General features: G+C 71.4%; 50 protein-coding genes (2 of these 50 cut by a window edge). 20 read left to right on the forward strand and 30 right to left on the reverse strand.

The window, feature by feature from the left end:
• The 5 genes in view from sufC to AB0M76_RS25870 are tightly spaced (at most 60 nt apart) and all read right to left on the reverse strand, a layout consistent with a single transcriptional unit that may run on beyond the window.
• Window positions 1–188: the start of a Fe-S cluster assembly ATPase SufC gene (gene sufC, locus AB0M76_RS25850; protein WP_365955123.1), read on the reverse strand. Its footprint begins 580 nt before the window's first position; only the first 188 of its 768 coding nucleotides appear in the window; the start codon lies at window positions 186–188; the stop codon falls past the left edge of the window.
• A 7-nt stretch (window positions 189–195) separates the two neighbouring features.
• Window positions 196–513, reverse strand: a complete 318-nt coding sequence (locus tag AB0M76_RS25855) for a bifunctional 3-phenylpropionate/cinnamic acid dioxygenase ferredoxin subunit (RefSeq protein WP_053785806.1) — start codon at window positions 511–513, stop codon at window positions 196–198.
• On the reverse strand, window positions 513–1,691 hold the full coding sequence (gene sufD / locus AB0M76_RS25860) for a Fe-S cluster assembly protein SufD (RefSeq protein ID WP_365955124.1): 1,179 nt from the start codon (window positions 1,689–1,691) through the stop codon (window positions 513–515). The genes AB0M76_RS25855 and sufD overlap by 1 nt, the downstream gene beginning before the upstream one ends.
• Window positions 1,692–1,751: 60 nt before the next feature.
• Window positions 1,752–3,167, reverse strand: a complete 1,416-nt coding sequence (gene sufB / locus AB0M76_RS25865) for a Fe-S cluster assembly protein SufB (protein WP_365955125.1) — start codon at window positions 3,165–3,167, stop codon at window positions 1,752–1,754.
• Window positions 3,164–3,907 (reverse strand): ArsR family transcriptional regulator, encoded by a 744-nt coding sequence (locus AB0M76_RS25870; RefSeq protein ID WP_365955126.1) that lies wholly within the window; start codon window positions 3,905–3,907, stop codon window positions 3,164–3,166. Before AB0M76_RS25870 ends, sufB begins: the two co-directional genes overlap by 4 nt.
• Before the next feature lie 228 nt (window positions 3,908–4,135).
• Here AB0M76_RS25870 and AB0M76_RS25875 point away from each other — a divergent pair, with 228 nt between their 5' ends.
• The 4 genes from AB0M76_RS25875 (at window position 4,136) to AB0M76_RS25890 (ending at window position 8,068) form a co-directional block, all read left to right on the forward strand.
• Window positions 4,136–5,062, forward strand: a complete 927-nt coding sequence (locus AB0M76_RS25875; RefSeq protein WP_266668198.1) for an ABC transporter ATP-binding protein — start codon at window positions 4,136–4,138, stop codon at window positions 5,060–5,062.
• A complete protein-coding gene (locus AB0M76_RS25880; RefSeq protein WP_365955127.1) occupies window positions 5,059–5,841 on the forward strand; it encodes an ABC transporter permease in 783 nt (260 codons plus the stop codon). Before AB0M76_RS25875 ends, AB0M76_RS25880 begins: the two co-directional genes overlap by 4 nt.
• A gap of 84 nt (window positions 5,842–5,925) precedes the next feature.
• Window positions 5,926–7,074 (forward strand): hypothetical protein, encoded by a 1,149-nt coding sequence (locus AB0M76_RS25885; protein ID WP_365955128.1) that lies wholly within the window; start codon window positions 5,926–5,928, stop codon window positions 7,072–7,074.
• Window positions 7,075–7,078: 4 nt separating this feature from the next.
• Window positions 7,079–8,068, forward strand: coding sequence for a COX15/CtaA family protein (locus tag AB0M76_RS25890; protein WP_365955129.1), 990 nt, complete (start codon window positions 7,079–7,081; stop codon window positions 8,066–8,068).
• A 76-nt stretch (window positions 8,069–8,144) separates the two neighbouring features.
• Here the strand turns inward: AB0M76_RS25890 and AB0M76_RS25895 are convergent, their stop codons facing one another.
• The 3 genes from AB0M76_RS25895 to AB0M76_RS25905 all read right to left on the reverse strand — a co-directional run bounded on the left by AB0M76_RS25895 (window position 8,145) and on the right by AB0M76_RS25905 (window position 10,753).
• Window positions 8,145–9,272: an amidohydrolase family protein gene (locus AB0M76_RS25895; protein ID WP_365955130.1), complete on the reverse strand. Its 1,128-nt coding sequence runs from the start codon at window positions 9,270–9,272 to the stop codon at window positions 8,145–8,147.
• Between the two features lie 149 nt (window positions 9,273–9,421).
• On the reverse strand, window positions 9,422–9,766 hold the full coding sequence (locus AB0M76_RS25900; RefSeq protein ID WP_365955131.1) for a hypothetical protein: 345 nt from the start codon (window positions 9,764–9,766) through the stop codon (window positions 9,422–9,424).
• Window positions 9,767–9,805: 39 nt separating this feature from the next.
• Window positions 9,806–10,753: a heme o synthase gene (locus AB0M76_RS25905; protein WP_365955132.1), complete on the reverse strand. Its 948-nt coding sequence runs from the start codon at window positions 10,751–10,753 to the stop codon at window positions 9,806–9,808.
• A 256-nt stretch (window positions 10,754–11,009) separates the two neighbouring features.
• Between AB0M76_RS25905 and tkt the strand changes: the two genes are divergently transcribed.
• The 5 genes from tkt to pgl all read left to right on the forward strand — a co-directional run bounded on the left by tkt (window position 11,010) and on the right by pgl (window position 17,794).
• Window positions 11,010–13,097 (forward strand): transketolase, encoded by a 2,088-nt coding sequence (gene tkt / locus AB0M76_RS25910; RefSeq protein WP_365955133.1) that lies wholly within the window; start codon window positions 11,010–11,012, stop codon window positions 13,095–13,097.
• Window positions 13,098–13,131: 34 nt separating this feature from the next.
• Window positions 13,132–14,250 (forward strand): transaldolase, encoded by a 1,119-nt coding sequence (gene tal / locus AB0M76_RS25915; protein WP_365955134.1) that lies wholly within the window; start codon window positions 13,132–13,134, stop codon window positions 14,248–14,250.
• 11 nt (window positions 14,251–14,261) lie between these two features.
• Window positions 14,262–15,782, forward strand: a complete 1,521-nt coding sequence (gene zwf / locus AB0M76_RS25920) for a glucose-6-phosphate dehydrogenase (RefSeq protein WP_365955195.1) — start codon at window positions 14,262–14,264, stop codon at window positions 15,780–15,782.
• Window positions 15,779–16,831 carry a glucose-6-phosphate dehydrogenase assembly protein OpcA gene (opcA, locus tag AB0M76_RS25925; RefSeq protein ID WP_365955135.1) on the forward strand — a complete coding sequence of 351 codons (1,053 nt, stop codon included), beginning with the start codon at window positions 15,779–15,781 and terminating at the stop codon, window positions 16,829–16,831. Before zwf ends, opcA begins: the two co-directional genes overlap by 4 nt.
• Before the next feature lie 180 nt (window positions 16,832–17,011).
• Entirely contained in the window at window positions 17,012–17,794 is a 783-nt protein-coding gene (gene pgl, locus AB0M76_RS25930) for a 6-phosphogluconolactonase (protein WP_365955136.1), read from the forward strand.
• An 82-nt stretch (window positions 17,795–17,876) separates the two neighbouring features.
• Here the strand turns inward: pgl and pgi are convergent, their stop codons facing one another.
• The 13 genes from pgi to AB0M76_RS25995 all read right to left on the reverse strand — a co-directional run bounded on the left by pgi (window position 17,877) and on the right by AB0M76_RS25995 (window position 33,860).
• Window positions 17,877–19,583, reverse strand: a complete 1,707-nt coding sequence (gene pgi / locus AB0M76_RS25935; RefSeq protein ID WP_365955196.1) for a glucose-6-phosphate isomerase — start codon at window positions 19,581–19,583, stop codon at window positions 17,877–17,879.
• A gap of 153 nt (window positions 19,584–19,736) precedes the next feature.
• Window positions 19,737–20,072: an RNA polymerase-binding protein RbpA gene (locus AB0M76_RS25940; RefSeq protein ID WP_007263454.1), complete on the reverse strand. Its 336-nt coding sequence runs from the start codon at window positions 20,070–20,072 to the stop codon at window positions 19,737–19,739.
• 187 nt (window positions 20,073–20,259) lie between these two features.
• A complete protein-coding gene (gene secG / locus AB0M76_RS25945) occupies window positions 20,260–20,481 on the reverse strand; it encodes a preprotein translocase subunit SecG (RefSeq protein ID WP_266668175.1) in 222 nt (73 codons plus the stop codon).
• Window positions 20,482–20,632: 151 nt separating this feature from the next.
• A complete protein-coding gene (gene tpiA, locus AB0M76_RS25950) occupies window positions 20,633–21,409 on the reverse strand; it encodes a triose-phosphate isomerase (protein ID WP_365955137.1) in 777 nt (258 codons plus the stop codon).
• Window positions 21,410–21,415: 6 nt separating this feature from the next.
• The gene (locus AB0M76_RS25955) at window positions 21,416–22,627 is read right to left on the reverse strand and encodes a phosphoglycerate kinase (protein WP_365955138.1); all 1,212 of its coding nucleotides are present in this window, start codon (window positions 22,625–22,627) and stop codon (window positions 21,416–21,418) included.
• A gap of 144 nt (window positions 22,628–22,771) precedes the next feature.
• On the reverse strand, window positions 22,772–23,779 hold the full coding sequence (gap, locus tag AB0M76_RS25960) for a type I glyceraldehyde-3-phosphate dehydrogenase (RefSeq protein WP_008741072.1): 1,008 nt from the start codon (window positions 23,777–23,779) through the stop codon (window positions 22,772–22,774).
• Window positions 23,780–24,011: 232 nt separating this feature from the next.
• Window positions 24,012–26,966: a M14 family zinc carboxypeptidase gene (locus tag AB0M76_RS25965; protein ID WP_365955139.1), complete on the reverse strand. Its 2,955-nt coding sequence runs from the start codon at window positions 26,964–26,966 to the stop codon at window positions 24,012–24,014.
• A 144-nt stretch (window positions 26,967–27,110) separates the two neighbouring features.
• Complete coding sequence (whiA, locus tag AB0M76_RS25970; RefSeq protein ID WP_053688633.1) at window positions 27,111–28,100, reverse strand: DNA-binding protein WhiA; 990 nt, start codon at window positions 28,098–28,100, stop codon at window positions 27,111–27,113.
• Window positions 28,091–29,155, reverse strand: a complete 1,065-nt coding sequence (yvcK, locus tag AB0M76_RS25975; RefSeq protein ID WP_365955140.1) for a uridine diphosphate-N-acetylglucosamine-binding protein YvcK — start codon at window positions 29,153–29,155, stop codon at window positions 28,091–28,093. The genes whiA and yvcK overlap by 10 nt, the downstream gene beginning before the upstream one ends.
• Window positions 29,152–30,099 carry an RNase adapter RapZ gene (rapZ, locus tag AB0M76_RS25980; RefSeq protein ID WP_266633636.1) on the reverse strand — a complete coding sequence of 316 codons (948 nt, stop codon included), beginning with the start codon at window positions 30,097–30,099 and terminating at the stop codon, window positions 29,152–29,154. The genes yvcK and rapZ overlap by 4 nt, the downstream gene beginning before the upstream one ends.
• A gap of 32 nt (window positions 30,100–30,131) precedes the next feature.
• Window positions 30,132–32,168 (reverse strand): excinuclease ABC subunit UvrC, encoded by a 2,037-nt coding sequence (gene uvrC / locus AB0M76_RS25985; RefSeq protein ID WP_365955142.1) that lies wholly within the window; start codon window positions 32,166–32,168, stop codon window positions 30,132–30,134.
• Window positions 32,169–32,454: 286 nt separating this feature from the next.
• A complete protein-coding gene (locus AB0M76_RS25990; protein ID WP_365955197.1) occupies window positions 32,455–33,234 on the reverse strand; it encodes a hypothetical protein in 780 nt (259 codons plus the stop codon).
• Between the two features lie 23 nt (window positions 33,235–33,257).
• A complete protein-coding gene (locus AB0M76_RS25995) occupies window positions 33,258–33,860 on the reverse strand; it encodes a papain-like cysteine protease family protein (protein ID WP_365955143.1) in 603 nt (200 codons plus the stop codon).
• 251 nt (window positions 33,861–34,111) lie between these two features.
• On the opposite strand from AB0M76_RS25995, the gene AB0M76_RS26000 reads away from it, so the two are divergent.
• A complete protein-coding gene (locus tag AB0M76_RS26000; protein WP_365955144.1) occupies window positions 34,112–35,062 on the forward strand; it encodes a hypothetical protein in 951 nt (316 codons plus the stop codon).
• 156 nt (window positions 35,063–35,218) lie between these two features.
• Here AB0M76_RS26000 and AB0M76_RS26005 read toward each other — a convergent pair whose 3' ends face one another.
• A complete protein-coding gene (locus tag AB0M76_RS26005) occupies window positions 35,219–35,650 on the reverse strand; it encodes a Rieske (2Fe-2S) protein (protein ID WP_365955145.1) in 432 nt (143 codons plus the stop codon).
• 105 nt (window positions 35,651–35,755) lie between these two features.
• Between AB0M76_RS26005 and AB0M76_RS26010 the strand changes: the two genes are divergently transcribed.
• Entirely contained in the window at window positions 35,756–36,643 is an 888-nt protein-coding gene (locus tag AB0M76_RS26010; RefSeq protein ID WP_365955146.1) for a carbohydrate kinase, read from the forward strand.
• Here the strand turns inward: AB0M76_RS26010 and AB0M76_RS26015 are convergent.
• A complete protein-coding gene (locus AB0M76_RS26015) occupies window positions 36,633–37,238 on the reverse strand; it encodes a TetR/AcrR family transcriptional regulator (protein WP_266668153.1) in 606 nt (201 codons plus the stop codon). The two genes, AB0M76_RS26010 and AB0M76_RS26015, sit on opposite strands and share 11 nt — an antisense overlap.
• Window positions 37,239–37,301: 63 nt before the next feature.
• Between AB0M76_RS26015 and AB0M76_RS26020 the strand changes: the two genes are divergently transcribed.
• Window positions 37,302–37,949, forward strand: a complete 648-nt coding sequence (locus AB0M76_RS26020) for an NAD(P)H-binding protein (protein WP_365955147.1) — start codon at window positions 37,302–37,304, stop codon at window positions 37,947–37,949.
• Window positions 37,950–38,159: 210 nt separating this feature from the next.
• Here the strand turns inward: AB0M76_RS26020 and uvrA are convergent, their stop codons facing one another.
• Window positions 38,160–41,120: an excinuclease ABC subunit UvrA gene (gene uvrA, locus AB0M76_RS26025; protein WP_365955148.1), complete on the reverse strand. Its 2,961-nt coding sequence runs from the start codon at window positions 41,118–41,120 to the stop codon at window positions 38,160–38,162.
• A gap of 186 nt (window positions 41,121–41,306) precedes the next feature.
• On the opposite strand from uvrA, the gene AB0M76_RS26030 reads away from it, so the two are divergent.
• The 3 genes from AB0M76_RS26030 to AB0M76_RS26040 all read left to right on the forward strand — a co-directional run bounded on the left by AB0M76_RS26030 (window position 41,307) and on the right by AB0M76_RS26040 (window position 44,166).
• Window positions 41,307–42,005 (forward strand): maleylpyruvate isomerase family mycothiol-dependent enzyme, encoded by a 699-nt coding sequence (locus tag AB0M76_RS26030; RefSeq protein WP_365955149.1) that lies wholly within the window; start codon window positions 41,307–41,309, stop codon window positions 42,003–42,005.
• A 9-nt stretch (window positions 42,006–42,014) separates the two neighbouring features.
• The gene (locus AB0M76_RS26035; RefSeq protein ID WP_365955151.1) at window positions 42,015–42,671 is read left to right on the forward strand and encodes an MBL fold metallo-hydrolase; all 657 of its coding nucleotides are present in this window, start codon (window positions 42,015–42,017) and stop codon (window positions 42,669–42,671) included.
• 160 nt (window positions 42,672–42,831) lie between these two features.
• The gene (locus AB0M76_RS26040; RefSeq protein WP_365955198.1) at window positions 42,832–44,166 is read left to right on the forward strand and encodes an MFS transporter; all 1,335 of its coding nucleotides are present in this window, start codon (window positions 42,832–42,834) and stop codon (window positions 44,164–44,166) included.
• A 22-nt stretch (window positions 44,167–44,188) separates the two neighbouring features.
• On the opposite strand, the gene AB0M76_RS26045 is transcribed toward AB0M76_RS26040, so the two are convergent.
• The 4 genes from AB0M76_RS26045 to uvrB form a co-directional block, all read right to left on the reverse strand.
• Window positions 44,189–45,172: a TerC family protein gene (locus AB0M76_RS26045; RefSeq protein ID WP_365955152.1), complete on the reverse strand. Its 984-nt coding sequence runs from the start codon at window positions 45,170–45,172 to the stop codon at window positions 44,189–44,191.
• Between the two features lie 256 nt (window positions 45,173–45,428).
• Window positions 45,429–47,468 carry a TerD family protein gene (locus tag AB0M76_RS26050; protein WP_365955153.1) on the reverse strand — a complete coding sequence of 680 codons (2,040 nt, stop codon included), beginning with the start codon at window positions 47,466–47,468 and terminating at the stop codon, window positions 45,429–45,431.
• Between the two features lie 102 nt (window positions 47,469–47,570).
• Window positions 47,571–48,149 (reverse strand): TerD family protein, encoded by a 579-nt coding sequence (locus tag AB0M76_RS26055; RefSeq protein ID WP_266668138.1) that lies wholly within the window; start codon window positions 48,147–48,149, stop codon window positions 47,571–47,573.
• Between the two features lie 85 nt (window positions 48,150–48,234).
• Window positions 48,235–50,403: an excinuclease ABC subunit UvrB gene (gene uvrB, locus AB0M76_RS26060; RefSeq protein ID WP_365955154.1), complete on the reverse strand. Its 2,169-nt coding sequence runs from the start codon at window positions 50,401–50,403 to the stop codon at window positions 48,235–48,237.
• Window positions 50,404–50,648: 245 nt separating this feature from the next.
• Between uvrB and AB0M76_RS26065 the strand changes: the two genes are divergently transcribed.
• From AB0M76_RS26065 to AB0M76_RS26075, 3 genes are all read left to right on the forward strand, one after another.
• On the forward strand, window positions 50,649–51,587 hold the full coding sequence (locus tag AB0M76_RS26065; protein WP_365955155.1) for a glycerophosphodiester phosphodiesterase family protein: 939 nt from the start codon (window positions 50,649–50,651) through the stop codon (window positions 51,585–51,587).
• 57 nt (window positions 51,588–51,644) lie between these two features.
• Window positions 51,645–52,208 (forward strand): methylated-DNA--[protein]-cysteine S-methyltransferase, encoded by a 564-nt coding sequence (locus AB0M76_RS26070; protein ID WP_365955156.1) that lies wholly within the window; start codon window positions 51,645–51,647, stop codon window positions 52,206–52,208.
• Window positions 52,209–52,388: 180 nt separating this feature from the next.
• A complete protein-coding gene (locus AB0M76_RS26075; protein ID WP_365955157.1) occupies window positions 52,389–53,675 on the forward strand; it encodes an MFS transporter in 1,287 nt (428 codons plus the stop codon).
• Here the strand turns inward: AB0M76_RS26075 and AB0M76_RS26080 are convergent.
• Together AB0M76_RS26080 and AB0M76_RS26085 are read right to left on the reverse strand one after the other, a co-directional pair.
• Window positions 53,665–54,027 (reverse strand): cupin domain-containing protein, encoded by a 363-nt coding sequence (locus AB0M76_RS26080; RefSeq protein ID WP_365955158.1) that lies wholly within the window; start codon window positions 54,025–54,027, stop codon window positions 53,665–53,667. The genes AB0M76_RS26075 and AB0M76_RS26080 overlap by 11 nt on opposite strands.
• 11 nt (window positions 54,028–54,038) lie before the next feature.
• Complete coding sequence (locus AB0M76_RS26085) at window positions 54,039–54,554, reverse strand: hypothetical protein (protein WP_365955159.1); 516 nt, start codon at window positions 54,552–54,554, stop codon at window positions 54,039–54,041.
• 81 nt (window positions 54,555–54,635) lie between these two features.
• Between AB0M76_RS26085 and AB0M76_RS26090 the strand changes: the two genes are divergently transcribed.
• Window positions 54,636–55,562 carry a pseudouridine-5'-phosphate glycosidase gene (locus AB0M76_RS26090; protein ID WP_365955160.1) on the forward strand — a complete coding sequence of 309 codons (927 nt, stop codon included), beginning with the start codon at window positions 54,636–54,638 and terminating at the stop codon, window positions 55,560–55,562.
• Window positions 55,559–56,432, forward strand: the 5' portion of a protein-coding gene (locus tag AB0M76_RS26095) for a PfkB family carbohydrate kinase (protein WP_365955161.1). Its footprint extends 35 nt past the window's final position; the window shows 874 of its 909 coding nt (coding positions 1–874); the start codon lies at window positions 55,559–55,561; its stop codon lies beyond the right edge, outside the window. The genes AB0M76_RS26090 and AB0M76_RS26095 overlap by 4 nt, the downstream gene beginning before the upstream one ends.

A 56,432-nucleotide genomic window follows, 5' to 3' on the forward strand; every position in this document is an offset into this window, starting at 1 on the left:
CCGGTGATGGTGTACTTCGGGTGACCGGCGAGCGAGTATGCCAGGGTGGACTTGCCGGAGCCGTTCGGACCCATGATGGCGTGCGTCTCACCCTGCTTGACGGTGAGGTCGACGCCCTTGAGGATCTCGCGGGCGCCGTTCTCGGCCTCGACGGAGACGTGCAGGTCGTGGATTTCAAGCGTTGCCATGGATACCTCAGGACTCCTGGGTGAGGGAGACGAGCACGTCGTCCCCTTCGATCTTTACGGGGTATACGGGTACGGGGCGGGTCGCCGGCAGACCGGAGGGCTTGCCGGTGCGCAGGTCGAAGGAGGACCCGTGCAGCCAGCACTCGATCATGCAGTCCTCGACCTCGCCCTCCGAGAGCGAGACGTTCGCGTGCGAGCAGATGTCGTTGATCGCGAACACCTCCCCCTCGGTGGAGACGATGGACACCGGCGTGCCGTCGAGTTCCACCCGCTTCGGGGTGTTCTCCTCGAGCTCGCTCAGCGCACAGGCCTTGACGTAGGTCATCAGACGGACGCCTCGAGCTCGGTCTCGATCTTGGCGAGGAGGCGCTCCTCGATGTCCGGGACACCGATCTGCTGGACGAGCTCGGCGAAGAAGCCGCGCACGACCAGGCGGCGGGCCTCGCCGGCCGGGATGCCGCGGGCCTGCAGGTAGAAGAGCTGCTCGTCGTCGAAGCGGCCGGTCGCGGAGGCGTGGCCGGCGCCGACGATCTCGCCGGTCTCGATCTCCAGGTTCGGCACCGAGTCGACCCGCGCGCCGTCCGTGAGGACGAGGTTGCGGTTCATCTCGTAGGTGTCGGTGCCCTCGGCGCTCTTCTCGATGAGGACGTCACCGATCCAGACGGCGTGGGCGCCTTCGCCCTGCAGCGCACCCTTGTAGACCACGTGGGACTTGCAGTGCGGGGCGTCGTGCGTGACCAGGAGGCGGTGCTCCTGGTGCTGGTCGGCGTCCGTGAAGTACAGGCCCAGGAGCTCGGCCTCGCCGCCGGGGCCCGCGTAGCTGACCCGCGGGTGCAGGCGTACGACGTCGCCGCCGAAGGTGACCACGATCGACTTGAAGGTCGCGTCGCGGCCGACCAGCGCGTTGTGCTGGGAGCAGTGGACGGCGGTGTCGTCCCAGTCCTGCACGGAGACGACGGTGAGCTTGGCGCCGTCGCCGACGAGGAAGTCGACGTTGGCGGCGCGCACGCCGTCACCGGTGTGGTCGATGACGATGACGGCCTCGGCGAAGGCCTGTACGTCGAAGACGGTGTGCCCGAAGGTCGTGCCGCCCTCGCCGTGCAGCGAGACGCGCACCGGCTCGGTCAGGACGGCCTCCTTGGGCACGGTGACGACCGTGGCCTTGGCGAAGGACGAGAACGCCTGGGCGGCGATCCGGTCCACCGGGGTGCCGGCCTTGCCGATGCGCGCGTCGCCGCGCTCCACCGACTCGACGGTGACGCCCTCGGGCGCGTCGATCTGGGCCTTCATGGTGCCGTTGGCGACCGCGGTGCCGTCGTGCAGCCCGCGCAGGCGCGCCAGCGGGGTGAACCGCCACTCCTCCTCGCGGCCGTGGGGGACGGGGAAGTCCGCCACGTCGAAGGACGGGGGTGCGCTCATCCGGGTGGCGACGGTGGACTCGGCGGCCACCGCGATCGCGCCGGCGGTGGTCGAACCCGCCGGAATGTTCTGAGCCTCAGCCATGGCTGTCTTCGTGCTCTCTTCCTACGTCAAAGAATGTCTGCGGGACTCGGTCGGCCGGGATTAACCGACCGAACCCTCCATCTGCAGCTCGATCAGCCGGTTGAGCTCCAGTGCGTACTCCATGGGCAGCTCGCGCGCGATGGGCTCGACGAAGCCGCGCACGATCATGGCCATGGCCTCGAACTCCGTCAGACCGCGGCTCATCAGGTAGAAGAGCTGGTCGTCGGAGACCTTGGAGACCGTGGCCTCGTGGCCCATGGAGACGTCGTCCTCGCGGACGTCCACGTACGGGTACGTGTCCGAGCGGGAGATGGTGTCGACCAGGAGCGCGTCGCAGAGCACGTTCGACTTGGAGCCGTGGGCACCCTCGCCGATCTCGACCAGGCCGCGGTACGAGGTGCGGCCGCCGCCTCGCGCCACCGACTTGGAGACGATGTTGGAGGAGGTGTTCGGCGCCATGTGGACCATCTTGGAGCCGGCGTCCTGGTGCTGGCCCTCGCCCGCAAAGGCGATGGACAGGGTCTCGCCCTTGGCGTGCTCGCCCATCAGGTAGACGGCCGGGTACTTCATGGTGACCTTGGAACCGATGTTGCCGTCGACCCACTCCATGGTCGCGCCCTCGTACGCCACGGCGCGCTTGGTGACCAGGTTGTAGACGTTGTTCGACCAGTTCTGGATGGTCGTGTAGCGGCAGCGGCCGCCCTTCTTCACGATGATCTCGACCACGGCGCTGTGCAGCGAGTCCGAGGAGTAGATCGGGGCGGTGCAGCCCTCGACGTAGTGGACGTACGCGTCCTCGTCGACGATGATCAGCGTCCGCTCGAACTGGCCCATGTTCTCCGTGTTGATACGGAAGTAGGCCTGGAGCGGGATGTCGACCTTGACGCCCTTGGGCACGTAGATGAACGAGCCGCCCGACCACACGGCGGTGTTCAGCGACGCGAACTTGTTGTCGCCGACCGGGATGACCGTGCCGAAGTACTCCTGGAAGAGCTCCGGGTGCTCCTTGAGCGCGGTGTCCGTGTCGAGGAAGATGACGCCCTGCTCCTCCAGGTCCTCGCGGATCTGGTGGTAGACGACCTCGGACTCGTACTGGGCCGCGACACCGGCGACGAGGCGCTGCTTCTCCGCCTCCGGGATGCCGAGCTTGTCGTACGTGTTCTTGATGTCCTCCGGCAGGTCCTCCCACGAAGCGGCCTGCTTCTCGGTCGAACGCACGAAGTACTTGATGTTGTCGAAGTCGATGCCGGAGAGGTCGGAGCCCCAGGTCGGCATGGGCTTCTTGCCGAAGAGCTTGAGGCCCTTGAGGCGGAGCTTCAGCATCCACTCCGGCTCGTTCTTCTTGGCCGAGATGTCGCGCACGACATCCTCGGACAGACCCCGCTTGGCAGCGGCGCCAGCCGCGTCGGAGTCGGCCCAGCCATATTCGTAGGTGCCCAGGCCATCGAGCTCAGGGTGAGCAGTCTCCGTGGTCATGCGGGGTTCCTCCCGGCCGTACTTGCAGATGCTGATGTGTCGGTCTGTGCGGTGCCCGCGCCTCGTGGGATGAACGTGGTGCACACCCCGTCGCCGTGGGCGATCGTGGCGAGGCGCTGCACATGCGTCCCGAGCAGGCGGGAGAAGACCTCGGTCTCCGCCTCGCAGAGCTGCGGGAACTGCTCGGCGACATGGGCGACCGGGCAGTGGTGCTGGCAGAGCTGTTCACCGCTGTGCGGACCGGGAGCGCTCTTCGCCGTAGCAGCGTACCCGTCGGCGGTCAACGCCTTGGCAAGGGCCTCGGTGCGCTCCGCGGGGGCGGCGGCGTCCAGGCTTTCCCGGTAGGTCTCGGCCTGTGCGTCCATCCGCGCCCTGGCGAAGGCGGCGACGGCCGCCTCCCCCTGCTCGCCTCCGCCGGCGGCCTGCGCGATCCAGCGCATTGCGTCCGCGGCGAGCGAGTCGTAGGACTGGTCGAACGCGTCGCGGCCGCAGTCGGTCAGCGCGAAGACCTTGGCGGGCCGGCCCCGGGTGCGCGTGCCGTAGACGCGCTGCTCACGGGGCTCGACCACGTCGTCGGCGACGAGCGTGTCGAGGTGGCGGCGGACGGCGGCCTGGGTGAGGCCGAGACGCGCAGCGAGGTCGGCGACGGTGGACGGACCGTGGTCCAGGATGGAGCGCGCGACCCGGTTGCGGGTTGACCGCTCCCCGGTAGCGAGTTCCCCCTGGGGGGTCTCGATCATCCGTTCGCCGTATTTCACAACGCCATTGTTGCGTAATTAGTCGAGCCCCGACAAGCCGTGACCGACGCCACTCCTGGTGGCCTCTATCACTAAGGGTTACCTAATCTATCCACGGAGAGTAAGGCTGCACCCCCTGCCACCTGCACGGAACCGACCTGCGGCCGCCCCGCGGCAGGCGGCCTCCCCCGCCGCCCGGGCCCCCTTCTCCGGCTCCGTAGACTCACCCGCATGAGCAATGACCCCGCCGTGGAGATCCGCGGACTGGTGAAGCGGTACGGTCCCAGAACCGCGGTGGACGGCCTGGACCTCACCGTCCGCAAGGCCTCGGTCACCGCCGTCCTCGGTCCCAACGGCGCGGGCAAGACGACCACCGTGGAGACCTGCGAGGGCTACCGCCGCCCCGACGCCGGCACCGTCCGCGTCCTCGGCCTCGACCCGGTCGCCCAGGCCGAGGCGCTGCGCCCGCGTATCGGTGTGATGCTCCAGTCCGGCGGGGTCTACTCCGGCGCCCGCGCCGTCGAGATGCTGCGCCACATGGCCAAGCTGTACGCCGACCCGCTCGACGTGGACGTCCTGGTGGAACGGCTCGGGCTGGGCGGCTGCGGCCGCACCGCCTACCGCCGCCTCTCCGGCGGCCAGCAGCAGCGCCTGGCCCTCGCCATGGCCGTGGTCGGCCGGCCCGAGCTCGTCTTCCTGGACGAGCCGACCGCGGGTCTGGACCCGCAGGCCCGCCGCGCGACCTGGGAGCTCGTACGGGAACTGCGCGCCGACGGGGTCTGCGTCGTCCTCACCACCCACCACATGGACGAGGCCGAGCAGCTCGCGGACGAGGTCGCCATCGTCGACGCGGGCCGGGTCATCGCCCACGGCAGCCCCGAGCAGCTGTGCCGCGGCGGCGCCGAGAACACCCTGCGCTTCACCGGCCGGCCCGCCCTCGACCTCGGCTCGCTGCTGAAGGCGCTGCCCGACGGCACCGAGGCCGCCGAGCTCAGCGCGGGCGTCTACCGGGTCACCGGCGACGTGGACCCGCAGCTGCTGGCCACCGTCGCCTCCTGGTGCGCGCAGCACGGGGTGATGCCGAACAGCCTCTCGGTGGAGCGGCACACCCTCGAGGACGTCTTCCTGGAACTGACCGGTAAGGAGCTGCGCGCATGAGCGCCGGTACGTTCGCCCCCAACCCGGGGGCCGCGCCCGTGTCCCGCATGATCCTGGCGCAGACGGCGCTGGAGACGCGGATGCTGCTGCGCAACGGGGAGCAGCTGCTGCTGACCGTGATCATCCCGGCGCTGTTGCTGGTGCTGTTCTCCGCCGTCGACATCGTGACTGTGCCCATTCAAGAGGGGGGCGCGGAGAAGTCGGTGGACTTCCTCGCGCCCGGCATCCTGGCGCTGGCCGTGATGTCCACCGCCTTCACCGGCCAGGCCATCGCCACCGGCTTCGACCGCCGCTACGGGGTGCTCAAGCGGCTCGGCGCCTCGCCGCTGCCGCGGTGGGCGCTGATGGCCTCGAAGACCCTGTCCGTGCTGGTCACCGAGGTGCTGCAGATCGCGCTGCTGACGGTGATCGCCTTCGCGCTGGGCTGGTCCCCGCACGGCAACCCCCTCGCCGTCGCCGCACTGGTCCTGCTCGGCACGGCCGCCTTCTCCGGGCTCGGGCTGCTGATGGCGGGCACCCTGAAGGCCGAGGCCACGCTGGCCGCCGCCAACCTGGTGTTCCTGCTGCTGCTGGTCGGCGGCGGGGTGATCGTGCCGATGGAGAAGTTCCCCGGCGCCGTGCAGTCCGTACTCGGCCTGCTGCCGATCTCGGCGCTGTCCGACGGGCTGCGCGAGGTGCTCCAGCACGGGGCCGCGCTGCCCTGGGGGGACGCGGCCGTGCTCGCCGCCTGGGCCGTGCTCGGGCTCGGCGCCGCCGCGAAGCTGTTCCGCTGGGAGTGAATCCCTGCCCCCGTACGTTGGCCTGGCAGGAGGATGGGCGCCGCCCCGCGGGGGTGGTGCACACCAGGACGCCGGGGGGCGGGCATGGCGCAGCGGGAAGATGTTCTACGGCTGGACGCTCGATGGGCACGGATCCGGTCGGGGGCCGCACGGGCGGCGCCCGCGGAGGCCGAGGCGCTGCTGACGGAGCTGATCGGCGCACTGCGCGAACCGGCGCGGACCGATCCGGAGTGCGCGGCGCGGCTCGGCCTTCGCCTCGGTGACCTGGCGGCCCGCCGGTTCGCCGGCGGCGACCGGGCCGGGGCCCTGGCGGCCGTCGAGGAGGGGCTGCGGTCCGCGCAGCAGGCGGCGGGGCACGCCCCGGAGTACGCCCGCTGGTACGCCCGGGGCCTGATCAACCAGGGGGTCTGGCTGTCCTGGCCGCTGAGCGACGGGGAGCGGCTGCCCCGCTATCCGCTCGGCCCGGCGGCCGAGACCGGCCCGAGCGTCATGGATCGGGCGGCGGGCGAGCGCGCCCGGGACCTGACCCGGGCGGCGGTCGAGGTCTGGGCGGGCCTGGACCAGCACGATCCGGTCAACCGGCGCGGCCTCGCGCAGGCCAAGGTGTTCCTCGGGGACCGTCTCGCGGAGCTGGGCTCCGCCGAGGAGGCGGTGGCGTGGGCGGTAGACGCGGAGGGCGGTTTCCGCCAACTGCTGCTCGCGGACCCCGGTTCGGAGGAGGCCCAGGAGGCTGAGGAGGCCCTCGACCACATCGGCCGCCAGCTGGAACTGCGCCTGCGCTTCCTGTCCTTCGACTCCGTGGTGAACCTGCGCGCACGGGGCCTGCTGCCCGAACCCCTGCTGCCGCGGGCCGTGGTGGCGGCCAGGATCCACGGGGTGGCCGAACCCGAGATCGCGACCCGGCTGCACCTCGGCGCCGAACAGGTGCGCACGATGCTGGAGGTCACGCCCTGGCGCGCGGTGTGGCTCTTCGAGGTGCGCGGTCCTGACGGGCTGTGGAACGTACAGGAACATCTGTGGCGTAGCGGGGCAGAAGTAAGAAACAGGACAGCCGAAGACGTAGGCACCGAATTGGTGCACGGGTTCACGGGTTCCGCGGACTACCCCGGCGACGGCGCCCATTGGCGCGTACGCGTCTGGTGGCACGAGGAAGGCGACCCCGCCGGGGCCCGGTTCCGGCTGGTCGTCGGGCCCGATGCGGCCACGGGCAGGCCGGCGGGGACCCCCTCGTGAAAGTTTGCACAAGGCTCCGCGTACGATAAGGGCCGTGTTGACCCCTCTCGCTTACATCGCAGGCCGCTGGACTCCGTCACCCCGGATCGTCCGGCAGGCCGCGTTCGCCGCGCTCGTCATGAGCGTGCTCATCGTCGTCACCGGCGGTGCGGTGCGGCTGACCGGATCCGGTCTCGGCTGCGACACCTGGCCCAAGTGCACCGACGACAGCCTGATCGTGACCCAGGCGCAGGGCTTCCACGGGGCCATCGAGTTCGGCAACCGCATGCTGACGTACGTGCTCAGCGCGGCCGTCGGCTGGTGCATCATCGCGGCCCGCTCGGCCAAGCCGTGGCGCCGTTCGCTGACGAAGCTCGGCTGGCTCCAGTTCTACATCGTGATGGGCAACGCGGTCCTCGGCGGCATCACCGTCCTGACGGGGCTCAACCCGTACAGCGTGGCCGGGCACTTCCTGCTCGCCACCTCCCTGATCACCGTCACGACGGTCACCTGGCAGCGCAGCCGCGAGGGCGACGGCGCTCCCCGGCCGCGCGTGCCCGGTCCCGTGCGCAAGCTCTCGTGGGCGCTGATCGCGACCACACTGGTGCTGATCGCCGCGGGCACGGTGGTCACCGGTTCCGGTCCGCACGCGGGCGACCGCAGCGAGATCAAGCGGATGCCGTTCGACTGGGCGGCCACCGCCCACGTCCACGCGATCTCCGCCTGGGTGGTGTGCGCGCTCGCCGTGGCCATGTGGCTGGTGCTGCGCGTGGTCGACGCGCCGGCCGACACCCGGGCGCGCGCCCGTGACCTGCTGATCGTGCTGCTCGCCCAGGGCGGCATCGGCTACGTCCAGTACTTCACCCACGTGCCCGAGGCCCTGGTCGCCGCCCACATGCTCGGCTCCTGCCTGGTGTGGATCGCCGTGGTCCGCATGGCGCTGAGCCTGCGGGAGCGGCCCGCGGCGCAGGCGGAGATCCCGGCTCAGGCCGACCCGCAGCTCTCCTCCGTCTGAGCCACGGGGGCCGCCCGGGCGCCGGCCCGGGCGGGCTCGCGGACTCTCGGACTCAGGGGCCTCCCGGGCTGCCGCTTCACCCGCGCTCGTCCAGCCGGTAGACGCGCCGGGCATTGCCCGCCGCGATCATGGCCGCCACCCGCTCGGCGTCCCGCCAGGACCAGGCGCCCTCCCCGACCCAGCCGCCCAGCACCCGGCCCAGCGCCTCCCGGAACACCAGGGCGCCCACCGCGTGCAGTTCGGGCAGCCGGCGCCCGCCGCTGGAGAACAGCAGCTTGCCGAAGGGGGCGAGCTCGAGCACCTCGGCCAGCACCCCCGCCGCCCGCGGCCCGCTCTGCCAGAGCGCCGCGCCGAGATCGGCGTGGACGTGCGGGAAGGCCGCCGCCAGCTGGGCGGCGTGCCGGTGGTACGGGTATCCGCCGAGCAGCACCAGCCGGGTCCCCAGCCCCGCGGTGGCCCGTACGAACTCCGTCAGCAGCGCCGGATCGGCCTGCTCCGGCCGCTGCCCCGGCTCCCCCGCGCCCGCCCCGGTGTGCAGCTGGAGCGGCAGCCCGGTCGCCACCGCGCTCCACAGCAGGTGCCGCAGGAGAACGGGGTCCCGGACGGCACCGCCCTTGGAGCGCCGGGCCAGCCACCGCCCGGCCGCCCCGTGCACCTCGCCCGGACCGGGCGGCTCGGGGGCGCGGCCGAGGACCGCGGGATACCCCGCGTCCGCACCGCACGTGAAGGCCACGGCCGCCGCGGCGGCGTGGTGGACGGCCTCGGCGAGGTTGGCGAGGAAGGCGGGGACCGTGCCGGAGGTGTCGGCGACCTGCTCTGCCAGCAGCTCCAGCCGTACGACCTCGAAGGCGTCGGCGTCCCCCGTGAGCGCCAGCTCCTTGGGGCCGGTGAGGTCCCCGGGCGCTCCGGTGTCGACCAGATAGGCGGCGACGCCGGAGCCGCGCAGCAGCCTGCGCCCGGATTCGACCATGCCGAGCTCGCGCCGCCGGGCCAGGTACCGGGCGGGGGCGCAGTGCGGCTCCAGCCCGAGCAGCGGCGGGCACCAGCGGCGCACCGCGAAACCGGTCTGGGTGTCGAAGAAGGTGGTCCCGGCGGCGGGCGGGCCGGCCGAGCGGATCAGCTGGGCCTCGAAGGTGCCGAGGCCCAGCTCCGTGCGGAGCACTCCGTGGCAGTACTGGTCCACCAGGGGCGGCGTTTCGATCATCCGGGCATCCCGTTGCGGACGTGAGGAAGGGGCTTCCACACGTCCTAACGGGTGAGCGGGGTGTGAGGTGTTGCTCGCGCTGTTGACCGAGCGGCCACCGAAGGGGCGAAGCCCCCGCCGGAGCACGACACCGTCAGGGCGTCAGGGCGTCAGGCCGCCGGGTTCGCCGCCCCGCCGAGCTGGATGCCGGCCATCCGCGACCACTCGTACGGGCCCGTCTTCACACGCGCGGCGAACTCGCCGTCGAACTCCTCGTGGAGGGTCAGGCCGGCCTTCTCGGCGGCCAGCTGCGCCACCGCGTAGGTCGGGGCCACCAGGTCGCCCCAGCCACCGTCCGTGCCGACGAGGACGATCCGGGTACCGGCCTGGCCCATGTGCGCGATCTGGCCCTCGGCGCCGCCGTGCTCCTTGGCGAACGCGCCGATCTGCTTGGCCAGCTTCGCGGCCTTCCGGTCCTGCTTCTTGTCTGCGGTGTCCGCGGTGGTGTCTGCCATGGACAGCATGCTACCGGCGGGTAATCATCGGAGGAAGCGTCAGCGGAGGAAGGGATCCACGGCCACGGCGACGAAGAGCAGCGACACGTACGTGATGGACCAGTGGAACAGGCGCATCTCCTTGAGCTTCGCGCCCGTCATGCCGGCCTTGGCCCGTGCGTGCAGCGCGTGCGCCTCCCACAGCCACCAGCCGCCCGCCGTCAGTGCGACCGCGGTGTAGAACCAGCCGGTGTACCCCAGCGGGGTCAGCAGCAGCGAGACCGCCACCATCACCCAGCTGTAGAGGACGATCTGACGCGCCACGACCTGGTTGCCCGCCACGACCGGCAGCATCGGCACGCCGACGCGCGCGTAGTCCTCCTTCACCTTCATGGACAGCGGCCAGTAGTGCGGCGGCGTCCAGAAGAAGATGACCAGGAAGAGGATGACGGCGGCCCAGGAGACCTCGTTCTTGACGGCGGACCAGCCGATGAGCACCGGCATGCAGCCCGCGATGCCGCCCCAGACGATGTTCTGCGCGGTGCGCCGCTTCAGCAGCATCGTGTAGACGACGACGTAGAAGAGGAGCGCTCCGAGCGCGAGCGCCGCCGACAGCCAGTTGACGAGCAGCCCGAAGAACAGGGTGGAGACCACGCCGAGGGTGATGCCGAAGGCCAGGCACTCGCGCGGGCTGACCATGCCGGTCACCAGCGGACGCTGCGAGGTCCGGTCCATCAGCGCGTCGATGTCGCGGTCGATGTACATGTTCAGCGCGTTGGCGCCGCCCGCGGACAAGTAGCCGCCGAAGCAGGTCGCGAGGACCAGCCACAGCGACGGCACGCCCTGCTCGGCAAGGAACATCACCGGCACTGTGGTGATCAGCAGAAGTTCGATGATCCGCGGCTTGGTCAAAGCCACGAAAGCCATGACGCGGGCCCCGAACGGCCGGTGACCGGGGCTCGTCCCGAGCACCCCCGCTGGACGGGATTCGACGGCCGTCACGCACACCCCTGACAGAGAAAACCAGGCAAGCTCCGGACATAAAGGTCCGCTGAAGGCTCGCACGTACCACGCCACTCTAGACGTTGCACTTACGTCGCCCTGCGCGGGGGTCGACTCGTGTTGGTCCGATCGGCCCGCCGACGTTGTGACGGACTGCGGGCACTCGAATAGCTGCACGCCGTCACGGGGGTAGGCTCGGAATCGCCCCGGTGCACCGTTCGTCGCCGGGTAACAGACATGTGGAGAGGAGCCCTGACCCACGGTGAGCACCAAGCCGACGACCACAGAGCTCGACTGGACCGATCTCGACCAGCGGGCCGTCGACACCGCCCGCATCCTGGCCGCCGACGCGGTCCAGAAGGTCGGTAACGGCCACCCCGGTACGGCGATGAGCCTGGCCCCCGCCGCATACACCCTCTTCCAGAAGGTGATGCGGCACGACCCGGCCGATCCCGAGTGGGTCGGCCGCGACCGTTTCGTGCTTTCCGCAGGGCACTCGTCCCTCACTCTGTACACCCAGCTCTACCTGGGCGGCTTCGGCCTGGAGCTGGCCGACCTCGAGGCGTTCCGCACCTGGGGTTCCAAGACCCCCGGCCACCCGGAGTACGGCCACACGGCCGGCGTCGAGACCACCACCGGCCCGCTCGGCCAGGGCATCGCCAACGCGGTGGGCATGGCCATGGCCGCCCGCTACGAGCGCGGCCTGTTCGACCCGGAGGCCCCCCAGGGCGCCTCCCCGTTCGACCACATGGTCTACGCGATCGCGGGCGACGGCTGCCTCCAGGAGGGCATCTCCCACGAGGCGTCCGCCCTGGCCGGCCACCAGAAGCTCGGCAACCTGGTGCTGCTGTGGGACGACAACCACATCTCCATCGAGGGTGACACCGAGACGGCCGTCTCCGAGGACACCCTGGGGCGCTACGAGGCGTACGGCTGGCACGTCCAGCGCGTGGCGCAGCAGCCGAACGGCGACCTCGACCCGAAGGCGCTGTTCGAGGCCCTGGCCGCGGCCAAGGCCGAGACCGGGCGCCCCTCCTTCATCGCGATGCGCTCGATCATCGCCTGGCCGGCCCCGCACGCCCAGGGCACCGAGGCCTCGCACGGCTCGGCCCTCGGCAACGACGAGGTGGCCGCCACCAAGCGCGTCCTCGGCTTCGACCCGGAGAAGTCCTTCGACGTCTCCGACGAGGTCCTCGCGCACACCCGCAAGGCGCTGGACCGCGGCCGCGAGGCCAAGGCCGCCTGGGAGAAGGACTTCTCCGCCTGGCGCACCGCCAACGCGGAGCGCGCCGCCGAGTTCGACCGCATCAACGCCAACGAGCTGCCCGCGGGCTGGGAGGACAAGCTCCCCGTCTTCGAGACCGGCAAGGGCACCGCCACCCGCGCGGCCTCCGGCAAGGTGCTCGAGTCGCTCGGCGCGGTCATCCCGGAGCTGTGGGGCGGCTCGGCCGACCTGGCCGGCTCCAACAACACCACGATCGACAAGCACTCGTCCTTCCTCCCGAAGGGCAACCCGCTGCCGGAGGCCGACCCGTACGGCCGCACCGTCCACTACGGCATCCGCGAGCACGCCATGGCCGCGACCATGAACGGCATCGCGCTGCACGGCCACACCCGTATCTACGGCGGCACCTTCCTGGTGTTCTCCGACTACATGCGCAACGCCGTGCGCCTGTCCGCGCTGATGCACGTGCCGGTGACGTACGTGTGGACGCACGACTCCATCGGCCTGGGCGAGGACGGCCCGACCCACCAGCCGGTCGAGCACCTCGCCTCGCTGCGCGCCATCCCGGGCCTGAACGTGGTCCGCCCGGCCGACGCGAACGAGACCGTCATCGCCTGGCGCGAGATCCTGCGCCGCCACACCAAGGTGTTCGGCAAGGGCGCCCCGCACGGTCTGGCGCTGACCCGTCAGGGCGTGCCGACGTACGAGCGCAACGAGGACGCCGCCAAGGGCGGGTACGTGCTCTTCGAGGCCGAAGGCGGCGACGCCCAGGTCGTCCTCATCGGCACCGGCTCCGAGGTCCAGCTCGCCGTCGCCGCGCGCGAGGCGCTGCAGGCCGAGGGCATCCCGGCCCGCGTGGTCTCGATGCCGTCCGTCGAGTGGTTCGAGGAGCAGGACCAGGCGTACAAGGACAGCGTCCTGCCGGCTTCCGTCAAGGCGCGCGTCGCGGTCGAGGCCGGGATCGGCCTGACCTGGCACCGCTACGTCGGCGACGCAGGCCGGATCGTCTCGCTGGAGCACTTCGGTGCCTCCGCCGACGCCAAGGTGCTCTTCCGCGAGTTCGGCTTCACCCCCGAGGCCGTGGCCGCCGCCGCCAAGGACTCCATCGCCGCCGCCGCGCGCTGACGCCCGTACAAGACCAGTAGGAGATGCAATTCCCATGACAGACGCACTCAAGCGCCTCTCCGACGAGGGCGTGGCGATCTGGCTGGACGACCTGTCCCGCAAGCGGATCACGTCCGGCAACCTGGCCGAGCTCATCGACCAGTCGCACGTGGTCGGTGTCACCACCAACCCGTCGATCTTCCAGAAGGCGATCAGCAGCGGCGACGGCTACGAGCAGCAGCTCGCCGACCTCGCCGCCCGCAAGGTCACCGTCGACGAGGCCATCCGCATGATCACGACGGCGGACGTCCGCGACGCCGCCGACATCCTGCGCCCGGTCTACGACCGCACCGACGGCCAGGACGGCCGGGTCTCCATCGAGGTCGACCCCCGGCTGGCCCACAACACCACGGCGACGATCGCCGAGGCCAAGCAGCTCGCCTGGCTGGTGGACCGCCCGAACACGCTGATCAAGATCCCGGCGACCAAGGCCGGCCTGCCGGCGATCACCGCGGTCATCGGCAAGGGCATCAGCGTCAACGTCACGCTGATCTTCTCGCTGGAGCGCTACCGCGAGGTCATGGACGCGTACCTGGCGGGTCTGGAGAAGGCCAAGGCCGCGGGCCTGGACCTCTCCCTGATCCACTCGGTCGCCTCCTTCTTCGTGTCCCGCGTGGACAGCGAGATCGACAAGCGCCTGGACGCCGTCGGCTCCGACGAGGCGAAGGCCCTGAAGGGCAAGGCGGCCCTCGCCAATGCCCGTCTGGCCTACGAGGCCTACGAGGAAGTGTTCTCCTCCGACCGGTGGAACGCCCTGGAGCGTGTCGGCGCCAACAAGCAGCGTGCGCTGTGGGCCTCGACGGGCGTCAAGGACCCTGCGTACAAGGACACCCTGTACGTGGACGACCTGGTCGCCCCGAACACGGTGAACACCATGCCGGAGGCCACCCTGGAGGCCACCGCCGACCACGGTCAGATCACGGGTGACACCGTGCGCGCCACGTACGACCAGTCCCGCGCCGAGCTCGATGCGATCGCGAAGCTGGGCATCTCGTACGACGATGTGGTGCAGCTGCTCGAGGACGAGGGCGTCGAGAAGTTCGAGGCGTCCTGGAACGACCTGCTGAAGTCCACCGAGGCGGAGCTCGAGCGCCTCGCCCCCACGGAGGTCTGAGCACTTTGACTGTGAACGGAGCGAACCCGCTTCGTGACGCACAGGACCGGCGGCTCCCGCGCATCGCGGGGCCGTCCGGCCTGGTCATTTTCGGCGTTACGGGTGACCTGTCGCGCAAGAAGCTGATGCCGGCCATCTACGACCTGGCGAACCGGGGGCTGCTGCCGCCGGGCTTCTCGCTGATCGGTTTCGCCCGGCGTGAATGGGAGCACGAGGACTTCGCCCACGAGGTGTACGAGGCCGTCAAGGAGCACTCGCGCACGCCCTTCCGGGAGGAAGTCTGGCAGCAGCTGGTGCAGGGCTGCCGGTTCGTGCAGGGCGACTTCGACGACGACGCGGCGTTCGAGACGCTGAAGTCGACGATCGACGAGCTCGACAAGGCGCAGGGTACGGGCGGCAACTTCGCCTTCTACCTGTCCGTGCCGCCGAAGTTCTTCCCGAAGGTCGTCCAGCAGCTCAAGAACCACGGGCTGGCGCAGAAGGAGGGCTCCTGGCGGCGTGCCGTCATCGAGAAGCCCTTCGGGCACGACCTGAAGAGCGCGGAGGAGCTCAACAAGGTCGTCCACGAGGTCTTCCCGCGGGACGAGGTCTTCCGGATCGACCACTACCTCGGCAAGGAGACCGTCCAGAACATCCTGGCGCTCCGCTTCGCCAACACGATGTTCGAGCCGATCTGGAACCGGTCGTACGTCGACCACGTGCAGATCACCATGGCCGAGGACATCGGCATCGGCGGCCGGGCCGGGTACTACGACGGTATCGGCGCCGCCCGTGACGTCATCCAGAACCACCTGCTCCAGCTGCTCGCGCTGACCGCGATGGAGGAGCCCGGCTCCTTCCACCCCAAGGCGCTGGTGGCGGAGAAGCTCAAGGTCCTCACGGCCGTCGAGCTCCCCGAGGACCTGGGCAAGCACACCGTGCGCGGCCAGTACTCGGCGGCGTGGCAGGGTGGCGAGAAGGTCGTCGGGTACCTCGAAGAGGACGGCATCGACCCCCAGTCGAAGACCGACACCTACGCGGCCATCCGCCTGGAGATCAACAACCGCCGCTGGGCGGGCGTCCCGTTCTACCTGCGGACCGGCAAGCGCCTGGGCCGCCGGGTGACCGAGATCGCGGTGGTCTTCAAGCGGGCTCCGTACCTGCCGTTCGAGTCGGGCGCGACCGAGGAGCTGGGGCAGAACGCCCTGGTCATTCGGGTCCAGCCGGACGAAGGCGTGACGGTGCGCTTCGGCTCCAAGGTTCCGGGCACCTCCATGGAGGTGCGGGACGTCACGATGGACTTCGCGTACGGCGAGTCCTTCACGGAGTCGAGCCCCGAGGCGTACGAGCGGCTGATCCTCGATGTCCTGCTGGGTGACGCGAACCTCTTCCCGCGCCACCAGGAGGTCGAGCTGTCCTGGAACATCCTCGACCCGATCGAGGAGTACTGGGACAAGCACGGCAAGCCCGCGCAGTACCCGGCGGGGACCTGGGGGCCGGTCGAGGCGGACGAGATGCTCGCACGAGACGGACGGAGCTGGCGCCGGCCATGAAGATCGACCTCACGGAGACCACCTCCAGCAAGATCAACGCCGCGTTGGTGCAGGCGCGCCGGGACATCGGCACGCCTGCCATCGGCATGGTCCTCACGCTGGTGATCGTGACCGACGAAGAGAACGCGTACGACGCGCTCAAGTCGGCGAACGACGCGTCCCACGAACACCCTTCGCGGATCGTCGTCGTCATCAAGCGGGTCAGCCGCTCGCCGCGCAGCCGCCGCGACGCCCGTCTCGACGCGGAAGTCCGCGTCGGGGCGGACTCGGGCACCGGCGAGACCGTGGTGCTCCGCCTTCACGGTGAACTGGTCCACCACGCCCAGTCGGTGGTTCTCCCGCTCCTGCTGCCGGACGCGCCCGTCGTGGTCTGGTGGCCGGACGGTGCCCCGTCGGACCTGGCGGGCGACCCGCTGGGTGCGCTCGGGCAGCGCCGGATCACGGACACGTACGCCTGCGAGAACCCGCTGCAGGCGCTCGGGGAGCGGGCTGCGGCCTACGCCCCGGGTGACACGGACCTGTCCTGGACCCGGATCACGCCGTGGCGGTCGATGCTGGCCGCCGCGCTGGACCAGCAGGCTCTGAAGGTCACCTCGGCGGCCGTCGAGGGCGAGGACGAGAACCCGAGCTGCGAGCTGCTGGCCATGTGGCTGGCGGACCGCCTCCAGGTGCCCGTCAAGCGGACCCACTCGCAGGGCCCCGGCCTGACCTCGGTCCGGCTGGAGACCAAGGACGGCGACATCGTCCTGGACCGGGCCGATGGCTCGCTGGCCACGCTGTGCATGCCGGGGCAGCCCGACCGTGCGGTGGCGCTCAAGCGCCGCGAAACGGCCGAGCTGCTGGCGGAGGAGCTGCGCCGGCTCGACCCGGACAACACCTACGAGGCCTCGCTGAAGTTCGGCGTGGCCAAACTGGCCGCCGAGGCCCCGGCATCGGCCCCGGCTCCGGCCAAGGCCGCGGCCTCGGACTCCCCCGAGACCGTGACCGGCCCGAAGGCCGACGCCGCGAAGCCGACGGCCAAGCCCACGAAGAAGGCCTCGGCCAAGTAGCCGTACCCGCTGCGCGGGGCTCTCTCCCCACCCCGCCCTTCTCCCTCCCCAAGACTCCGTCCGGGGGAGGTCCGGGGGCGGAGCCCCCGATTTCGGGAAGGGGCGGGGTGGGGAAAGCCCCGCGCAGCGGAACCCGCGCCCAAACCCACCGCACAACCGACAAGGCGGCAGCACATGGGTATGACGACTCCCCAGGTCGTCGTCCACCGGGACAAGGAGCTGATGGCCCAGGCCGCAGCGGCCCGGCTCATCACGAAGATCGTCGACGCCCAGGCGGCCCGCGGCAGCGCCTCCGTCGTCCTGACCGGCGGCCGCAACGGCAACGGCCTGCTCGCCGCACTGGCGGCCGCCCCGGCCCGCGACGCCGTCGACTGGGCCCGCCTCGACCTCTGGTGGGGCGACGAGCGGTACGTCCCCGCCGACGACCCCGAGCGCAACCACGTACAGGCCCGCGAGGCCCTCCTGGACGCCGTCCCGGTGGACCCGGCACGCGTGCACGTCATGCCGGCCTCGGACGGCCCGTACGGGGACGACGTCGATGCGGCGGCGGACGCGTACGCGGAGGAGCTGCGGCGGGCCGCGGGTCCGGAGGACCACGGTCCGGTGCCGCGTTTCGACGTGCTGATGCTGGGCGTGGGCCCGGACACGCACGTGGCCTCGCTGTTCCCGGAGCACCCGGCGGCTCGCGAGACCGAGCGCACGGTGGTCGGCGTCCACGGCGCGCCGAAGCCTCCGCCGACGCGGGTCTCGCTGACCCTCCCGGCGATCCGGGCGGCCCGGGAGGTCTGGCTGCTGGCGGCCGGCGAGGACAAGGCGGGTGCGGTGGCGATCGCGCTCGGCGGCGCCGGGGAGATCCAGGCCCCGGCGGCGGCCGCGTACGGGCGCTCCCGCACGCTGTGGCTCCTGGACCGCGCGGCGGCCGCGAAGCTCCCGTCGTCGATGTACCCCCCGGCCTCGGCCTGACCCGTACGGCCACCGTACGTACGTACGGGGCCCGCCCCCTGACGGGGAGCGGGCCCTTCGTACGTCGCGACGCCTTACCGGATCAGCCGCGGCCTCGCAGACCGCGGTACGCGGCCACCAGGGCCTTCGTCGAGGCGTCCAGCCCCGGCACGTCCGCGCCCTCGGTCAGCGCCGGCTCGACCCGCTTCGCCAGGACCTTGCCGAGCTCCACGCCCCACTGGTCGAAGGAGTCGATGTTCCACACCGCGCCCTGGACGAACACCTTGTGCTCGTACAGCGCGATCAGCTGGCCCAGGACCGCCGGGGTGAGGTCCTGCGCCAGGATCGTCGTGGTGGGGTGGTTCCCCTTGAAGGTCTTGTGCGGGACCAGGGGCTCCGGTACGCCCTCCGCGCGGACCTCGTCCGCGGTCTTGCCGAAGGCCAGCGCCTGCGTCTGCGCGAAGAAGTTCGCCATCAGCAGGTCGTGCTGGGCCGCGAGCTTCGGCGGCAGTTCGCCGATCGGCCGGGCGAAGCCGATGAAGTCCGCCGGGATCACCTTCGTGCCCTGGTGGATCAACTGGTAGTACGCGTGCTGCCCGTTGGTGCCGGGCGTGCCCCAGACGACCGGACCGGTCTGCCAGTCCACCGGCTTGCCGTCCCGGTCCACGGACTTGCCGTTGGACTCCATGTCCAGCTGCTGCAGGTACGCCGTGAAGCGGGAGAGGTAGTGGCTGTACGGCAGGACCGCGTGCGACTGGGCGTCGAAGAACGCGCCGTACCAGATCCCCAACAGGCCCATCAGGAGCGGTGCGTTCTGCTCCGGGGGCGCCGTGCGGAAGTGCTCGTCCATCGTCCGGAAGCCGCCCAGCATCTCCCGGAAGGAGTCCGGCCCGATCGCGATCATCAGCGAGAGCCCGATCGCGGAGTCGAAGGAGTAACGCCCGCCGACCCAGTCCCAGAACCCGAACATGTTGGCCGGATCGATGCCGAACGCGGTGACCTTCTCGGCGTTCGTCGACAGCGCCACGAAGTGCCGTGCCACGGCCGCGGCGTCACCGCCGAGACCCGCCAGCAGCCAGTCCCGCGCCGACTCGGCGTTGGTGATGGTCTCGATGGTCGTGAACGTCTTGGAGGCGATGACGAACAGCGTCTCGGCAGGGTCCAGGTCCCGTACGGCCTCGTGCAGGTCGGCGCCGTCCACGTTGGACACGAACCGTACGGTCAGGGCGCGGTCGGTGAAGGCGCGCAGCGCCTCGTACGCCATCGCCGGGCCCAGGTCGGAGCCGCCGATGCCGATGTTGACCACGTTCTTGATGCGCTTGCCGGTGAAGCCGGTCCACGCCCCCGACCGGACCTGGTCGGCGAAGGCCGCCATCTTGTCGAGGACGGCGTGCACCGCGGGGACGACGTTCTCGCCGTCCACCTCGACCACCGCGTCCTTCGGCGCGCGCAGGGCGGTGTGCAGGACCGCCCGGTCCTCGGTCGTGTTGATCTTCTCGCCGCGGAACATCGCCTCGCGCAGCTCGGCCACGCCCGTCGCCGCCGCGAGCTCCCGCAGCAACTCCAGCGTCTCGTCGGTCACCAGGTGCTTCGAGTAGTCGATGTGCAGGTCCCCGACCCGCAGCGTGTAGCCCGTGCCCCGGTTCGGATCCGCCGCGAACAGCTCTCGCAGATGCGTCTGCCCCAGCTCTTCGCGGTGCTTGCCGAGTGCCAGCCACTCAGGCGTCCGGTTGAGCCTCGTACGTCCCTCCCGTCGCCCGCCACCACCCTCGTTTGACGCGCTTCGCGCGGCGGCCTGGTTTGCGTTCATCTCGGACATCAACCCGTTTCTTCCGTCCTGTCGTGCCCCGCCGATCACCAACCTAAGGGATCGGAAGGGACGCAACGTACGCAAAGGGGCCCGGCCCGCTGGAGAACAACTCCTGCGGGCCGGGCCCGATGTCACACCGTCACTCTTGCGTTTTCAGATCTCGCCGCGGAGCTTGGCGAGCGCCTCGGCGAGGATCGCCTCGCCGTCGGCGTCCGTGCGGCGTTCCCGTACGTACGCCAGATGCGTCTTGTAGGGCTCGGTGCGCGGCGGCGCCGGCGGGTTGTCCCGGTCCTGGCCGGCCGGGAACCCGCAGCGCGGGCAGTCCCAGGTGTCCGGCACCTGCGCGTCGCTGGCGAAGCTCGGCTGCGTCTCATGCCCGTTCGAGCACCAGAAGGAGATGCGCAGGCGGGGCGCGGACTCGCCGCGCTCGGCCTCACCCATCGGCCCCGCTCCGACCCGACTACCACGGATCGCGTTGCCACTTGCCACGGTCGTAACTCCCTGCGTGATGGTGCCGCGAAGCGTGAGTGGATTCCGCTGCGGGCGCCCCAGTCTACGTAAGGCCCAACGCACGTCCATCACATGGAGTTACTCACTCCAGGCCGCAGACGCCGTCCTCATGATAGGCGGGGCGGAGCCGACCGGACCGGCTGAATGGCCAGAACCGTCGGCTTGCCTACTTCAGCAGAATGCCGAGCGTCATGATGCAGGCGAACCAGAGCAGACCCACCACGACGGTGATGCGGTCCAGGTTGCGCTCCGCGACCGAGGAGCCGCCGACCGACGACTGCATGCCGCCGCCGAACATGTCGGAAAGGCCACCGCCCTTGCCCTTGTGCATCAGCACGAGGAGCATCAGCAGGCCGCTGAAGACGATCAGGGCGATCGAGAACCCCATAATCACGGCTGATTCCTACTTTCTGGCTTTTCTGGCTTTCCGGCTCTGCTGGATGTGCGCGGGGGCCAGTGGCTGGTGGTTCAGCCTCCTGGCCCCCGCAAGGGTACGACGGATCCGTCCTACCGCCTACTCGCTGCGACGATCACGCAGCTCACTGGTCGCGGAACCGGACGATCTTCACGAACTCGTCCGCGTCCAGCGCAGCGCCGCCGATCAGGGCGCCGTCGACGTCGGGCTGGGCCATGATCGCCGCGATGTTGCCGGACTTCACCGAGCCGCCGTACTGGATGCGGACCTTGTCGGCCAGCTCCTGGGAGTACAGCTCGGCGAGGCGGCCGCGGATCGCCCCGCAGACCTCCTGAGCGTCGTCGGGGGTGGCGACCTCGCCGGTCCCGATCGCCCAGACGGGCTCGTACGCGATCACGATGGACTCGACCTGGTCGGCCGGGACGTCCTTGAGGCCGCCGTCGACCTGGGCCAGCGTGTACGGGACCTGCTGTCCGGCCTTGCGGATGTCCAGGCCCTCGCCGACGCACAGGATCGGGGTGAGCCCGTGCTGGTAGGCGGCCTTGACCTTGGCGTTGCAGAGCTCGTCGCTCTCGCCGTGGTACTGGCGGCGCTCGCTGTGGCCGACGGCCACGTACGTGCACTTCAGCTTCGCGAGCATCGAGCCGGAGATCTCGCCGGTGTAGGCGCCGGAGCCGTGCGCCGAGATGTCCTGGGCGCCGTACTTGATCTTCAGCTTGTCGCCGTCGACCAGGGTCTGGACCGAACGCAGGTCGACGAAGGGCGGCAGGACCGCGACCTCGACGGCGTCGTAGTCCTTGTCGGCGAGCGCGAAGGCGAGCTTCTGGACGTGCGCGATGGCCTCGAGATGGTTGAGGTTCATCTTCCAGTTGCCCGCCATGAGCGGGGTACGCGTGGTCATACGGGTTCAGACCTCCAGTGCGGCGAGGCCGGGGAGCGTCTTGCCCTCGAGGTATTCGAGGGAGGCGCCGCCACCGGTAGAGATGTGGCCGAAAGCGTTCTCGTCGAAGCCGAGCGTGCGCACGGCCGCGGCGGAGTCCCCGCCGCCGACCACGGTGAACGCGCTGCTGTCGACGAGGGCCCGCGCGATGGCGCTGGTTCCTCCGGCGTAGTCGGGGTGCTCGAAGACGCCCACGGGACCGTTCCAGAAGACGGTCTCCGCGTCGGTGATCTTCGACGCGTACAGCTCACGGGTCTTGGGACCGATGTCCAGACCCTCCTTGTCGGCGGGGATCTTGTCCGCGTCGACGGTGATGAACTCGGCCGGGGTCTTGCCCTTGAGGTCGGGGAAGTCCCCCGAGGCCAGGATGTCGACCGGGAGGACCAGCTCGACGCCGTTCTTCTCGGCGCGCGCCATGTACTCCTTGACGACGTCCACCTGGTCCTTCTGGAGCAGGGAGATGCCGACCTCGTAGCCCTTGGCGTAGAGGAAGGTGTAGGCCATGCCACCGCCGATGAGGATGCGGTCGGCCTTGCCGAGCAGCTGGTCGATGACGGCCAGCTTGTCGGAGACCTTGGCGCCGCCGAGGACGACCACGTACGGGCGCTTGACGTCGGCGGTCAGCTTCTTCAGGACGCCGACCTCGGTGGCGATCAGGTAGCCGGCCGCGTGCGGGAGGCGCGCGGGCAGGTCGAAGACCGAGGCGTGCTTGCGGTGGACAGCGCCGAAGCCGTCGCCGACGTAGATGTCGGCGAGCTCGGCGAGCTGGTCCGCGAACGCGCCGCGCTCGGCGTCGTCCTTCGAGGTCTCACCGGCGTTGAAGCGCAGGTTCTCGATGACGGCGACCTGGCCGTCGGCGAGGGCGGCGACGGTCGACTTGGCGGAGTCACCGACGGTGTCGGTGGCGAACGCGACGTCCGCACCGAGCAGTTCGCCGAGCCGCTTGGCGGCCGGGGCGAGGGAGAAGGCCGGGTCCGGGGCGCCCTTGGGGCGGCCCAGGTGCGAGGCGACGACCACGCGGGCGCCGGCTTCGGCGAGCTTCGCGATGGTCGGCTGCACGGCACGGATGCGGCCGTCGTCGGTGATCGTGTCGCCCGAGAGCGGCACGTTGAGGTCGGCGCGGACGAAGACCCGCTTGCCGGCGACGCCTTCGGCGAGCAGTTCGTCGATCGTCTTCATGTGTTTCTACTCCTTATCCCCATACACGGGTTCTGCCGGTGCGGGGCCGATCGGTCGAGGCAGACAACAGGGCCCGTGCAGCGCTCCATCGCGCTGACCGGACCCTGTGCCCACATCTTGGTGCCTAGCCCTGCTACCTGAGACTTAGAGCTGACCGCCGACGAAGACGGTCAGGTCGACGAGGCGGTTGGAGTAGCCCCACTCGTTGTCGTACCAGCCGACGACCTTGACCTGCGTACCGTCCTGAACCATGGTCAGGGAGGAGTCGAAGGTGCAGGAAGCCGGCCAGTTCACGATGTCGGAGGAGACGATCGCGTCCTCGGTGTAGTCGAGGATGCCCTTGAGCTGACCCTCGGCGGCCTTCTGGAAGGCGGCGTTGATCTCTTCCTTGGTGGTCTCGCGGGAGAGCTCCAGGACGAGGTCGGTGACCGAGCCGGTCGGGACCGGGACGCGCATCGCGATGCCGTCCAGCTTGCCCTTGAGCTGCGGGAGGACCAGCGCGGTGGCCTTGGCGGCACCCGTCGAGGTCGGGATGATGTTCTCGGCGGCGGCGCGGGCGCGGCGCAGGTCCGAGTGCGGGAAGTCCAGGATGCGCTGGTCGTTCGTGTACGCGTGGACCGTGGTCATCATGCCCTTGACGATGCCGAAGTTCTCGTCGAGAACCTTGGCCATCGGCGCCACGCAGTTGGTGGTGCAGGAGGCGTTGGAGATGACGTGGTGGTTGGCCGCGTCGTACTTGTCCTGGTTGACGCCCATCACGATGGTGATGTCCTCGTCCTTGGCCGGAGCCGAGATGAGGACCTTCTTCGCGCCCGCGGCAATGTGCTTGGCGGCGTCGGCCTTCTTGGTGAAGATGCCGGTCGACTCGATGACGATGTCCGCACCGAGCTCGCCCCAGGGCAGGTTCGCGGGGTCGCGCTCGGCGAACGTCTTGAAGGTCTTGCCGTCGACGGTGATGGTGTCGTCGGTGTGGGAGACCTCGGCCTTGAGGCGGCCCAGGATGGTGTCGTACTTGAGCAGGTGCACCAGGGTCGCGTTGTCAGTCAGGTCGTTGACACCGACGATCTCGATGTCCGCTCCCTGCTCAAGGAGCGCCCGGAAGTAGTTGCGGCCAATTCGGCCAAAACCGTTGATGCCTACGCGGATCGTCACGAACCGATCTCCTCGTTGGTGCGCCGGCCTGTCCCGCCGGCGAGCTGTATGGGATGTCCCCGACCGCTTACGACCCTACCTCTCCGTGAGCTTTTGAGTGACATCGGCCGGGACCTGACACTCCCCCTGCCACATGGGGGGACCGCGGCCGGGGCCCCGTACCGTGCACTCGGTACGGGACCCCGAACCTTGGGCCATCGTCACTCAACGTGAGCGACGAGGGCTCGTATGATCAGTGGTGCAGCGACCTGAGCGCCTTACCGACGAGTACGGCTCGGTCCGCCGCCGCCGGCAGGTGTTCGAGGCCGAAGCCGAGGAGCACCGTGTTACGCGTAGTGACCGACGCGTACGACTTGAACAGCTCCCCGGACCGGGACCAATCGCCCGCAACCGCGGGGCTTCCGGCAGGTGCACTCTGGGCGGTCCAAGCCCCCAGCGAGGTCTCGAATCCCTCCACGGCCTGGTCGGCTCCGCCGGACGAGACGCGCGCCTCGTCCGCGAACACGCCCCGGCCGCCGGCGCCGCCGTCCGAGACGTACGAGAGGGAGACCTCGACGGTCTTGCCCGCGTACGCGCTCAGGTCGAAGGAGACCTGCTTCCAGCCGTCGGACGAGCCGGTGAAGCTGTTCCAGGAGCCGCTCGTGCCCTGGGCGGCGCAGCCGGCGCTGTCGAGGGTGAGGTAGTGGCGCAGGAACGGGTGGCCGTTGATGAAGAAGCCGGCCTCGCACTCCGACGGGACGGCGGTGCTGCTCAGGCCGCCGGCCTCGGGCAGCGTGGTCCAGTCCTCCGCGCCGGCCGTGTGGGCCTCGAGCACCGCGTGGTCGTAGCCCTGTTCGGTGTTCCAGTTGAGGGCCATCTTGAGCTGCGGCTTGTCGGCGGCCGTGACCTTGGTCAGGTCGACCGTGCGGGTCAGCCGCTTCCACTCGTCGTCCTCGTGGGTGGCCGCGGCCATCCCGGCGCCGGAGTAGGGGGCGTACGGGTTCACGACCCCGGCGTACTGGCCCGCCTGCGCGCTCTTGAACTGCGGGAACTGCGCCGCCGGCAGGGAGTCGGAGGTGACCGCGTAGGACCCGGGGGCATTGAACGGGTTGCCCGCCGCGTCGCCCAGGCCGCCCTTGGCGCCGGCGAGGGCACCCGTACCGGTGAAGCCGGTGGCTCCGCTCGCACTCGTACGGCTGTAGGCGCCGAGGTAGTACTGGCTGAAGTCGTCGGTCACGGCGCGGCCGACCTGGGCGTTGCCGCCCGCGAGCTCGCCGGCCTCGATCAGCTTGCCGCCCTCGTTGAGGAAGTCGCGCACGGCGAGCTGGGTGGCGCCGCCGGGCGTCTTGGCGCCCGTGTAGTGCACGGCCGTACGGAAGTGGGAGAGCACGCCGAGGTGGTGCGGGGCGCCCTGCACCGCCACGTCCCAGACCGCCGCGGACTTCCCGTTGGCGCGCAGGGCGTCGACGTACTCCTGCGCGTGCTGGGCCTTGGCGCCCTCCTCCGCGATCACCAGCACGTCGGCGCGCGGCCGCTCGGCCACCGTGTACGTGAAGTGCTCGCTGGAGACCTGCTTGCCGGAGCGGTCGCGGCCGGTGAACCAGACCTCGACCTTGTCGCCGGGCTTGGCGCCGTCGACCTTGGCCCGGTACTCGTCGAACCAGTTGTTGTCCTCGCCGCCGTAGACGTCGCCGCCCTTCCAGGCCCCCAGCCCGTCGTCGTGCGTGCGGCCGCCGTTGATACGGAACTTGAGCTGCTTGTCCTTCAGCGCCTTGCGGGCGGTGACGGCGACCGTCTGGTCCTCGCCCTTGGCCACGTAGGAGGTGGTGAAGGGGTCCAGGGTGAAGTCCGCGGCGCTCAGGCCCACGGAGGACTTCGGCTGGTCCGGGTGGGCGGCGCTCTCGCCGACGGCGAGCGCGAAGGAGATGTTCTTCGCGAACTCCGCCTGGATGAGCTTCTCGTCGTCCGGGAAGTTGAAGCCGGACCGGCAGTCCTCGGGCTTCCACCGGTCGTTCGGGTCGCTCGCGGAGGCCGTCTGGCAGGTGGTCATCTCCGGCGTGAACATCATGACGCCGTTGACGTTGGCGGCGTGGCCGTCGGCCTCGCCGTTGGTGGTGTAGAGCTCCGAGGAGACCTGCGGGTAGTAGCCCGGGATCGCGGAGTTCTCCGGGGTGCCGGCGAGCGCCTTGTAGGCGACGTCGTCCGGGGTCGGGGTGGCCACCTGCCAGCCCACGCCGTAGAGCAGCAGCTCGGCGGCGGAGTGGTAGTTGATGGCGTACTTGAAGCCGATGCGCTTCTCGAACTTGTCGAGGGCGACGGTCTCCGGCTCGGAGGACGCCTTGGTGCCGCGGTAGGTCTCGCTCGACTGGTTCGGCGAGGAACCCTCGTTGTCGTAGCCCCACTTGTAGGCGAAGTTCCGGTTGAGGTCGACGCCGTCACCGGTGGTGATCTTGCCGTCGCCGTTGTTGTCGTGCAGGTTCTTGCGCCACAGCCGGTCGCCGTCGGGGGAGTGCGTGTAGTCGTACCCGTCCGGGTTGGCGGACAGCAGGAACCACAGCTCGGTGGAGTCCACCAGCTTGGTGATCCGCTGGTCCTTGCCGTAGTTGTCGAGGGTGTGGTGCATCAGCCGCCGGGTCATCTCCGGAGTGATCCACTCCCGGGCGTGCTGGTTGGACATGTAGAGCACGGACGGCTTGTCGCCGTCCTTGGCCGTGCGGGCGTTCTTGGTGACCTTCAGGGCGAGGATGTCTTTGCCCTGGACGGTCTTGCCGATGGAGACCACCTTGGCGAGGCCCGGGTTGGCCTGGGCGGTCTTGAGGATCTCCTCCTGGAGGCCGCCCTTGCCGCTGTACGGGCGGAAGACCCCGTCGCCGGCGACCTGGGTACGGGCCGCGCCCGCGGGGACCTTGTGCTCGGCCAGCTTGACGCCCCGGCCGGCGAGCTCCTTGGCCTGGCCGCCGGTGAGGAACAGCTCGACCTTGGCGGTCCCGGTCTCCGGGGCGCGTTCGGTGAGCTCGTGGGCGTCCTGGCCCGCGGCGAGGAGGAGCGGGATCTGCTCCTTGGTGACGTCCGCGTCGTAGACCCGTACCTCGTCGGCGCCGGGTGCGGCGTCTGCTGCGGGCAGGGCGTGGGCCGCCGGGAGGACGGCCAGTGTGGTTCCGAAGACGAGTGCGCTTGCGGCGAGGATCGATCTCGCGCGGTGCCTCATGTGCCCCCCTGGGCGTCGTCTGCCACGAAAGCGTTCGGACGACAGGCTCACGATCAGGCGATGCTCATGTCAATGGGGCGTGTCTCAAAGGGGCCCGCACGTGTGACGTGCGGGCCCCCTTGCGGCGTACGGGACGAGGCGCGGCTAGCCGGCCATGTTGTCGGCCAGGTCCTCGCTGAGGTTGGACTCGGTGCCCGGGACGCCGAGGTCCTGGGCCCGCTTGTCCGCCATCGCCAGCAGGCGGCGGATCCGGCCCGCGACCGCGTCCTTGGTCAGCGGCGGGTCGGCGAGCGCGCCCAGCTCCTCGAGGGAGGCCTGCTTGTGCTCCATACGCAGCCGGCCGGCCGCGGCGAGGTGCTCGGGCACCTCTTCCCCGAGGATCTCCAGGGCACGCTGGACCCGGGCTCCGGCGGCCACCGCGGCCCGCGCCGAGCGGCGCAGGTTGGCGTCGTCGAAGTTGGCGAGGCGGTTGGCGGTGGCGCGCACCTCGCGCCGCATCCGCCGCTCCTCCCAGGCCAGCACCGACTCGTGCGCGCCGAGCCGGGTCAGCAGGGCGCCGATGGCGTCGCCGTCGCGGACCACGACCCGGTCCACCCCGCGCACCTCGCGCGCCTTGGCGGCGATGGAGAGCCGGCGGGCGGCGCCCACCAGGGCCAGGGCGGCCTCCGGACCGGGGCAGGTCACCTCCAGGGAGGAGGACCGGCCCGGCTCGGTGAGCGAGCCGTGGGCCAGGAAGGCACCGCGCCAGGCCGCCTCGGCGTCGCAGGTGGCCCCGGAGACGACCTGCGGGGGGAGACCGCGGATGGGACGGCCGCGGCCGTCCACGAGGCCCGTCTGGCGCGCCAGCTGGTCGCCGCCGGCCACGACCCGGACGACGTACCGGCTGCCGCGGCGCAGGCCGCCGGGAGCCATGACCACCAGGTCCGACGAATGGCCGAAGATCTCCAGGATGTCCTTGCGCAGGCGTCTGGCCGCGATCCCCGTGTCCAGCTCCGCCTCGATGACGATGCGGCCGCTCACCAGGTGCAGCCCGCCCGCGAACCGAAGGATCGCCGAGACCTCCGCCTTCCTGCAGCAGGTCCGGGTGACGGGCAGGCGGGAGATCTCATCCTTCACCGCAGGCGTCATCGCCATGGGCCGATCCTTCCATGCATCCGAAAAATACGGTCGTACGCGGCGGCGAGCAGCTCCGGATCATGCTTCGGAGAGCCGTCTTCCCTGGCCACCGGCGCCAGCTCGACCGCGGCGCCGAACCGTTTTGCGGCATCGGCGAGGGACTCGCGGTCGGGCACGGCGGCCTCGTCGGCCAGCACCACGTCCAGGGCGAGTTTAGGGGCGTGTCGGGCCAAAACCTCCAAATGACGCTGCGGAGAGAAGCCCTCTGTTTCACCGGGCTGCGGCGCGAGGTTCAGCGAGAGGACCCGCCGGGCCTTGGTCTCGATCAGCGCGTCGAGCAGTTCCGGCACCAGCAGGTGCGGGATCACGGAGGAGAACCAGGATCCCGGACCGAGCACCACCCAGTCCGCGTCCAGGACCGCAGCGACGGCCTCCGGCACGGCCGGCGGATCGCCGGGCACGACCTGTACGGAGAGCACCTCGCCGGGGGTGGTGGCCACCGTGGCCTGCCCCCGGACGGTGTCGACCTCGCCCGGGCGGGTCTGATCGTGGCCGCGGACCAGCGCCTGGAGCTCCAGCGGCACCGCCGACATCGGCAGGACGCGGCCGTGCGCGCCGAGCAGTTTCCCGACCAGGTCGAGGGCCTGGACGGGGTCGCCGAGCTGTTCCCACAAGGCGACGATCAGCAGGTTGCCGACCGCGTGCCCGTGCAGATCGCCCTCGGACTGGAAGCGGTGCTGGATGACCCGGGCCCAGGTCTGGCCCCAGTCGTCGTCCCCGCACAGCGCGGCCAGCGCCTTGCGCAGGTCGCCGGGCGGCAGCACGCCGAGCTCCTCCCGGAGCCGGCCGCTGGAACCGCCGTCGTCGGCGACGGTGACCACCGCGGTGAGGTCACCGGTGATGCGGCGCAGGGCGGCGAGGGAGGCCGACAGGCCCTGGCCGCCGCCGAGCGCCACCACCTTGGGGGTGGCTCCGCGCCGGTGGCCGGAGCGGCCGGAGCGGCCCACGCCGTCCTCGCCCCGTCCCGGGGTGAGGCGGCGCAGGCGGCTCAGCCGCGGGGTCCGTGCGGTCACTCGCGCCCCATGTCCCGGTGGACTACGACGGTCTCGACTCCCTCGGAGGCGAGGCGGGCGGCGAGCTTCTCGGACATGGCCACGCTGCGGTGCTTGCCGCCGGTGCAGCCGACCGCGATGGTCACGTACCTCTTGCCCTCGCGGCGGTAGCCGGTGGCGATGAGCTGGAGCAGCTCGGTGTAGCGGTCGAGGAACTCCTTGGCGCCGGGCTGGCTGAAGACGTAGCCCGACACCTCCGGGTTGAGGCCGGTGAAGGGGCGCAGCTCGGGGACCCAGTGCGGGTTCGGGATGAAGCGGCAGTCGACGACGAGGTCGGCGTCGACGGGGAGGCCGTACTTGTAGCCGAAGGACATGACGGTCGCCCGCAGCTCGGGCTCCTCGTCGCCCGCGAACTGGGCGTCCATCTTCGCGCGCAGCTCGTGCACGTTCAGGCTGGAGGTGTCGATGACCAGGTCGGCGTCGCCGCGCAGCTCGCGCAGCAGGTCGCGCTCGGCGGCGATGCCGTCGGTGATGCGGCCGTCACCCTGGAGGGGGTGCGGGCGGCGGACCGACTCGAAGCGGCGGACCAGCGCGTCGTCGGAGGACTCCAGGAAGACGATGCGCCGGGTGACGCCCTTGCTGTCGAGGTCGGAGAGGGACTCGCGCAGGGCGTCGAAGAACTGGCGGCCGCGGACGTCGACGACGACGGCGATGCGCGCCACGTTGCCCTGCGAGCGGGCACCGAGCTCCACCATGGTGGGGATCAGCGCCGGCGGGAGGTTGTCGACGACGAACCAGCCGAGGTCCTCCAGACACTTGGCCGCCGTACTGCGGCCGGCCCCGGACATACCGGAGATGATCACCAGCTCGGGGATGGCCGCCTCGGCCGTATCTCCGGGCTCCGCTGTCGTGCCGGTACTCACCTGTGCTCCGTCTCGGTCGTGCTCGGTCGTGTGGTCGGTCATCTCGCCGGTCGTCTGCTCGGTCTCGCGCTCGGTCATTGCTCGGTCCCCCGTTCGGACGATGTCCCCCAGCTGCCGCTGGGAGGTGCCCCCACCCGCGGGGGCGCGGTCTCATCCTCAATGATCTCTCCTGTCGCCGTGTTGACGGCAGGACCGGCGGGAACCGACCGGGCGAGCGCCGCGGCCACGGTCTCGGCCGTCTTGCGGCCTATGCCCGGGACCTCGCAGATCTGGTCGATTGTCGCCTGTCTCAGCTTTTTCACCGAACCGAAGTGCTTGACCAGGGCCTGCCTGCGGCTTTCCCCGAGACCGGGCACCTCGTCGAGCGGGCCCGCCTTGAGCCGTTTTCCGCGCTTGTTCCGCTGGTACTGGATGGCGAACCGGTGGGCTTCGTCACGTACCCGCTGGAGCAGGTAGAGGCCCTCGCTGGTGCGGGGCAGCACGACCGGGTCGTCCTCGCCGGGCAGCCAGACCTCCTCCAGCCGCTTGGCCAGCCCGCACACGGCCACGTCGTCGATGCCGAGCTCCTCCAGGGCCCGCTTCGCGGCGGCCACCTGCGGCTGCCCGCCGTCGACCACGACGAGCTGGGGCGGGTACGCGAAGCGCTTGGGCCGCCCGTCGTCCTCGGCGAGCGGGTCCTCCCCGTCCTCCGGGGACCACTCCCCCGTCTTCAGCTTCTCCTGGAGGTACCGGCGGAAGCGCCGGGACACCACCTCGTGCATGGACCGGACGTCGTCCTGCCCCTCGAACGATTTGATCTGGAAGCGCCGGTACTCGCTCTTTCGCGCCAGCCCGTCCTCGAAGACGACCATCGAGGCCACCACGTCGTCGCCCTGGAGGTGCGAGATGTCGAAGCACTCGATGCGCAGCGGCGCGCTGTCCAGCTCGAGCGCCTCGGCGATCTCCTCCAGGGCCCGGGAGCGGGTGGTGAGGTCGCTCGCGCGCTTGGTCTTGTGCAGGGCCAGGGACTGCTGCGCGTTGCGGTGGACCGTCTCCATCAGCGCCTTCTTGTCCCCGCGCTGCGGAATGCGCAGGCTGACCAGGGAACCACGTCGCTCCGCGAGCCACTCGCCCAGCGCGGGCGCGTCCTCGGGCAGCGCCGGAACGAGCACCTCCTTGGGCACGCTCTCCCCGGTCTCCTCCCCGTAGAGCTGCTGGAGGGCGTGCTCGACCAGCCCGGCGGTGTCCACTGGCTCCACCTTGTCGGTGACCCAGCCGCGCTGCCCGCGCACGCGCCCGCCGCGGACGTGGAAGATCTGCACGGCCGCTTCGAGCTCGTCCTCGGCGACGGCGATGAGATCGGCATCCGTGGCATCGGCGAGGACGACGGCGTTCTTCTCCATCGCCCGGCGCAGCGCCCCTATGTCATCGCGCAGCCGGGCGGCCTTCTCGTACTCCATCTCCTCGGCGGCCTCGTGCATCCGCCCCTCGAGCCGGGAGAGGTACGTCCCGGTCCGCCCTGCCATGAAGTCGCAGAAATCCTCCGCGAGTTCGCGGTGCTCCTCGGGGGTGACCCGGCCGACACAGGGCGCGGAGCACTTGCCGATGTAGCCGAGCAGGCAGGGCCGGCCGATCTGCGCGGAGCGCTTGAACACCCCGGCGGAGCAGGTCCGCACGGGGAACACCCGCAGCATGAGGTCGACGGTCTCGCGAATCGCCCAGGCGTGCCCATAGGGCCCGAAGTACCGCACACCCTTCTTCTTGGGCCCCCGCATGACCTGAACCCTCGGGTACTCCTCGTTCATCGTCACGGCGAGGGAGGGGTAGCTCTTGTCGTCCCGGTACTTGACGTTGAACCGGGGGTCGTACTCCTTGATCCAGGAGTACTCGAGCTGCAGCGCCTCGACCTCGGTGGAGACGACGGTCCACTCGACGGAGGCGGCCGTGGTCACCATGGTGGCGGTACGGGGATGCAGCCCGGCGAGATTCTGGAAGTAGCTGGCCAGCCGCTGCCGCAGGCTCTTGGCCTTCCCGACGTAGATCACCCGGCGGTGCTCGTCGCGGAATCGGTAGACACCCGGGGAGTCGGGAATCTGCCCCGGCGCGGGACGGTAGCTGGAAGGGTCGGCCATGCCAACCACCCTACTTCCGCCCACCGACAACCCCCGTACACCGCCCACCCCAGCCCACCCGGCCCCGCCCGCGTTCGAGGCGCGGGGGCGTGGGGGCCGGCCCCCACCAACGGCTGCGCCGCACCTGCAAGCGGGTCCGGGGCGCAGCCCCGGTTGGGGGCACCTCCCAGCGGTAGCTGGGGGAGGGAGAAGGGCGGGGCGGGGAGCAGGCACCCGCAGGGTCCGGACGGCCGGCTGGCCGCCCGGGTCCTGCCGGCCACGCCCCGGCGGGCGCGAACCCGACGGGTCAGGCCATCGCGCGGCCCCGCCGCGACCGCCGCACGGCGACCACCCCGAGCGCCCCGAGCGCAAGACCGCCCGCGACGGCCCCGGCCGCTACCGGCGCGCCCCCGTCGTCGGCGGACACCGAGTAGCCACCCGCCTTACCCCCCTCCGCATACGCCGACCCCGGCAACTTGTCCCCGTACGCCCGCGTCACCCGCGACCGGTACGCGGCAAGGCTGGTGCCCCCCGCCCCGACGGCACGCTCGGCATCCTCGTCCAGCGGCAGCACCCGGCTCCCCCCGGCCACGTACCACGCGTCGATCTGCGGTTCCCGGAACACCGTCCCGCCCGGCAGCTTCGCGGAGCCCATCTGCGCGTAGCGGAATTCGTCGTCGCCGGTGGCGATGTTCACGACCTGCCACCCCGCATCGGTCCGGGCGGTCCACAGTGAGGCCTGCTGCCCGTCCGAGGAGACCGCCTTGCCGGCGAGGAACTCCACCCGGGCCACGGACGCCCCGGCCTTGCCCGCCACGAAGTCCGGGGACAGGTAGCTGACCGGTATCACCTCGCCCTCGACCCGCGGCCGGGCCGCATCCGGCGCGACCTTGCCCTCGCGGGCGAAGAAGCGGGAGAGCGTGGCCAGGGTGTCGGGGGCGGCGGCCGCCTGCGCGGCTGCGGCCCTGGTCTCGGCGGTGACGGACTGCGGCTGCGGTACGGGGGCCGCCGAGGCCGGCGGGGCCGCTACGCCGACGAGGGCGACGGCGGTCGCGGCGAGAACCGCGGCGGCGGCGCGCTTGGTCATGACGGTCACGGCGGTCACGGCGGTCACGCCCCGATCCGGTAGAGCGAGTGGGTCCAGGAGAAGGTGCTGTTGTCCACGTACCAGGCGTGCGAGGCCCAGTTGTAGCGGTCGCTGGACGGCCACGGATCGCCCCAGTAGACCCAGCTGTTGGCGGTGTCGTAGCCGTAGATGACGTGCATGTGGCCACCGCCGTTGGACCACTGGATCCGGGTCTCGACCGGCCGGTTCGCGTCGATCTCGCTCTGCACGGTGGTGTAGCGGAGCCAGCCGTTCACATACGAGCCGGAGTTGATGCCGGCCCAGTTCAGGGCGGTCTGGACGTTGCCGAGGGTGGCTTGGTTGTTCGGGCAGTCGTAGCCCTGCTGACGGTTGAAGGCGGCGTTGCAGAACTGGTTCTGGGTGTAGTTGCGGCCGAACCAGGTGGCGATGGTGTTGCCGCTCGCGGCCCAGCACCAGTTGGTCTTCGCTTGCGCCTGCATGGTGATGTTCAGTCGCTTGTACGCCAGGGCGGAGTCGGTGCCGGCATCGCTCGTGGGGGCAGCGGTGGCGGCAGCGGTGGGCAGGGCGAAGAGCACGGCGGTGAGGACGGCGGCCAGGGAAAGCCGCCGCCGGTTTCGGTTGCGCATCGCGTTCCTCCCGTGTGGGGATCTCCCCGGGTGGGGCCGGGGAGGTTGGGGATGGAGGAGCGCGTCCGGACGCTGCGCCGAGCATCAGGGTGTTGTCGCGATCAGGTCAACAGGCTTCAATACGCGGTGACATTGCAGTGTGAACGGCGGGACCGCAGTGTGAACGACTGCCGTCCTTTCACCTGGACCCCGGCTGCCACCGCCGGGCTCTCCCGCCCCACCGTGCGTGAATGTTCACAGGAGGAGCCGTCATGCGAGCGAGCGGGGAGAGCGCAGAGGCGAGCGCCCAGGAGCTGGGCCACCTGCTCCGCGCCGGCCCCTTCCATCTCGCGCTGCGCGCCGCCCTCACCGCCCGCGGCCTGCCCCTGCACCGCGTCCAGCACCGCCTCGCGGCCCGCGGCATCAAGCTCGGCGTGACCAGCCTCAGTTACTGGCAGCAGGGCGCCCGCCGACCGCGCCGCCCCGAGTCACTGAAGGCCGTACGGGCCCTGGAGCAGATCCTGGAACTGCCCGAGGGCACCCTGCTGCGGCTGCTCGCCGCCCCGGAGGGCGCCGGACCCGAGGCGGTCCGCCCGCCGGCCCGCTCGTACCGGGCCCTGGTCAGCGTCGGCGCGGCCGTGGAGGGGCTGCTGGCCGGCATGGAACTGCCCGCGGACGGCGGCCTGCACACCGTCGGCCACCACGAGCGGGTACGGATCGGGGCGGGCGGCGAACTGCTGGGCCGCGAGTCGCAGCACGTCGTACGGGCCCACCGCGACGAGGTCGACCGGTACCTCGCCGTCCACCACGGCGACCCGGGCTGCGACCCGGCCAGGGTCCGCGTCCGGGCGGACGAGAACTGCCGGACCGGACGCGTCCGCTGGCACCGGGAGGCCGAGGTGCTGGTCGCCGAGCTGCTCTTCGACGCCCGGCTGCGCGCCGGGGACACGTACGTCTTCGGGTACGGCTTCGAGGACGGGACCGGCGGCCGCTGCACCGAGTACGTCCGCGGGTTCAGCTACAGCGGCGGGCAGTACGTGCTCCAGGTCCGCTTCGACGAGGCGGCGCTGCCGGTGCGCTGCCGGCGGTTCAGCCGGTCCGGACCGGGGGCGCCGCGCAGCGGGCTGGCGGACCTGACTCCGAGCGGACGCCACCGGGCCGTGCACCTGGTGGAGCCGGGGGTCCGGCGCGGACTGCTGGGGATCGCCTGGGACTGGGCCTAAGCGTGGCCTAAGCGACGCCTTAGCGGCCTCGGGTGCGTGCTCTCGGCGGGCCGGCCGCAAGCGCTCGTACGGGACCGTACTTGAGCTTCGGCCGGTGCGGCGAGAGTGCGTGCCGGGCGTCACGACGGGGCGAACGCTGCCTGACGCGGCACTGGCTCAGCCCGCGATGAGCTTGCCGCCCTCGGCCTTGACCGGGACGGCGGGCAGCGGGTCGGCGGCCGGGCCGCGCAGCACCTTGCCGGTCGTCACGTCGAAGCGGCTGCCGTGGCAGGGGCAGTTGCCCTCGCCGTCGTCGATCTTGTCCAGGACGCAGCCGGCGTGCGTGCACTGAGCGCTGAACGCCTTGTACTGGCCCTCCGCCGGGCAGCTGACGACCACCTTCTCCTTCCGGAACAGCTTCGACCCGCCGACCGGGACCTCGGACGCGGCGCCGAGCTCCACCGGGGCGGCCGGCACCGCCGGGGAGCCGGAGCCGCTGTTGCTCTCGGTGGAGCAGGCCGCGAGCGCCGCCCCGCCGCCGACGGCTCCGACGATCGCGGCGGCGCCCTTGAGCACGGTACGGCGGGCGGCGGGCTGCGACGCGGACATGCGGTTCTCCTGGTACGAGAGGTTCTGCTGGAACGAGAGGTTCTGCTGGGCCCCCCGACGATACCGCCGCCCGGTTCCGCCGCCCGATGGGATACCTTCCCCCGCGTGATCGTCGTCGGTGGAGAAGCCCTGATCGACCTCGTGCCCGTGGCGCAGCCGCCGGGCGCGCTCGTGCCGCGGCCGGGCGGGGGGCCGTACAACACCGCCCTCGCGCTGGGCCGGCTCGGTGCGGAGGTCGCCTTCTGCTCCCGGGTCTCGACGGACGGCTTCGGCGAGAGCCTCCTCTCCGGGCTGCATGCTGCCGGGGTGGACCTCTCGCTGGTCCAGCGCGGGCCGGAGCCCACCACCCTCGCCGTGCCCTCGCTGGCCCCGGACGGCTCGGCCGCGTACGGCTTCTACGTGGAGGGCACGGCCGACCGGCTGTTCACCCTGCCCGAGGCGCTCCCCGCGGGCACCCGGGCCCTGGCGCTCGGGACCTGCTCCCTCGCCCTGGAGCCGGGCGCGAGCGCGTACGAGGCCCTGCTGCGCCGGGAGTCCGGGCGCGGGGTGCTGACGCTGCTGGACCCCAACATCCGCCCGGCGCTGATCGCGGATCCGGTGGCGTACCGGGCCCGGTTCCTGGGCTGGCTGCCGTACGTGTCCGTCCTCAAGCTGTCGGAGGAGGACGCCTGGTGGCTGGGCGGGCGGGTCTCGGACTGGCTGGCGGCGGGGCCCTCGGCGGTGGTGCTGACCCGGGGCGCGCAGGGGCTGACGGTCCGGACCCGGGAAGGTACCGAGTACACGGCGCCGGCCCGCCGGGTCGCCGTGGCGGACACGATCGGCGCGGGCGACACGGTCAACGCGGCCCTGCTGCACCGCCTGTCGGCTCCGGCGAATCCGGCCGGCGGCCCGGTGGACTGGCCCGGCGTGCTGGCCTACGCGGCCCACGCGGCGGCGCTGACCTGTACCCGGGCGGGCGCGGAGCCGCCGTACGCGGCGGAGCTCAGCGGATAGCGGCCCACAGGGTCCGGGCCACGGCGGGGGCGAACTCCTCGACGGGCCGGACCACCTCCGGGCCCGAGAAGTGCAGGAAGAAGGCCCGCTGGAAGCAGGCGCCGAGCAGCAGCTCGGCCGCCGCCTCCGGATCGGCGTCGGGACGCAGCCGCCCCCGCTCGAGCTCGCGGCGCAGCCGGCCGGTCAGTGCGTCGCGTACGACGTGGGGGCCGGTGCCGATCTCCTGGACGCCCTCGCGGTGCCGGGTCAGCAGGGCGGGCTCGGCGAAGAGCGAGGCGGCCATGGGCATGGCGTCGGCGTAGAAGAGCGAGGCGTGGCGGGCGATCGCGGTGAGCGCCTCCTCGACGGAGCGCTCGTCGTGATCGCCGGCGAGCTCGGCCATGAGCGGCCCGGCGTTGGGGGTGCGCTCCATGAGGACGCGCACGAAGAGCTCCTCCTTGTTCGCGTAGTGCTTGTAGAGCGCGGCCTCCGAGCAGCCGGCCTCGCGGGCGATGGCCTTGGTGGTGGTGTTGGCGAGGCCGATGGTGCGCATGAGCGTCTCGGCGGCGTCGAGGAGCCGCTCGGGCGTGGGCCGGCTTGACTTCGGGGTGAGCATTCACTCACCCTAGCGGAAGAAGGGGTGAGTGAATGCTCACCCACCTTGGGACGGGAGCCGGCGATGAAACTGACGGTGTTCGGAGCCACGGGCGGTGTCGGACGCGAGGTCGTCCGACAGGCACTCGACGCGGGCCACGAGGTGACGGCAGTGGTCCGCGACCCCGCCCGGCTGGGCGTGCCGGCGCACGACCGCCTCCGGGTGGCCGTGGTGCGCGACCTGACGGACGAGGACGCGCTGCTCCCGGTCCTCGCGGGCCGGTCGGCGGTGATCTCCGCGCTGGGCTCGGCGAGCAACAAGCAGGCCCGGCTCGCGCCGGTCACCGGGCCGGCGCTGCGGGCCGTCGTATCGGCGATGGACCGGGCGGGGGTGAGCCGCCTCGCGGCAGTGAGCGCGGCCCCGGTCGGGCCGGACGTGGAGACCGACGGGTTCGTGGCCCGAAGGATCTTCCTCCCCCTGCTCCGCCGGGCCCTGCGCGATCTGTACGCGGACCTGGCGGTCATGGAGGCGGCGATCCGCGCGAGCGGCACCGACTGGACGGTGATCCGCCCACCCCGCCTCCTGAACAAGCCGCGCACCGGCTACCGCCGGGTCATCGGCGCCAATGTCCCGAACGCCCGGACCATCTCCCGCGCGGATGTCGCGGACGCCCTCCTCCAGTCCCTGACAGACCCGGCCACGACGGGCCACGCGGTGGGCGTAGCAACGTAGCCCGGCGGGGCTGTCCCCCTACCCGCACCCGCCCTTCCACCGTTCCTCCCCCGACTACCGCTGGGAGGTACCCCCAGGGCTCCGCCCGCCCCCGCGCCTCTCACGCCAGCGAGGCTGATTCCAGCCCCGCCGGCGTTTGAGGCGCGGGGGTGCGGGGTGCGGGGTGCGGGGGCCGGCCCCCGCAGGGCGGGGACCCGCACCGCGCAGCGGCTAGGCCTTGCGGGCCCGGGCCGTTGTCTTCTTGGCCGGGGCCGCCGCCTTCTTGGCGGCCGTCCGCTTCGCGGCGGCCTTCTTCGGCGGGGCCACGAGCGACGCGGCGTCAGAGACCCGCTCCGCCCCCAGGATGTCCCGCAGGAACTTGCCCGTGTGGCTCGCGCCCACCGACGCAACCTGCTCCGGCGTGCCCTCGGCGACCACCAGACCGCCCCCGTAACCGCCCTCCGGGCCCATGTCGATGACCCAGTCCGCGGTCTTGATGACGTCCAGGTTGTGCTCGATGACGATCACCGAGTTGCCCTTGTCCACCAGCCCCGACAGCACCTTGATCAGCTTCGAGATGTCCTCGAAGTGCAGACCCGTCGTCGGCTCGTCCAGCACGTACACCGTCCGCCCCGTCGACCGCTTCTGCAGCTCGGACGCCAGCTTCACGCGCTGCGCCTCACCGCCCGACAGCGTCGGCGCCGACTGGCCGAGCCGGACGTACCCCAGCCCCACCTCGTTCAGGGTCCGCAGGTGCCGTGCGATCGTGGGCACCGCCTCGAAGAAGTCCAGCGCCTCCTCGATCGGCATGTTCAGGACCTCGGCGATGGACTTGCCCTTGTAGTGGACCTCCAGCGTCTCCCGGTTGTACCGGTCGCCGTGGCAGACCTCGCACGGGACGTACACGTCCGGCAGGAAGTTCATCTCGATCTTGATCGTGCCGTCGCCGGAGCAGTTCTCGCACCGGCCGCCCTTCACGTTGAAGGAGAAGCGGCCCGGCAGGTAGCCGCGCACCTTCGCCTCCATCGTCTCCGCGAAGAGCTTGCGCACGTGGTCGAAGACGCCCGTGTACGTCGCCGGGTTCGACCGCGGGGTCCGGCCGATCGGCGACTGGTCGACATGCACGACCTTGTCGACGAGGTCGTCCCCGTCCACCCGCGTGTGCCGTCCCGGAACCGACCGGGCGCCGTTCAGCTCACGGGCCAGGTGCGTGTACAGGATGTCGTTGACCAGCGTCGACTTGCCCGACCCCGATACGCCCGTCACCGCCGTGAGCACGCCCAGCGGGAAGGACACGTCGATGTCCCGCAGGTTGTTCTCCTTGGCGCCGTGGACGGTCAGCTTCCGGTCCCCGTTGACGGGCCGGCGGATGTCCGGCATCGCGATGGACCGCTTCCCGGACAGGTACTGCCCGGTCACCGAGTCGCCGTTCTTCAGCAGCTCCTTCAGCGAGCCGCTGTGCACGACCTTGCCGCCGTGCTCGCCGGCGCCCGGGCCGATGTCCACGACCCAGTCGGCCACCTTGATGGTGTCCTCGTCGTGCTCGACGACGATCAGGGTGTTGCCCATGTCCCGCAGCCGCACCAGCGTCTCGATCAGCCGGTGGTTGTCCCGCTGGTGCAGGCCGATGGAGGGCTCGTCCAGTACGTACAGCACGCCGACCAGGCCGGAGCCGATCTGGGTGGCGAGGCGGATGCGCTGGGCCTCGCCGCCCGACAGGGTGCCGGCGGCGCGGTTCAGCGAGAGGTAGTCCAGGCCGACGTCGACGAGGAAGCGGAGCCGCTCGTTGACCTCCTTCAGGACCCGCTCGGCGATCTTCTTGTCGCGGGCGTCGAGCTTCATCCGCCCGAGGAAGTCCGCGCACTCGCTGATCGACATCGCGGCGACCTCGGCGATGGACTTCTCCATCACCGTCACCGCGAGCACGATCGGCTTGAGCCGGGTGCCCTCACAGGTCGGGCAGGGCACCTCGCGCATGTAGCCCTCGAAGCGCTCGCGGCTGGCGTCGCTCTCGGACTCCGAGTGCCGGCGCTTGACGAACGGCACGGCGCCCTCGAAGGCCGTCGTGTACGCCCGCTCCCGCCCGTACCGGTTGCGGTAGCGGACCTCGATCTGCGTCTTGTGCCCGTACAGCAGGGCCTTCCTCGCCCGCAGCGGCAGCCCGGCCCACGGGATGTCCGTACGGAAGCCCAGCTCGCCGGCGAGCGCGCCGATCAGCCGCTGGAAGTAGTCCTTGGTGTGGCCGAGGGACCACGGGGAGACCGCGCCCTCGTCCAGGGACTTGTCCTCGTCGGGGACGATCAGCTCCGGGTCCACCTCCATGCGCGTACCGATACCGGTGCACTCGGGGCAGGCGCCGAAGGGCGAGTTGAACGAGAAGGAGCGCGGCTCCAGCTCCTCGAAGGACAGGTCGTCGTACGGGCAGTAGAGGTGCTCGGAGTACATCCGCTCACGCTCGGGGTCGTCCTCGGCGAGGTCGACGAAGTCCAGGATCACCATGCCGCCGGAGAGGCCGAGGGCGGTCTCCACGGAGTCGGTGAGCCGGCGCTTGGCGCTGTCCTTGACGGTGAGGCGGTCGATGACCACCTCGATCGTGTGCTTCTCCTGCTTCTTCAGCGTGGGCGGCTCGGAGAGCTGGATGGTCTCCCCGTCCACCCGCGCCCGGCTGTAGCCCTTGGTCTGGAGGTCGGAGAAGAGGTCGACGAACTCGCCCTTGCGCTCGCGCACCAGCGGCGAGAGCACCTGGAAGCGGCTGCCCTCGGGGAGCGCGAGCACCTTGTCGACGATCGCCTGCGGCGACTGGCGCGAGATCGGGCGGCGGCACTCGGGGCAGTGGGGCTTGCCGATGCGCGCGAAGAGCAGGCGGAGGTAGTCGTAGACCTCGGTGATGGTGCCGACCGTCGAGCGCGGGTTGCGCGAGGTCGACTTCTGGTCGATCGAGACGGCCGGCGAGAGCCCCTCGATGAAGTCCACGTCGGGCTTGTCCATCTGCCCCAGGAACTGGCGGGCGTACGACGAGAGCGACTCGACGTAGCGGCGCTGACCCTCGGCGAAGATCGTGTCGAAGGCCAGGGAGGACTTGCCCGAACCGGAGAGTCCGGTGAAGACGATGAGTGAGTCGCGGGGCAGGTCGAGCGAGACGTTCTTGAGGTTGTGCTCGCGAGCGCCACGAACGATGAGACGGTCGGTCACGCCGGTCCGCACCTTTCTTGAGAGAGCGGGGGCACGGGCCCCCGTCCCAGGGTATGGGGGGCGCCTCTGCAACGGGGAAGAGAGCTTGGACTTCGAGCGTATAGCACGCGCATTCGATTTACGGCACTCCCCGGACGGCTTCACCCGTTCGTGTGGCCGGGGCACCTCGGCACTAGGCTCGGATCCATGACTGATCATGTGCACGACCTGCAATCTGTACGTGCAGCCACGGACCGACTGCTGACCGCGGTCGCGAAACTGGACAACGCCGCCCTGGCCGAGGAGTCACACCTCCCGGGCTGGACCCGCGGCCACGTACTGGCCCACCTCGCGCGCAACGCGGACGCCCTCGTCAACGTCTTCGCGGGCCGCCCGATGTACGCGAGCGCCGAGGCCCGCGACTGCGACATCGAGCGCGACGCCCCGCGCCCGCTGGACGTCCAGCTCGCCGACGTGCGCGAGACCCACGCCGGCTTCCTGGCGCAGACCGGGCAGGACCAGGACTGGTCGCGCACCGTCGAGCTGCGGAACGGGGTCACCGACCTGGCCTCGAACGTGCCCTTCCGCCGCCTCGTCGAGGTCGAGCTGCACCACGTCGACCTGAACATCGGCTACGAGCTCTCCGACCTCCCGGAGGAGTTCACGGGGCGCGAGATCGCCTTCCTCGCCGACCGCTGGGCCGGGCGCTCCGAGGTGCCCCCGGTGACCCTGCAGGTCGAGGGCGACGGCAGCGGTTCCACGTGGCACACCGGCGGCGCCGAGGGCGGCCCGGTCACCCTGGTCGGCACCGGGGCCGAGCTCCTCGGCTGGCTGGCCGGGCGCGGGGACAAGGGCGCACACCTCACTGTCGTCGGCGGCCTCCTCCCGACCCTCCCCCCGCTCTAGGATCAGGACATGACGTACAGCGGAGCGGTCAAGGTCGGCGGTCCGGCCGACGTGCACGAACTCCCGGACCTGATGATTTCCAAGGTCGCGGTGGGCCCCATGAACAACAACGCGTACCTGCTGCGCTGCCGGGCCACCGACGAGCAGCTGCTGATCGACGCGGCCGCGGAGCCGGCGACCCTGCTGCACCTGATCGGCGACGACGGCATCGCGTCCGTCGTCACGACGCACCGGCACGGCGACCACTGGGGCGCGCTCCAGGCCGTGGTCGAGGCGACCGGCGCCCGCACCTATGCGGGCGCCGACGACGTCGAGGGCATCCCGGTGGCCACCGCCGTGCCCGTGGCGGACGGGGACACGATCCAGGTGGGGCGGGTCACGCTGACCGCCCGCCACCTGGTCGGACACACCCCCGGCTCGATCGCCCTGATCTACGACGACCCGCACGGGCACGCGCACGTGTTCACCGGGGACTGCCTCTTCCCGGGCGGCGTCGGCAACACCGGCAACGACCCGAAGGCCTTTGCCAGCCTCATCGACGACGTGGAGACGAAGCTCTTCGGGCAGCTGTCGGACGAGACCTGGGTCTACCCGGGGCACGGCAACGACACCACGCTCGGCGCGGAGCGGCCGCACCTGGCCGAATGGCGCGAGCGCGGCTGGTAACACCCGTCCGGTCCCGGTCAACACCGCGACAGGAAGCACTCCTTCCGGTCGAAGATGACCGAACGCACGTCCTGGGGGTGCGGGGCGGGGTAATTGCTGCATCATGCAACAAGACCCCTCCCCCGCCCTCCCTCTCCCCGTCGTTCCCCGCTCCCCCTCGATGCTGCGGCTGGCCTCGGCCTCGCTCGCCGGAACGGCCATCGAGTTCTACGACTTCTTCGTCTACGGCACGGCCGCCGCCCTCGTGCTCGGCCCGCTCTTCTTCCCGTCCTTCTCCCCGCTCGCCGGGACCCTCGCCGCCTTCGGCACCTTCGGCGTCGGCTTCCTCGCCCGCCCGCTGGGCTCGGTGGTCTTCGGCCACATCGGCGACCGCTACGGGCGGCGCCCGGTCCTGCTCGCCTCACTGCTGCTCACGGGCCTCGCCACGGTGGCGGTCGGCTGCGTGCCGACGTACGCGACGATCGGCATGGCGGCGCCTCTCCTGCTGCTGGTGCTGCGCTTCCTGCAGGGGCTCGGCCTCGGCGGCGAGTGGGGCGGCGCGGTCCTGCTGACCGCCGAGCACGCCCCCGAGCAGCGGCGCGGGCTGTGGGCGAGCTTCCCGCAGACCGGCCCGGCGGTGGGCTTCCTGCTGGCCAACGGCATGACCCTCACCCTGTCCGCGACGCTGACCGACGGGCAGTTCGCCTCCTGGGGCTGGCGCGTCCCGTTCTGGGCGGCGGGCGTACTGGCCCTCGCCGGGCTGTGGCTGCGCCGCTCGGTGGAGGAGACCCCGCAGTTCCGCGCCCTCGCCGAGACCGGCCGACGCTCCGACGCCCCGCTGTCCGAGGTGGTGCGCGGGCACTGGCGGCTACTCCTGCTGACCGGCGGCGCCCTGTCCATCGGGTACGCGGTCTTCTACGCGGTCACCACGTGGTCCCTCGCGTACGCGACCGAGCACCTCCGCGTGGACCGGACGGTGATGCTGGCCTGCATCATGGCGGCCGTCGCACTCAAGGGCCTGATGACCCCGGTGATGGCAGTGCTCGGCGACCGCCACGGCCGGCGGCCGCTCTGCCTGGCCGGCTGCGCGCTCTGCCTGGTCTGGATGTTCCCGTTCATCGCGTTGCTGCGCACCGGGGACCCGCTGCTGATGACACTGGGCTGCCTCGGCGGGCTGGTGGGCATGGTGACGATGTTCGCGGTGGTGGGCGCGTACCTGCCGGAGCTGTACGCCCCGCGGATCCGCTGCACGGGCGCGGCCGTGGGCTACAACCTGGGCGGGGTGCTGGGCGGCGCGCTGACCCCGATCGTGGCGACGGCGCTGGCGGACGGTTCCGGTCCGCCGTGGGGCGTCGCCGTGTACCTGAGCGCCATCGCGCTGCTCAGCCTGGTCTGCTTCGCCCTGCTCCCGGAGACGAACCCGACGGTCGTCCGGGCCCGGACCGGCCCCGGTACCGAGTCGGGCACGAGCGCGGGCACGGGAACGGGGGCGGCCGAAGCGGCCGCCCCCGCATAGCCCCTCAGGGCCGCAACACCCTTCAGGCGTCGATGCTCACCGAGCGGGCGGCGGCCTCGGCGGCCGCCTGCTTCTTCGAGGCGATCAGGCTGGTGATCGTGGTGATCACCAGGACGCCGCAGATGACGCCCAGGGAGACCGGAATGGAGATCTCCGGGACGTGCACGCCGGACTCGTGGAGGGCGTGCAGCACCAGCTTGATGCCGATGAAGCCGAGGATGACGGACAGGCCGTAGCTGAGGTGGACCAGCTTCTCGAGCAGGCCGCCGATGAGGAAGTACAGCTGGCGCAGACCCATCAGGGCGAAGGCGTTGGCGGTGAAGACGATGTACGGGTCCTGGGTGAGGCCGAAGATCGCGGGGATCGAGTCCAGGGCGAACAGCACGTCGGTGGTGCCGATGGCCAGCATCACGATCATCAGCGGGGTCAGGACCCGCTTGCCGTTGTTCCGGATGAACAGCTTGGTGCCGTGGTACTGGTCGGCGACGCCGAACTTCTTCTCGATCGACTTGAGGAGACGGTTCTCCTCGAACTCCTCCTCGTCCTCGTCCTTGCGGGCCTCCTGGATCAGCTTCCACGCGGTGTAGATCAGGAACGCGCCGAAGATGTAGAAGACCCACGAGAAGTTGGTGATGATCGCGGCGCCGGCCGCGATGAAGATCGCACGGAGCACCAGGGCGATCAGCACGCCCACCAGCAGCACGCGCTGCTGGAGCTGGGAGGGCACCGCGAACTTCGCCATGATCAGGACGAAGACGAAGAGGTTGTCCACGCTCAGGGACTTCTCGGTGATGTAGCCGGCGAAGAACTCCTGGGAGGCCTGGCTGTTGCCGAAGAACATCAGGCCGAGGCCGAAGAGTGCGGCGAGGACGATCCAGACGACCGTCCAGATGCCGGCTTCCTTCACCGACACGTCATGGGGCTTGCGGCCGATGAAGAAATCGGCGCCGATCAGGATGCTCAGACCGAGAATGGTCAGCACCCAGAGGGTCAACGAAACATCCACTGCTTATTCGCCTCCGGCAGATGGCTCAGCACACATGTCAGCGTCATCGCTGCCGGAGGTCTCTTCCACCCGGGCGGCCTGGAGGCCGTGGGCCGGCGCCCCGGGACCGACTGCGGTGCATATGACCCAGGTGGTTCACATGCCGAAGTGGTCCGTATTGACGGGTACGCCGTAGCAGGAAAGCAGGAATACTCCCCTCCGCGCGCCCAGGTTACCCGTCAGAGCCCGGAAAGGTAAAGAGAACCCCAAGGGTCGGTCATGGGCGGGCATTGCGCCGGGCCGCGGCGATCCGGTCGAGGGTCTGTTCCAGGACCCGGCTGCCCTGCGGCGGCAGGTCCGGCTCGAAGGTCCAGGCGTGGCCGACCCACGGGTCGGCGAGATGGTTGTCCGGCACCGGTGACAGCCGCATCAGCGAGCGCCACAGCGGGTCCAGCAGCGGCCCGTACGCCGAGGCCTCGTCGCGGTCCGCGACCATCAGCAGGTGCACGCCGACCGCCGGACCCTCGTCGGCCAGGTAGCGCAGCTGCGTGACGGCCCGGTCGTCGAAGCCGTGCGGGAAGTCGTGCACGATCAGCAGCTGGTCGGCGGTGTCCACATCGGGCGGCAGTTCCTCGGGCGCCCCGGCCCGCACGGCCATCTGTACGAGGTCCACCCGTCGGGTCAGCTCCGCCAGGGTCCGGGTGACCCCGGCGGCCCCGGCGGCGGGGGGGCCGGCCAGCACCCCGGCCGCGACCAGCGGTGCCAGGGAGGCGGCCCCCGCCCCGGCCGCGTCGATGACGTGCACGGAGAACCGGTCCCCCGGGTGGACCGCGAGCAGCCGGACCGCGTGGGCGACGGCCATGTCCATGGCGGCCCGGCGCAGCCGGTCGGTGTCCATCGTCATGGCGGCCTCGGAGCCGGTGCGGCCGTTGTCGATCCACAGCCCGCGCTCGAGCGGCAGCCGCACGAGCATGGGGATCCGCAGGTCGGGCCGCTCGGGCAGATGCAGGTCGCCGAGGCGCAGGGCCATCGGGGCTTCCTCGGGGACCCCGCGCCCGTGCCAGACGGGGTTGGCCCAGCGGGCGTACGGGGCCGGCAGCGCGGGCTCGACCACCTCGGACTCGGCGATCAGCTGGGCGAGGTCCCGGTCGAGCACGGCCTTGGCCTGGTCGACGAGCTCGTCGTGGCGGGCCCTGGCCTCGTCGCGGGCGGCGTTGCCGGAGCCTCCCCTGGCCTCCGGCGTGGGAGACCCCAGGCGGTGGCGGGGGTCGGACAGCGCCTCGTCGAGCTCGCGGTCCATCCGGGTCTCGGCGAAGTCGCAGGCGCTGCGGTAGGCGGCCACCGAACGGGCCAGGTCCTCGAACATGCCCCAGACCTGGTTGTAGAGCCGCTCGTCCATGGACCAGCCGCCGGCGTCGCCGGCGACGGGCACGGGCGGCCGGCCGGGCTGCGCGGATGCGGCGGCCTGCGGCGCCGGTTCGGGCGGCTCGGTGGTGCTGCGGCGCCGGCGCGGGTGCACGTAGCTGAGTGTGGGCGCGCTCAGCGTCGGCGGGCCGTCGCCGGAGTCGCCGGGCGGGGTGCCCGGCGTACCGGCGTACGGGACTCCGGAGACCGGCACCGGCTCCGGCTGCTCAGGGGTCACCGGGGCGGGCACGGCCGAAGCCGCGTCCTGCGGTTCCGGGCGGCCCGGCGGAGCCCCGGGGACGGCCCCGGGGCGCAAGGGCGCGGTGGGCAGGGACACGGTGGGCGCGGGCGCCCGCGTGGCCTCGTCCCGCGCGGCCGCTCCCACGACCGCGGCGGCCAGGGCAATGGCGGCCGGGGCGCCCAGTCCGGCGTCGGCGAGCAGCGCGCCGAGCCCGTCGGCGTACCCCTGGCCCACGGCGCGGACCTTCCAGGCACCCTGGCGCCGGTAGAGCTCGAGGGTCACGACGGCGGACTCGGACTCCAGCCCGGTCACGGTGTACCCGGCGAGCTCGGCGCCCTCCGGGTCGGCCACGGCCACGTACGAGGCGGGGGCCGCGCCGAAGCGCGTCGGGCCGCCGGGCGGCAGGACGAGTACCACCCCGAGCCGGTGCACGGACGGTGCGACGGCGTCGAGGTCGACGGCGAAGCGGTGCTCGCCCGCCACGGCACCCGGCACCTCCAGTCCGGGCAGGTTCCGGGCGCCGGGGTGGGCCACCGACTCGGGGCCGGCCAGCCGGCCCGCGTCATCGCAGGCCGAGGCCAGGGCCAGGACGGGTGTGCCCGCCGAGACCCTGATCTCCACCTGCGTCTGGGACAGGGGGTGGTTCTGCCCCCGGACCAGTTCGGCCGTCATCGTGCAGCCCTCCCCCGTGCCCTTGCTCTTCTGTTCTGGTGCTCTGCGTACTGCAGTGGCGCAGTACTGCGGTGGTGCCGTACTGCGGTGGTGCCGTACTGCTTACAGGTGCGGCAGGATCGCCGGCATCAGGTCCTGGAAGGTGCGGCCGTTGGCGGGGTTGCCGAGCGCCGTCATCTGCCAGCCGCTGCCGACGCGCGACACCTTCGCCATGATCTGCGCGGTGTACTGCCCGCCGCCGTCCAGGGTGTAGCGGGCCAGCTCCTGGCCGTTGGTCTCGTCGACGATGCGGCAGAACGCGTTCTGCACCTCCTGGAACGTCTGACCGGTGAACGAGTTCACCGTGAAGACGATCTGGTCGATGTGCACCGGCACGCGCTGGAGGTCGACGAGGATCGACTCGTCGTCCCCGCCCTGACCGACGCCGCCGACGAGGTTGTCACCGGTGTGCCGGACCGAGCCGTCGTCGCTCTGCAGGTGCCGGAAGAACACCACGTCCACCGGCTGCTTGTCGGCGAAGAGCACCGCCGACGCGTCCAGGTCGATCTCCCGGGTCCGCGAGCCGAACAGCCCGCGGCGCTTGGCCGCCTGCCAGCCGAGGCCCATCCGGACCGCGGTCAGCGTGCCCCCGTCCTGCTTCTGCAGACTGATGGCCTGACCCTTGGTCATGTTGACCGTCACGCGCTGTCCCCTCTCCTAGCCCGCCCCCGATGTGGGTGCGCACATGTACCTGCGGCTGCTGCCAACCCTACTGACCGGCCCCGGGTCAGGCGAGGCCCGCTTCCTTCATCTGCCGCAGCTCCTTCTTCAGCTCGCCCACCTCGTCCCGGATCCGGGCCGCGACCTCGAACTGGAGCTCGGCCGCCGCGCCGCGCATCCGCTCCGTCATCTGCTCGATGAGCGCGGCCAGTTCCTCGGCCGGACGGTCCGTCAGCGCCGCGGCCTCCTTGGCCGCCTTGGCGGCCTTGGCTCCCTTGACCCCCTTGCCGCCCACGGTGACCTGGCCCGCCTTGACCACGCCGAGAGAAGGCACGGGAGCTTTGGCGCCCTTGCCGTCCTTGCCCTGGCGGTACCCGGTGCCGAGGAGCTCCTCGGTGTCCAGTTCCTCGCGGGCGATGGTGGCGACGATGTCGTTGATCTTCTTGCGCAGCGGCTGCGGGTCGATCCCGTTGGCCGTGTTGTAGGCGACCTGCTTCTCACGGCGGCGGTTGGTCTCGTCGATCGCCTGCGCCATCGCCGGGGTGATGCTGTCCGCGTACATGTGGACCTGGCCCGACACGTTGCGCGCCGCGCGGCCGATGGTCTGGATCAGGGAGGTCCCCGAGCGCAGGAAGCCCTGCTTGTCGGCATCGAGGATCGCGACCAGCGACACCTCGGGCAGGTCGAGGCCCTCGCGCAGCAGGTTGATGCCGACCAGGACGTCGTACTCGCCGGCGCGCAGCTCGCGCAGCAGCTCGATCCGGCGCAGGGTGTCGACGTCGCTGTGCAGGTAGCGGACCTGGATGCCGAGCTCCAGGAAGTAGTCCGTGAGGTCCTCGGCCATCTTCTTGGTGAGGGTGGTGACCAGGACGCGCTCGTCCTTCTCCACCCGCTGCCGGATCTCGTGGACCAGGTCGTCGATCTGCCCCTCGGTGGGCTTGACCACGACCTCGGGGTCGATGAGGCCGGTGGGGCGGATGATCTGCTCGACGAAGCCGTCGCCGCGGGAGAGCTCGTACTTGCCGGGGGTGGCGGACAGGTAGACCGTCTGGCCGATCCGCTCCTGGAACTCCTCCCACTTCAGCGGCCGGTTGTCGAGGGCGGACGGCAGCCGGAAGCCGTGGTCGACCAGGGTCCGCTTGCGCGAGGCGTCGCCCTCGTACATCGCGCCGATCTGCGGCACGGTGACGTGCGACTCGTCGATGACGAGGAGGAAGTCCTCGGGGAAGTAGTCGATGAGGGTGTTCGGCGCGGAGCCGCGCTCGCGGTCGTCCATGTGCAGCGAGTAGTTCTCGATGCCGGAGCAGGACCCGATCTGGCGCATCATCTCGAGGTCGTACGTGGTGCGCATGCGCAGCCGCTGCGCCTCCAGCATCTTGCCCTGCTTCTCCAGCTCGGCGAGCCGCTGCGCCAGCTCCGTCTCGATGCCGGCGATCGCCTTCTCCATGCGCTCGGGGCCGGCGACGTAGTGGCTGGCGGGGAAGACGTACAGCTCGCGGTCCTCGCTGATGACCTCGCCGGTCAGCGGGTGCAGCGTGGAGAGGGCCTCGATCTCGTCGCCGAACATCTCGATGCGGACGGCCAGTTCCTCGTAGACCGGGAAGATCTCGATCGTGTCCCCGCGCACGCGGAAGGTGCCGCGGGTGAAGGCCACGTCGTTGCGCGTGTACTGGATCTCGACGAAGCGGCGCAGCAGCTGGTCCCGGTCCATCTCCTCGCCGACCTTGAGGGGGACCATCCGGTCGACGTACTCCTGCGGGGTGCCGAGGCCGTAGATGCAGGACACCGACGCCACGACGATCACGTCCCGCCGGGTGAGCAGCGAGTTGGTCGCGGAGTGGCGCAGCCGCTCCACCTCCTCGTTGATCGAGGAGTCCTTCTCGATGTAGGTGTCCGACTGCGGAACGTACGCCTCGGGCTGGTAGTAGTCGTAGTACGAGACGAAGTACTCGACGGCGTTGTTCGGCAGGAGCTCGCGGAACTCGTTCGCCAGCTGGGCGGCGAGGGTCTTGTTCGGCGCCATCACGAGGGTCGGGCGCTGGAGCTTCTCGATCATCCAGGCGGTGGTCGCCGACTTGCCGGTGCCGGTCGCACCCAGCAGGACGACATCCTTCTCACCTGCACGGATGCGCTTTTCCAGGTCGACGATGGCCGCCGGCTGGTCGCCGCTGGGCTGGTAGGGGCTGACGACCTCGAAAGGCGCCACCGTGCGTTCGATCTTCGATACGGGCCGCATGAGTCCACCGTACGACCCCCCACTGACACTCACGCAGCCGCTCGCGGTCCGCGGCGCCGCGCCAGGTCCGGCGGGCGGGACGGAAGTCCTCCTTTCTGGTCCGTTTGTCGTAGTTCGGTGGCGGCCCCGTGATCATCAACCGCATGATCGCCGTAGAGGTCCCCCGTGTAGTGCATCGCCGCAACGTCTGCCATTCCGCACGCGTCTGACGCAGGAACAGGGCTCCCGAACCGAGGAGAACGCACATGTACGTCCGACCCGCCGCCGCGGCCGCCGCCGCATTCCTGGGCTTCACCCTGACCGTCCTGGGCGGGACGGCCTCGTCCGCCGCCACCGGCCCCTCCTCCCCCTCGTCCCCGGCCTCCCCCGCCGGCGCCACCGGCGCGGCGGGACTGCTGGGCCCCGTCGTGTACGCCCACCGGGGGGCTTCGGCGTACGCGCCGGAGAACACCCTCGAGGCGATCGACCTCGCGATGCGGCTGGGCTTCGACTGGGTCGAGAACGACGTCCAGCGCACCAAGGACGGGGAGCTGGTCGTGGTCCACGACGACACCCTGGCCCGGACCACCGACGTCGAGCAGGCGTTCCCGGACCGGGGGCCCTGGCGGGTCAAGGACTTCACGGCGGCGGAGATCGCCACGCTCGACGCGGGCAGCTGGTTCGGCGAGGAGTTCGCGGGCGCCCGGGTGCCGACCCTGCGGGTGTACCTCGACCGGGTGCAGCGCAACCGGCAGCGGCTGCTGCTGGAGATCAAGAAGCCCGAGCTGTACCCCGGGATCGAGCAGGAGACCCTGCAGGTGCTGGACGAGGCCGGCTGGCTCGACGCGGACCACGTGCAGCGCCGCCTGGTCGTGCAGAGCTTCAGCGCGGACTCCGTACGCATCGTGCACGGCCTGCGCCCGGACCTCGTGACGGCCTTCCTGGGCACCCCCACCGTCGCCGACCTGCCGAAGTACGCCGAGTTCACGGACCGGATCAACCCGTGGCACACCACCATCTCGGCCGACTGGGTGGCGGCGGTGCACGGGCTGCTGGGCTCCCACGGCAAGACGATGGAGGTGGACACCTGGATCGTGGACGACGCGGCGACGACCCGGAAGGTGCAGGGGATGGGCGTGGACGGGATCATCACCAACGCCCCGGACGTCGTACAGGAGGCGGTGCTCGGGGCCTTCGCGTACTAGGTGTTCCGTCCGGGGAGGTGTCCCCGGCCTGTCGGACCCTCCCCGTACGGTGGAGGGGTGGACAGCACCGAGCGGCCCCGCGGGCCGCACCTCGAATGGACCGTCGTCCCCAGCGACGTCGGGCCTCTGCTCCTGGCCGCGACCCCGGAGGGTCTGGTCCGGGTCGAGTTCCATGCCGGTCCGGACCGGGTCGAGAAGATGATCGGCTCCCTCGTCTCCCGGCTCGGCGCCGACGCCTGGCGACCGGCACCGGGCGAGGAGGTGCTGCTGGCCGAGCCGATTCGCCAGCTGACCGCCTACTTCGCGGGCTCGCTCAAGCGCTTCGACCTGCCGCTGGACTGGCGGCTCAGCTCCGGCTTCAACCGGCAGGTGCTCCAGGAACTGGACCGCTCGGTGCCGTACGGGGCGGTCGTGGGGTACGGGGAGCTCGCGGCCCGCGTCGGACAGCCGGGCGCGGCCCAGGCCGTGGGCAACGCCATGGGGTCGAACCCGCTGCCGCTGGTGGTGGCCTGCCACCGGGTCGTGGAGAACGGCGGGGGCATCGGCGGTTTCGGCGGTGGGGTGGAGACCAAGCGGTCCCTGCTGGCACTGGAGGGCGTCCTGCCGCAGCCGCTGTTCTGACGGGGCGCGGCGGGGGCGCGGGCCGGGGTGCGGGCGCGGGCGGCAGGCGCGGGGGGCGTCCCCCGTTCCGTCCGGCCGTAAGGGGTGCGAAACTGCCGCGGTGACTACTGCCACCGCCTCCGGCCGTACTGCGCCCGCGCCCGTATACCGCCCTGCGCCGCCGCGACGGCGGTGGGCGGCATGACCGCCGTCCCCGGCACCGACCGGCCCGCTCCGCCGACCGACCTGGCGGACCTGCCCGGGCTGCAGCGGCGCACCTCCGGGGTGCTGATCGCGAGCCAGATGCTGGGCGGCCTCGGCGTGCCCATCAGCATCGCCCTGGCCCCGGTCCTCGCGACGCAGGTCAGCGGCACCGAGTCGCTGTCCGGCTTCGCCTCCACCGCCGCGGTGATCGGCACCGCGGCCGTCTCCCTGCCGCTCGCCGCCCTGATGACCGCGCGCGGCCGCCGCCCGGGGCTGGTCCTCGGGTACGGGATCGGCGCCGCCGGTGCGGCCCTGGTGGTCCTCGCCACCGCGATCAAGAGCTTCCCGCTGCTGATGCTCGGCATGGCCGCCTTCGGAGCGGCCTCCTCCGCCAACCTCCAGGCCCGGTTCGCAGCTGCCGACCTCGCCGCCCCGGACCGGCGGGCCCGGGCCGTGGCCGTCGTCGTCTGGGCGTCGACCCTCGGCGCGGTGCTCGGCCCCAACCTCTCCGCCCCGGCCAGCCGCAGCTTCGCCGGGACCTCCATACCCGAGACGGCGGGCCCCTTCGTCTGGGCCGGCGCCGTCTTCGTCCTCACCGGCACCCTGATCGGCGTACTCCTGCGGCCGGACCCGCTACTGACGGCCCGGGCGCTGGCCGGGCCCGAGGAGCAGACCCGCGAGGGCCGCTCGCTGCGCGCCGGGCTCGCGGCGGTCAAGGCCTCCCCGCGGGCGCGGCTGGCCCTGGTCACCGTCGCGGTGTCCCACACCACCATGGTCTCGATCATGGTGATGACCCCGGTCGACCTGGGCCACCACGGCGCCGGACTGGAGCTCGTCGGCCTGGTGATCAGCGGCCACATCGCCGGCATGTTCGCCTTCTCGCCCGTCATGGGCTGGCTCGCGGACCGGGTCGGCCGACTGTCGGTGATCGGCCTGGCGGCCGGGCTGCTGTCGCTGGCGGCCCTGCTCGCCGGCACCGCCGGACCCGACCACGCGCAGAGCGCCGTCGGCCTGTTCCTGCTCGGCCTCGGCTGGTCCGCCGGCATGGTCTCCGGCTCGGCGCTGCTCACCGACTCGGTGCCACAGGCCGCGCGGGCCGCCGTACAGGGTCTGAGCGACCTCACGATGAACACCTGCGCGGGCGTGGGCGGCGCGGCCGCAGGCCTGGTCATGTCCCACGCGGGCTACGGCTGGCTGAACGTGATCGGCGCGGGCCTGCTGCTGCCGATGGCGGCGCTCGCCCTGTTCACCGGGCGCCGCCACCCCGCTGCCGCTAGTAGCTGATGTGGTAGGCCTTGCGCAGCGTCTCGTGGACGGTCCAGGTGGTCTTGTCGCCCTCCCGGAGCACACAGGCGGAGCCGGGGCCCACCTCCAGGGTCCCGCCGCCCTCGACCTCGATGGTGGCCCGGCCGCTGACCACGACGAACAGCTCGTTCGCCTCGGTGTCGGTCACCACGCCCGGGGTGATCTGCCAGATGCCGCGCAGCTGCTTGCCGTCGGGAGACTCCCACAGCACCTTGCCCGTCACGACGGGCTCGCCGGAGAGGATCTGGCCGGGATCGAGGTCCTCTGCCTCCAGCTCGGCATCCGGTACGGATACGGCGAACGAGGCAGGACCGTGCTCACTGGTGCTCATGCCGAGTCACCCTAATCCGGCCGTCCGGCGCGCCGCGGTGACCAGAGCGTCCAGGTTCCACCCGCCGGACAGGTCAACCTGTCCAGCCGGTGTCCTGCTCCATGCCGGGCTCTGAGCGCCGGCTGGTGGAATCCGGTGGCCTCCGCCGGGTGCCACACCGTATCGGCGAACCCGGCCCGGCGCGCGTAGCCCGCCGACTCCTCCTCGGGCAGCGCCCAGTACCTGGCCTTGGACGTGCGGGAGGTCCACGTCTCCCCGCCGGGCGCGGCGGACGGCAGCAGCCGGAAGAGCTCCAGGTCGTACCGCTCACCGCCCTCGTGCCACTGCCAGAGCTGGAAGCTGATGGTCCGGCCGTCCGGGCTGCAGGCGTTGTCGAGGACGCGGTGCAGGCCGCGGCCTGGGTGGGCGGTGAGCAGACCGTTCAGTGCCCGGCTCTGGCGGGCTGTGCCCGCGTCCCGGTCCGCGTACAGGAGGTCGTACCGGCCGGCGAGTTCGTCGTAGAAGGCGCGGATGTCCCGGGGGTTCACGGGGGAACGCCACTCGGACAGGTTCGGAAGGGCGGGCCGGGAGCGCGTTTGGGGGCGCACATCCCGTGCCATGGATGGGACATGCACACATCACCCGAGGTCCCCGTCCTGTCCGAAGAGGTCCGTGAGGCGCTCGACCGGGGCCGTCCCGTCGTGGCTCTGGAGTCGACGATCATCGCCCACGGCCTGCCCCGCCCCCGCAATCTCGCCGTGGGCGCCGAACTGGAGGCGCTGGTGCGCGCCGAAGGGGCGGTTCCGGCCACGATCGCGGTCGTCGACGGGGTCGCGTACGCGGGCCTCGACAAGGCGCAGTTGGAGCGGATCGCCGGCGGTGAGGGCGTACGCAAGCTCGGCCACCGGGATCTGGCCCCCGCGCTCGCGGCCGGCGCGACGGGCGCGACGACGGTGTCCGCGACGGCGCTCCTGGCCGCGCGGGCCGGGCTGCGGGTCTTCGCCACGGGCGGGCTGGGCGGCGTACACCGGGAGTACGCACAGACCCAGGACGAGTCGGCGGATCTGCAGTTGCTGGCGCGGACGCGGATCACGGTGGTGTGCGCGGGGGTGAAGTCGATCCTGGACGTGCCGGCCACGCTGCAGCGGCTGGAGACGCTCGGGGTGGGGGTACTGGGGTACGGGACGGAACGTTTCCCCGGGTTCTACCTGGCCAGTTCCGGCGAGCCGGTGGACTGGACCGTGCACCGGCCGGAGGAGGTGGCGGCGGTGATGGCCGCTCAGGACGCCCTCGGCGGACCGGAGTCGGCACTGCTGGTGGCGAATCCGGTGGGGGAGGCGGACCAGTTGGATCCGGATCTGCACGACCGGGTGCTGGCCGAGGCCCTCGAGGAGTGCCACGAGCGGGGGATCACGGGGCAGGCGGTGACCCCGTTCCTGCTGGGGTTCCTGGTACGGGCCACGGGCGGGGCCTCGCTGGAGGCCAACCTGGCGGCGGTACGGGGCAACGTGGCGCTCGGGGCCAGGATCGCGGGGGCCTGGGCGGCGCGCGCGTGACCGCGCCCGGGGCGCTGCTGGTCATCGGGGACGTGGTGACGGACGTCGTGGCCGTGCATCCGGAGCCACTGACTCCGGCCACGGACACGGCCGCGCGGATCCGGACCCTGCCGGGCGGCGCCGGGGCCAATGCGGCCTGCTGGGCGGCCCACGCGGGGGTGGCGGAGGTACGCCTGCTCGCGCGGGTCGGCACCGAATCCGCCCGGTGGCACGAGCAGTCTCTGCGGGACTGCGGGGTGCGGCCGCGGCTGGTGATCGATCCGGCCGAGCCGACCGGGACGGTGGTGGCGCTGGTCGGCAAGGACGCGGAGCGAACCTTCCTCACCGACAGCGGCGCCGCGCTGCGGCTGTCGCCCGAGGACTGGGCGCCGGCCCTGCTGGACGGGGCGGCCCATCTGCACCTGTCCGGCTACCTCTTCTTCGCCGACAGCAGCCGCGAGCTGGCCCTCGTCGCGCTGCGGGCGGCCCGGGCTCGTGGCGTGCCGGTGAGCGTGGACCCGGCCTCGGCGGGATTCCTGGTCGCGCTGGGTCCGCAGCGCTTCCTCGATGCCGTGGCGGGGATCGGCGTACTGCTGCCCAACGAGGACGAGGCACGGCTGCTGGCCGGGCTGCCCGGGGCGGCGGGGGCGGCAGGGGCCGCCCGGGCGGCGGCGGAGCTGAGCCGGCGGGTGCCACTGGTGGTGGTCACCCGGGGCGCGGCGGGGGCGCTGGTGGCGGAGGCGGGCCGGGTGACCGCGGAGGTGTCGGCGGAGTCGGCCGAGGCGGTGGACTCGACGGGGGCCGGGGACGCGTTCACCGGCGGGTTCCTGGCGGCCCGGCTCGCGGGCGCGGAGCCGGCGGACGCGGCCCGGGCCGGGTGCCGTGCGGCCG

The organism is Streptomyces sp. NPDC051364 (genome assembly GCF_040682115.1).
GTDB lineage: Bacteria > Actinomycetota > Actinomycetes > Streptomycetales > Streptomycetaceae > Streptomyces.

What these genes read in the sequence shown, in the direction of transcription:
- AB0M76_RS25955 (WP_365955138.1), bottom strand. Translation starts at nt 22,627, where the DNA reads ATGAAGACGATCGACGAACTGCTCGCCGAAGGCGTCGCCGGCAAGCGG.
- AB0M76_RS25995 (WP_365955143.1), bottom strand. Translation starts at nt 33,860, where the DNA reads ATGCGCAACCGAAACCGGCGGCGGCTTTCCCTGGCCGCCGTCCTCACC.
- AB0M76_RS25880 (WP_365955127.1), top strand. Translation starts at nt 5,059, where the DNA reads ATGAGCGCCGGTACGTTCGCCCCCAACCCGGGGGCCGCGCCCGTGTCC.
- pgl (WP_365955136.1), top strand. Translation starts at nt 17,012, where the DNA reads ATGACGACTCCCCAGGTCGTCGTCCACCGGGACAAGGAGCTGATGGCC.
- whiA (WP_053688633.1), bottom strand. Translation starts at nt 28,100, where the DNA reads ATGGCGATGACGCCTGCGGTGAAGGATGAGATCTCCCGCCTGCCCGTC.
- AB0M76_RS25885 (WP_365955128.1), top strand. Translation starts at nt 5,926, where the DNA reads ATGGCGCAGCGGGAAGATGTTCTACGGCTGGACGCTCGATGGGCACGG.
- AB0M76_RS26075 (WP_365955157.1), top strand. Translation starts at nt 52,389, where the DNA reads ATGACCGCCGTCCCCGGCACCGACCGGCCCGCTCCGCCGACCGACCTG.
- AB0M76_RS25870 (WP_365955126.1), bottom strand. Translation starts at nt 3,907, where the DNA reads ATGATCGAGACCCCCCAGGGGGAACTCGCTACCGGGGAGCGGTCAACC.
- AB0M76_RS25855 (WP_053785806.1), bottom strand. Translation starts at nt 513, where the DNA reads ATGACCTACGTCAAGGCCTGTGCGCTGAGCGAGCTCGAGGAGAACACC.
- AB0M76_RS25900 (WP_365955131.1), bottom strand. Translation starts at nt 9,766, where the DNA reads ATGGCAGACACCACCGCGGACACCGCAGACAAGAAGCAGGACCGGAAG.
- AB0M76_RS26020 (WP_365955147.1), top strand. Translation starts at nt 37,302, where the DNA reads ATGAAACTGACGGTGTTCGGAGCCACGGGCGGTGTCGGACGCGAGGTC.
- tpiA (WP_365955137.1), bottom strand. Translation starts at nt 21,409, where the DNA reads ATGACCACGCGTACCCCGCTCATGGCGGGCAACTGGAAGATGAACCTC.
- AB0M76_RS26005 (WP_365955145.1), bottom strand. Translation starts at nt 35,650, where the DNA reads ATGTCCGCGTCGCAGCCCGCCGCCCGCCGTACCGTGCTCAAGGGCGCC.
- sufD (WP_365955124.1), bottom strand. Translation starts at nt 1,691, where the DNA reads ATGGCTGAGGCTCAGAACATTCCGGCGGGTTCGACCACCGCCGGCGCG.
- secG (WP_266668175.1), bottom strand. Translation starts at nt 20,481, where the DNA reads ATGGGGTTCTCGATCGCCCTGATCGTCTTCAGCGGCCTGCTGATGCTC.
- AB0M76_RS26030 (WP_365955149.1), top strand. Translation starts at nt 41,307, where the DNA reads ATGACTGATCATGTGCACGACCTGCAATCTGTACGTGCAGCCACGGAC.
- pgi (WP_365955196.1), bottom strand. Translation starts at nt 19,583, where the DNA reads ATGAACGCAAACCAGGCCGCCGCGCGAAGCGCGTCAAACGAGGGTGGT.
- AB0M76_RS26050 (WP_365955153.1), bottom strand. Translation starts at nt 47,468, where the DNA reads ATGACGGCCGAACTGGTCCGGGGGCAGAACCACCCCCTGTCCCAGACG.
- AB0M76_RS26035 (WP_365955151.1), top strand. Translation starts at nt 42,015, where the DNA reads ATGACGTACAGCGGAGCGGTCAAGGTCGGCGGTCCGGCCGACGTGCAC.
- sufB (WP_365955125.1), bottom strand. Translation starts at nt 3,167, where the DNA reads ATGACCACGGAGACTGCTCACCCTGAGCTCGATGGCCTGGGCACCTAC.
- AB0M76_RS25875 (WP_266668198.1), top strand. Translation starts at nt 4,136, where the DNA reads ATGAGCAATGACCCCGCCGTGGAGATCCGCGGACTGGTGAAGCGGTAC.
- rapZ (WP_266633636.1), bottom strand. Translation starts at nt 30,099, where the DNA reads ATGACCGACCACACGACCGAGCACGACCGAGACGGAGCACAGGTGAGT.
- AB0M76_RS26040 (WP_365955198.1), top strand. Translation starts at nt 42,832, where the DNA reads ATGCTGCGGCTGGCCTCGGCCTCGCTCGCCGGAACGGCCATCGAGTTC.
- uvrB (WP_365955154.1), bottom strand. Translation starts at nt 50,403, where the DNA reads ATGCGGCCCGTATCGAAGATCGAACGCACGGTGGCGCCTTTCGAGGTC.
- AB0M76_RS26065 (WP_365955155.1), top strand. Translation starts at nt 50,649, where the DNA reads ATGTACGTCCGACCCGCCGCCGCGGCCGCCGCCGCATTCCTGGGCTTC.
- uvrC (WP_365955142.1), bottom strand. Translation starts at nt 32,168, where the DNA reads ATGGCCGACCCTTCCAGCTACCGTCCCGCGCCGGGGCAGATTCCCGAC.
- AB0M76_RS26080 (WP_365955158.1), bottom strand. Translation starts at nt 54,027, where the DNA reads ATGAGCACCAGTGAGCACGGTCCTGCCTCGTTCGCCGTATCCGTACCG.
- AB0M76_RS26000 (WP_365955144.1), top strand. Translation starts at nt 34,112, where the DNA reads ATGCGAGCGAGCGGGGAGAGCGCAGAGGCGAGCGCCCAGGAGCTGGGC.
- tal (WP_365955134.1), top strand. Translation starts at nt 13,132, where the DNA reads ATGACAGACGCACTCAAGCGCCTCTCCGACGAGGGCGTGGCGATCTGG.
- opcA (WP_365955135.1), top strand. Translation starts at nt 15,779, where the DNA reads ATGAAGATCGACCTCACGGAGACCACCTCCAGCAAGATCAACGCCGCG.
- AB0M76_RS25990 (WP_365955197.1), bottom strand. Translation starts at nt 33,234, where the DNA reads ATGACCAAGCGCGCCGCCGCCGCGGTTCTCGCCGCGACCGCCGTCGCC.
- AB0M76_RS26015 (WP_266668153.1), bottom strand. Translation starts at nt 37,238, where the DNA reads ATGCTCACCCCGAAGTCAAGCCGGCCCACGCCCGAGCGGCTCCTCGAC.
- AB0M76_RS25895 (WP_365955130.1), bottom strand. Translation starts at nt 9,272, where the DNA reads ATGATCGAAACGCCGCCCCTGGTGGACCAGTACTGCCACGGAGTGCTC.
- AB0M76_RS25965 (WP_365955139.1), bottom strand. Translation starts at nt 26,966, where the DNA reads ATGAGGCACCGCGCGAGATCGATCCTCGCCGCAAGCGCACTCGTCTTC.
- AB0M76_RS26090 (WP_365955160.1), top strand. Translation starts at nt 54,636, where the DNA reads ATGCACACATCACCCGAGGTCCCCGTCCTGTCCGAAGAGGTCCGTGAG.